This window comes from Nesterenkonia rhizosphaerae (assembly GCF_039544555.1).
Taxonomy (GTDB): Bacteria; Actinomycetota; Actinomycetes; order Actinomycetales; family Micrococcaceae; genus Nesterenkonia; species Nesterenkonia rhizosphaerae.
This window is the reverse complement of sequence record NZ_BAABLW010000001.1, coordinates 169,755-227,425: the sequence shown is the minus strand read 5'-3', so window position 1 is coordinate 227,425 and position 57,671 is coordinate 169,755. Positions and strand designations below refer to the sequence as shown.

Genomic DNA, 57,671 nt, shown 5'->3' with positions numbered 1-57,671 from the left:
GAACGCAACGCACTCATGCAGGAATGCAGCTGGCACCTAGTGGACTGGAAGACCGGGCGTGCTCCGCGCGGAGACAAGGATCTGGAGCATAAGCTCATCCAGCTGGCGGTGTATAAACATGCCTTCACCACCATCTTCGGTGTCGCACGAGACCAAGTAGAGGTGTCGCTGTACTACCTGGAGGAGGAGGATCCGGCCCGGCGACTTGTGACCTACCCCAGCCCTGAGCTGGCAGCACGCGGAATCACCTTCCGTGACAGCAGAGAAGACCTCGAGGCGATCTTCAGCCAGACCATCGGTTCCGCTGGCGGGCAGAAAAATGCGGGCCACACCAACGCTGCTCAGCCGCGCAGTGCGCGATAGGTTGGAACCCATGGCTGCACAGGATATCCACCAGCAATGGCTTGAGAACTACACCCGGGTGCTGACGGCCTACGGGCTGAACTATCAGGTGCGTGAATACAACGACCTGGAGATTCAGCCGGGGGATCAGCCGCGAGTGATCATCCGCAATACGGCCTCCGTGGTGCCACAGCGGGTGCATATGCTGGGGGTCATCGACCTGACCCCCAGCGAGGAGGCCATCAGCGAGTCGGCCACTGCGCCCGACCGGCTCGAGGCAGCAGAGTTCGCCGTCAAGCTCACCGATCAGATCACCCGAGTACGTGGCCGGGCCGTGACCGACCACACCGGGCAGGTTTATATGGAACTGATCTGCGTGGCAGGAGAACCCGGGCTCGTACCCACTGTGGACCAGCTTCAGGAACAGCTGCCGCAGCTGCTGGCCCTGCTGCTTCAGGCCCGCCAGAAACTGGGATAGAGCGCGGGCCTAGCTGGTGGCCGGCTCGCCATGGCGGCGGTTGAGGTACATCGCATACAGCGTGATGAGCACCCCGAGGACTGCAGCAGCAGCACCCACCATGGAGGGGGCACGAAGACCCCAGCCTGCGGCGATCACCCAGCCACCCAGCAATGCGCCGATGGCATTGGAGCCGTTAAATGCCGCGTGCTGGAAACTGGCTGCCAGCTGCGGTGCATTCGGGGCCATATCGATCAGGTGAGTCTGCATAGCCGGGCCCAAGCTGCTGGCAGCCAACCCGGAGAGGAACAGCAGGATCGGCATCAGCCACCAGATGTGGGCGAACGCGCTGAAGGCCAGCATCAGCACAGCCACCGCAAGAGCAGCACCCAGCACAGTACCCAGGACCGACTTATCGGTGAAGTAGCCGCCGATGAAGTTCCCGATCACCATGCCCAAGCCGAAGATCGCCACCACATAGGGCAGGTATTGGGCATCAATACCAGCCAGTCGGACGGTGATATGGGAGATGTAGGAGTAGACGGCGAACATTCCGCAGAAGCCGAAGACCGCCAGGATGACTCCGACCCATAGCCGCCAGGTCAGCGCACCACGGATCTCACTGCGTACTGAAGCGCCCTCAGGGGCCTCCATACGTGGAGCGAAGGTCGCCACAGCAAACCAGGTCACCAGGGCCAGAGCGGCAGCGATCATGTACATCCAGCGCCAACCGAACTCCTGACCCACCCAGGTCACCACCGGTACACCTGCCACATTGGCGATGGCAATACCGGAGAGCACCACCGCAATGGCGCGGGCACGCTTGCCCGGTCCTGCCATATGGGCCGCCATCAGTGCAGCGCAGGCGAAATACGCACCATGGGGCATACCGGAGAGGAATCGTCCGATCAGCATGGTTTCGTAGGTGGGTGCGAAGAAACTGAAGATATGGGCTGCGATGAACAGGGCAAGCAGGAACAGGCCGTAACTGCGCCGTTCGCGCTTGGCGCCCAGCAGGGACAGAATCGGGGCACCTACCACCACACCGAAGGCGTACATCGCCACCAGCGTGCCGCCCTGGGCTTCGGTGACGCCGAGATCAGCAATAGCCTCCAGCTGCAGGCCCATGATCGCGAACTCGGTCACTCCGATGGCGAATCCGCCGATAGACAGCGCAAGGATCGCCAAAGCCACCTGGCTGCGGGTCATATTGGGCCGCCCGTGAGTGGGTACCACTGGGATGGCAGCGGTCACCGTGGCCAACGGTCCGCTGACCGGGGCGTAATGGGTGTGATGGTCGTGCTCAGCGGGAGAACGCTGCTCTGTGCGCACAGGAATTTCGGCAGTGTGAGTAGCCATGTCGTATCAGTACCTGTCAGTGACGTACGGAATTAGTCAGTCTTGTGTCCGGGCAACATTGCACATGCGCAGGGAGTATAAGAACCCGAGTCTGGGTGAAACCTGAGACCTTCTCAGCGGCGGACTCGTGGCACAACACCACCCCGGGGGCAGATCATTCCCGAGACCGAACAGAACTTCAGAGTCAGATCTTGGCGCCGGTCCGACGGGTCAGCCAGATGGCATAGACGCAGATCACAGCGCCCAGGAGGGCCGCCGCAGCGCCCACATATGTGGGGGCACGCAGACCCCAGCCGGCGTCGATCACTATCCCACCCATAATCGCCCCCAGCGCATTGGCGGCATTGAACGCAGAATGGTGGAAGCTGGCCGCCAGCTGTGGTGCATCAGGAGCAGTATCAATCAGATGCATCTGCATCGAGGGGCCCAGCGTACTGGCGGCAATGCCCACTAAGAACAGGAAAATGAGCATCGGGATGGGCAAGTGGGCGGTCGTGGCGAAGCAGAACATCAACACCGCCACCGAGACCATAGCTGCCAGGACGGTCCACAGCACGGACTTGTCCGTGAGGTAGCCGCCCACGAAATTACCGATGACACCGCCGAAGCCGAAGAGGAAGACCACCCAGGGCAGACGCTCATCCGGGAAGCCGGTGACCTCCACCGAGACGTGCGAGATATAGGCATAGAGGGCGAACATGCCGGAGAACCCGATGACGCCCATCACGATGCCGACCCAGAGCCGCTGGTTCTTCAGCCCTGCGATCTCAGCGCGGACAGTCGCCCCCGCCGGGGGCTGCTGCCGCGGGGCGTAGGTCGCCACCGCAACCATCGTGATGATGGCCAGCAGGGCCACGATCATATACATCCAGCGCCAGCCGAACTGCTGACCGATCCAGGTCACCAGTGGGACGCCGGCCACATTGGCGATGCTGATTCCGCCTAGGACCACAGAGATGGCTCGGGCACGCTTTGCAGGTCCGGCCATCTGTGCGGCCATGAGCGCAGCGGTGGCGAAATAGGCGCCGTGCGGTAGTCCGGAAAGGAACCGTCCTAGCAGCATCAGCTCATAATTGGGGGCAAAGAAACTGAAAATATGAGCCCCGATGAACAGCGCCAGCAAGATCAGCGCATACTGTTTGCGTTCCCGCTTGGCGCCCATCAAGGAAAGCACTGGAGCGCCGACCACCACACCAATGGCATACATGGCCACCAAGGTGCCGCCCTCGCCGATGGAAATCCCCAGGTCTGCCACCGCTTCGCGCTGCAGGCCCATAATGGCAAACTCAGTCACACCGACGGCGAAACCACCTATGGACAGTGCCACAATCGCTAAAGCGATCTGCTTGCGGGACATCTGCCTAGTAGGCGACTTCTCGATCATGGCACACGCAACCCTTCGGTCAGGGCGAACATTCCCGCCCCAGAGATGGTCTGAAGAAAAACTGCAGCACCGCGCAGGCAGGCGTCGTCGCCTGGAACACCGCGGGGTGGTTTAGGCGCCGGGAGGCTTCAGGCCGGGGTGGCGCTCATAGATGGAGGACGACGCCGCCTCGTCTGTGCCACTGGGTTCAGCGGCGGCCTCAGCAGGGCTGTGAGCCGACACGGCCGAGGCGCTGCTTGAGGCGGAGCTGGCTGACACTGCTGAACCCGCAGTGCCGGCTGATCGGGCAGAGCCAGCTGAACGCGCAGAACCGGCGGAGCGGGCTGAGGCAGCAGACCCGGCAGAGGCCGCCGAGGAAGCAGACACCGGGAAGTAGTTCTTCTGCTTGGCGCGTTTCTCCGAGGCCGCATCAGGCTGGATAGGCAATGAGCCAGTAGTGGGAGCCGAACCGATCGCCGGCAGCGTGCCGGTGATCTCCTCATCCTCCCAGTCATCCTCCACATATGCGGGGATCTGATCAGTGGGCGGATCCTCATCGAAGGCAACTGCGGGGGCCGGATTGGGTGATGCAGCTGGCCGCGGGCGCAGCGGCGGAACCTTGCCGGTGGGCTCCTCATCGGCGCTGAATGCCGCCTCGTCGTCGGTGTCCTGAGCGGAGGCGTCAGTGATGACCGCAGGCTCACCGTCATCCTCAGGTTCGCCCCAGCTGGCCACGGTGGCAGCCGCTCCGGCCCGGGTGACGGGCTTGGAATGCTGTACCTCGGCTGGCTGACGGATCTCTTCGCCCTCGGGCGGAGTCAAGGAGATCTCCCTGCCGCCGTAGGTCTCGATGTCAGTGGCCAGCTGAGTCAGCAGCCCCTGAGCTTCCTGGACCATCTGCTCGTTGTTTTCGCTCTCGCCGCGAACCAGCCACTGGGCCAGCGAGAACTCCGCTGAGAGTGCCGCTCGGCGCAGAATATGCTCATCGGACTTATCGCGGCGGTGCGCCTGATAGCCGGCCACGACTGCGTCGGCGAAGTTCTGATCCGGGGAGGCGATCAGCCAGGCCAGATCATCGGCCGGGTCGCCTACATGCAGGTCGGTCCAGCCGGTCACCGCCACCACACGGTGGCCTTCGACCAGCAGGTTGTCCTCGTGCAGATCCCCGTGGACCACCACAGGGGTGAAGCTCCACAGATCCTTCTCCTCCATGGCGTGCTCCCAACGCCGCAGGAGAAGCGCCGGAATCTTGCCGGTAGAGGCAGCGGCGTCCAGCTCATTGAGCCTGCGCTGCCGGATCCGTTCGGCGGTGTAGCGCGGTAAGTCCGCGTGATCCACCACAGTCTCGGTGAGGTCATGGATGGCCGCAACAGTGCGCCCTAGGTCATCGATGAGCTCGGCGGACTGTTCCGTCAGCTCCGTCATAGGCAGCGAGGCGCCAGGCAGGTGGTTGTACACGAAGACTCGCATCTCCTCCACCCGGGTGGCACCGGCTACCGAGGGCACGCGGAAGGGCAGCTCCGCGCGGATGCCGGTGGAGAAACCACGCAGCACCTGCACCTCGGTCTCCAGCCGCATCGCGGCCTGGGCATGCTGAGGTGCGCGCACGCGCCAGCGGTTGCCCTCGGCGTCGACCACGACGGCAGAGGTGAAGTCGCGGGCATCATCTGCCGCATCAGCTACACCGGTCGGCGAAAGCCCGGGCACAGCACGTGTGGCCAGAGCCGCCAGTTCCATCGAAGTCCATCGCACGCCTCACAGCCTAGATTCCCGTACTGGCCACGCGCTGGTGAAACGCGGGGAGGAGTGGAACTTAACGGGCTGATGAGGGGCGAATATGCCCTGTGGAGAACTGAAAGAGGACTACGACGCCGGGCGTTACCGTAGAGACATGACCGAGAGCCTCACTCCCATCCCGCTGACCGCCGCGCCGGCCGAGGCGGTGCTGGACGGACTTGACGCTGAACAACGTCAGGCTGCGGCAACGCTTACCGGTCCGCTGTGCATTCTGGCCGGCGCAGGTACCGGTAAGACTCGTGCCATCACTCACCGCATTGCCTACGGGGTGCGCACTGGAACCTATGACCCCCACCGGGTGCTGGCGGTGACCTTCACTGCACGTGCTGCAGCCGAGATGCGTTCCAGGCTCACCGGACTGGGCGCACCCGGTGTGCAGGCGCGCACCTTTCACGCTGCAGCACTGCGGCAGCTGCAGTATTTCTGGCCGCTGACCGTGGGCGGGACACTGCCTCAGCTGGTGGATCACAAGGTCAAAATTCTGGGTGAGGCCGCCCGCCGGCTGCGCCTGACCACAGACCGCGCCTCGCTGCGGGACTTCGCTTCGGAGATCGAATGGGCCAAGGTCTCCACCCTGACTCCTGAGGGTTATCTCGCCCGGGCAGCGGGCAGACCCGAACCAGCCGGGGTACAGCACCAGTCCTTCGCCAAGCTGTACCAGGCTTATGAGGACCTCAAGCAGGACCGTCACCTGATGGATTTCGAGGATGTGCTGCTGTTCACGGTGGCAATGCTGGAATCCGATGAGCGGGTAGCCGCCCAAGTCCGTCAGCAGTACCGGCACTTTGTGGTCGATGAGTACCAGGACGTCTCGCCCTTGCAGCAGCGGCTGCTGGATCTGTGGCTGGGTGGCCGCGAGGAGCTCTGCGTAGTGGGCGACGCTGCCCAGACCATCTACTCCTTCACCGGAGCAACCCCCGACTACCTGCTGAACTTCCGGCGCCGCTTCCCGCAGGCGGAGGTGGTCAAATTGGTCCGCGACTACCGCTCTACCCCGCAGGTGGTGAAGCTGGCGAATGTGCTCCTGGCTGATCGCAAACCCGGCGGAAGCGCCCCGTGGGCGGAACCGCTGCAGCTGATCTCCCAGCGCCAGGCCGGTCCCACCCCGCAGATCACTCAGCATGCCGACGACGACGCCGAGGCCGCCTGGATCGCGGCACAGATCACCGACCTGCGCGATGCGGGCATGCCGTTATCTGAGATGGCGGTTCTCTACCGCACGAACGGTCAGTCCCAGGCCTTCGAGCAGGCGCTTGCCTCGGCGGGGATCTCCTACCAGCTGCGCGGCTCCGAACGGTTCTTCTCCCGCCGTGAAGTTCGGGAGGCCATGGCGGCACTGCGGACCTCATCCCTGGTCAATGAACAGGAACCGGTCCCGGATTCGGTGCGGGCGGTGCTCTCCTCCTTGGGCTGGTCCCGTGATGCCCCCACCAGCACCGGGGCTGTCCGCGAGCGCTGGGAGTCCCTCGCCGCGCTGGTGGCCCTGGCGGATCAGTTGGCCGGGGAGCGTGAGAACTTCAGTCTGCGGGATTTCCTCGCCGAACTTGATGAGCGCTCTGCCGCCCAGCACGCCCCCACAGTAGAAGGCGTGACCCTGGCTTCGCTGCATTCGGCGAAGGGACTGGAGTGGGATGCAGTGTTTCTCGCCGGACTGTGCGAAGGGCTGATGCCCATCACTTTCGCTAAAGAACAGCAGGAGATCGATGAGGAGCGCCGACTGTTCTACGTGGGCATCACCCGTGCGCGGACCCATCTGTTCCTCTCCTCCGCTGCAGCCCGGCATTCAGGCGGCCGGGGTAAGCGCACGCCGTCGCGCTTCCTGATTCCGCTGCGCAAGGAGCTGGGCTTGGAGCCGGCTGCCCGGCAGATCGCGCCGTCATCCGGGCGGACCAATCCGAATAACTCCAAGCGCAAACGTGCGGTGAGCTGCCTTGGCTGCGGCGAAGTGCTGGTCAAAGGTGCGGAAGTGGGACGGCGGCGCTGCGCCAACTGTCCGCCGCGCTACGAGGAGGCAGTCTTTGAGCAGTTGCGGCAGTGGCGGCTGGACTATGCGAAGGAACTCGAGGTCCCGGCTTTCATGGTCTTCAGCGATGCCACCCTCGAAGTCATCGCGGAGAAGCTGCCGAGCACTGATGAGGAGCTGCTGGAGATTCCCGGTATCGGGGAGAAGAAGCTGCAGGTCCACGGTCAGCGACTCAAGGACGCCCTGAGCGAGCTGGGCTAGAGCTCATCAGTCTCCAACCGATAGAGGCTGACCTCGCGCTGTTGGGCCGGATAAAAGCCGGTTCGGGCTAACTCTGCGCCTGACCGTCAGCCCAGCTGACCCCGGCCAGGAACGCATCAGCTTCTTGGGTGCGCGGATAGCGGGCCACCAGGTTCTTGAACCGAGCGTTATGACTGGGCTCAATCAGGTGGGCCAGCTCATGCACCAACACCGCGTCGACCACCCAGCCCGGCATATGGCGCAGCCGTGCCGACAGCCTGATCTCTCCGGTTGTGGAGGTAGTGGAGCCCCAGCGTCGCTGCTGTCGAGCTGACCAGGTCACCGAGGCGGGCTTGGGGGCCCCCTCAAGATAGCGAACTGACAGTTCCGCAGCCCGCTGTTCAAGGGCCTCGTCGCTGCGCCCGGAGGAAGACGCACGAGCAGCTAAGCGCTTCTGGAATGCGCGGGCGTGCTTCTCCACCTCACGCTGTGAGAGCCGCATCGGGACTCGCAGCCGCAGCTTTCCTGCTACCTGCTCCGCCGTCACCGTCCGGGTGCGCCGGGCAGAACGAATCACCAGCACTTCGGCGCCGTCGATCATGATGCGCTGCTCATCAGTTCCTGCTCTCACACCATCAGCCTAGGGCCTCCCCGGCCAACACCGCAGGCCAGTCGGGAGCCTGTGGATAACCTCTGCAGGATTGGTCGCGAGAGAGAAGAATGACTGCCACCGGCAATGCACCAAGAATCTGGCATCTGGGAACCTCGGAGCCAGGACTGTGAGCGAGGTAGACCGTCATGACAGCACCCACCAATGCTGCACCTGGGCCCCGAGCTGAGGACGTTCACCGGGCACGACGACGGCTGACCACAGTCTTGGTGGAAGGGCTGGAGCCATTGGGGCTGGCGGTGGCAGAGCAGCTCACCACTTTGGGTCTGGGAACATTGCTGCTGCGAGATGAGACCCCGGTCGGCAGCACCGATGTCCCAGCAGAACCGATCGGCCCGGGCCGCCGTCGTCACGCAGCACGGTACAGGGAGACGGATCAGGGCAGGCCACGGCTGAACGCGGCGCTGCGTATGCTCGCACCGGCCCGTCCCGACGCTGATACCACCCTGGTCCTTGACGCTCCGGAGGGCGCCCCAGTCCTGGGTGCTGACCTGTGCGTCCTCACCGGGACGCGTGCCAGCTCTGCTGAGTACTTGAGCAGCACCGTCAATGATGGCCTGCCGGTGCTGCCGGTGAGTATCAGTGCCGGATGGCTGCGCATCGGCCCGCTGCTGGGCAACGCCCTGGAATGGGCCGTCCACCCGGCAGCAGCACCAGATGATGAACAGGTTGCTGCAAAGGGCTGCTGCCCGGAGTGTCTGCAGCACCACGGAGTGGTGGTCGCGCACCGGGAATCCGCGTCTGCAGCAGTGAGTGCGCAGCTCATCGCCTTGACAGCATCTGCAGTGGCCCACCAGGTGCAGATTCTGATTGACGGCGCATGCGCTCCCGCGGTGGAATCCGGTGTGCTGCTGACTGATGCGCACTCGGGCACCAGCCAGCTGATGAATCTCAGCGCCCACCCAGAGTGTTCCTGTCTGCTGACACGCCGGACCCCCGCGGAGTCTCCGGGGCGCCGTCGTGCCTGGAAGTCTTCGAGTCCCTGAGCATCACTGGGGCGAACGGTTCTTCTCCCAGCGGCGAACGGGGGCGTACCGACCAGACAGCACCCAGTTCGCGGCGCTAGTCTGAAACTTCGACATCCGTGCATCATCACAAGCGCAGGAGCCAGATATGAGCCACAATTCCGGTGACACCGGCGGCGAGGACCGCGGACAGGGACCAGACGAAGAGTTCTTCCGGAAGCTCTTCGGCGAGGCCTTCGGGGAGAAGTCTGACCAGGACAAGGATGAGGATCCGAAGCCGGATAGCGGTCCCTCCATCGGGTTCACCGGTACGCCCGGTTCAGGCTCCAGCTCGGACAAGGCGGATCAGGGCGGATTCCCCGGCATCCCGGGATTCGACCCCTCGCAGCTGCCTTTCGCCGCTGATCCGGCGATGATGCAGCAGATTATGGGCCAGGTCCAGGCGATGTTCTCGGCCATGCAGAACCAGGAGGACGGCGAGACCGTCAACTGGGACATTGTCGAGAGCGCAGCCCTGGCGGTCATCAGTGAAGATGACCCCGCAGTGAGCCCGGCCGAGGCCAAGCAGATCGACGATGCCCTGCGGCTCGCTGAAATGTGGCTCAACGAGGCCACCAGTTTTGAGGCGCTGGGGCAGATCGGACAGGGACTGACCCGCCGCCAATGGATCCAGCAGACCTTCGAATCCTGGAAGGTGCTCACTGAGCCGGTGGCGGAGGCCGTGGGGCGGGCGCTGGGTTCAGTGGTTCGCCAGCAGCTCAACGATGACGGCGCAGGCCTGCCCGAAGAGCTGAAGTCCATGCTGCCTCCCGGCGCCGCTGAGCAGGTGGCCGGGACCATGGAACGCATGGGCGGTGTCGCCTTCGGCGCTCAGGTCGGTCAGGCCATTGGTGAGCTGGCCCGCGAAGTACATTCTGGCTCCGATATCGGCCTGCCCATGGCCGGACAGAGCATGGGGCTACTCCCGGCGAATATCCGCGACTTCGGCTCCGGCCTGCAGGTCGAGCACGAGGAGATTCTGCTCTATCTGGCACTGCGGGAAGCTGCCCGAATCAGGCTGTTCGCCCGCGCTCCATGGCTTGAGGATGATCTGTTCAACGCTGTGGCGCAGTATGCCGCCGGAATCCACATCAATATGGAGCGCATTGAGGAAGCTGCCCAGTCCATGGACCCCAGCGATCCAGCCGCCATGGAAGCAGTCTTTGGCGATGGGCTCTTCCGTCAGGACCGCACCCCCATGCAGGAGGCTGCGCTGCGCAGGATCGAGACCACCCTGGCGCTGGTAGAGGGCTGGGTGGACGACGTCGTGGCCCAGGCAGGCGCTCATCTTCCTTCTATTGAGAAGCTGCGCGAAACCACGAACCGTCGTCGGGCCACCGGCGGCCCTGCCGAGGACGCCTTTGCGGCCTTGGTGGGACTTGAGTTGCGGCCGCGCAGGCTGCGCGACGCCGCAGCCCTGTGGGCTCATCTGCGCGAGACCGCAGGCATCGAAGGCCGAGACGATGTCTGGGCTCACCCCGATGTTCAGCCCGAAGAGCAGGACCTCGACGATCCGTCTGGTTTCTTCAGCCGCCGTGAGGAGCGCGAGGCGCAGTCGGCTTCCATGGATGAAGCGCTGCGCAAACTGCTCGACGGTGATTACGAAAGCGGCACGGACACTGACGGGCCCCAGGACGGACCCGGCGGGGAGAGCCGGTGACGCTGCGGCGCACTGTTGGCGCCGTCTCAGGTGCGGGCGCACTCATCCTGGGCATGCTGGCGCTGACTCTTCCCAGCCCCTACCTTTTGGAATCTCCCGGCCCCATCTTCAACACCATCGGTGAGGACAATGGCTCGCCGGTGACCGCAGTCCATGGCGCCCAGACATATGAGACGCAGGGTTCTCTTGCGCTGACCACCGTCTTTGTCAGCGGGGCCCCCACCTCTACGGTGCGGGTTCCCGATGCAGTACGCGGCTGGTTCGACCCCGGCATCGACATCACCCCGCATGAGCTGGTCTACCCCTCCGGCACTACGGCTGAAGAGGTTCGACAGCACAACACGCAGGCGATGGCCTCCTCCCAGGAGCTGGCCCTTGCCGCGGCCCTGGACCATCTGGAGATGGACTTTGACGTCGAGCTGTCGGTGATGGATTTCACCGAACAGGCTGTGGAAGCTGGCACCCCGGAGATCCTGACCCCCGGCGACCAAGTGATCGCAGCCGCTGGTGAGCGCGTCACCGGTCTGGAAGGTCTGCGCTCTGCGGTCAACGCCGCCGCTGGAGAGTCGATAGAATTAACCGTGGTCCGTGACGGAGAACACGTTGAGGTCGAGGTGCCCACCTACCAGGAGGCCGACGGCGAGTACTACGTCGGGATCCTGCTGGCCAGCGAGTTCGAGTTCCCGGTGGAGGCCGATATTCGACTTGAGGGCGTGGGCGGTCCCTCTGCGGGCCTGATGTTCACCTTGGGGCTGGTTGATTCGATGACAGAGGACTCGCTGACCGGAGGTGAGAACTGGGCCGGAACCGGCACAGTTGATCCGGATGGAACAGTGGGCCCTATCGGAGGAATCGCTCAGAAGGTGATTGGCGCGCGCGACGGCGGAGCTGAACAGTTCTTGGCTCCGCGGGACAACTGTGATGAGCTTGAGGGCAGGCTTCCTGAGGGGCTCGCGGTCTACGGCGTGGAGAACGTCGATCAGGCCGTGGAGATCGTGGAAGCCGTGCGCGATGGCAACGATGACGTACTGGCCGAGCTTGAAAGCTGTGGCCGGTAGACGGTTCGCGAAGCGGACACCGCGCGAAAGCGGACAACAGCACCATACATAGACGTTTGAGGCACTAGGCACTTTGAGGAAAGCAGAGGACATACGTTGACTCAGGGATTCGGCGGGACGAACCCCTTCTCCGGAGGCATCTTCGGCCAAGGAGGATCCGGCTCTGGGCCGGGTAACGGCTCAGGCGGCTCCGGCCGCGAGTCGGAATCAAGCAGCTCAGGGCCACGGCGGCCCTCAGCGCTGCTGATCACCATTGTCATCCTGGCGGTATTAGCAGGGCTTTTTGTGGCCTTCGCTGGTTTCTACGCCGAGATTCTGTGGTTCAACCAGCTCGGCTTTGCCGAGGTGTTCTGGACTGAGCGCCTGACCAGAGCGGCGGTCTTCGCCGCAGCTTTCCTGGTGATGGGGCTGCTGGTGTGGGTCAGCCTATTTCTGGCATTCCGCACTCGCCCGCAGAGCATTAACGACCAGCTCAACGAGTCCGTGGCGCGGTATCAGCGTTCGCTGACCTCGATGCGTCGGCTGCTGATTTTTGGCCTGCCAGTACTGATGGGACTCTTCGCCGGCACAGCGGCCCAGGCTAACTGGGACGGTGTGCTGCTGTTCTTCAACCAGGAGCCCTTCGGCCGTACTGACCCGGAATTCGGCCTGGACTTTTCCTTCTATGTCTTTACCCTGCCGTTCTTGAACTTCGTGATCGGCTTCCTGATTTCGGCGGTGCTGGTCTCCGGTATCGCCGGTCTGCTGTGCCACTACCTGTTTGGCTCCATCCGGATCGAATCCAGCGGCTCGTTCGTGGTGGAGAAGGCCGCCCGGTGGCACATCGCGGTTGCCGGTGCCGTCTTCCTGCTGCTGCAGGGCGGAAACTGGTGGCTCAACCGCTACGCCACACTTCAGGACCAGAGCGGCAACTGGGCCGGTGCCATGTACACCGACGTTAACGCGGTCATCCCCGCCCAGACCATCCTTGCCGTAGCTGCGGTGTTGGTTGCAGTCGTCTTCCTGGTCACTGCCATCACCGCTCGCTGGCGTTTCTCCATTATCGGTGCAGCGATGCTGGTGGTCACCGCGATCATCGGCGGCGGCATCTATCCATTCCTGGTGCAGGAATACCAGGTTCGGCCCTCTGAGCGGACTCTGGAAACGCCCTATATTGAGCGCAACATGGAGCTCACTCGCTACGCCTACGGCCTTGAGGGAATTGAGCAGCAGGACTACTCCGCTGCCATGGTGCCTGAAGAGGGAGCGCTGGCCAATGACGCAGCCAATACCGAGAACATCCGTCTGCTGGACCCCAATCTGGTGTCTGCAGCATTCGGCCAGTTCCAGCAGTTCCGTCAGTACTACTCCTTCCCTGACACGCTGAGCTTTGACCGCTATGAGATTGAGGGCGAGCGTCATGACACCGTCATCGCCGCCCGCGAGGTCAATGTCCCCCAGGATGCTTCCTGGGTGAACCAGCACCTGATCTACACCCACGGCTATGGCCTGGTGGCGGCTAACGCCAACACCGTCACCCAGGAAGGGCGCCCGGACTTCACCCTGCAGGGCATCCCCACCCACGGTGCGCTGGCCAGCGATGAGGACTACCAGCCGCGCATCTACTTCGGCGAGAACTCCCCGCAGTATTCGATCGTGGGTGCCCCGGAGGACGCACCGCCGATGGAGCTGGACCGTCCCGCGGCACAGGACTCCCAGGAGGAGACCCAGTACACCTTCACCGGCGACGGCGGACCCTCGGTGGGTAATCTGTTTAACCGGCTGGTCTACGCGCTGCGCTTCCAGTCCCCGGAGATCTTCCTCTCCGGTGATACCAACGAGGAATCCCAGATCCTCTACGACCGTCAGCCGCGCGAGCGTGTGCAGAAGGTCGCCCCGTTCCTGGAGATCGACCAGAACGCCTACCCGGCGATTATCGATGGTCGCGTGAAGTGGATCCTGGAGGGGTACACCACCTCCAACAGCTTCCCGTACTCCGCTCAGCAGCAGCTGGAGTCAGCTACTACCGATGCCCTGACTCAGGGCACACCTGCGCTGACCGGTCAGGTCAACTACATCCGCAATTCGGTGAAAGCCACAGTGGATGCTTATGACGGTTCCGTGGAGCTCTACGCCTGGGATGATGAGGACCCGATCCTCAAGTCGTGGGAGAACGTGTTCCCCAACTCGCTGCAGTCCTATTCGGAGATGAGCGCGGAACTGCTGGAGCATGTGCGTTATCCCGAGGATATGTTCCGCGTCCAGCGTGAACTGCTCTCGAGGTACCACGTCACAGATCCCGGCACCTTCTACGAAGGCAATGACGCGTGGAGTGTCCCGGATGATCCGACTCGGGAGAGCGAAGAGCCCCAGCCGCCGTACTACATGACCCTGCAGATGCCGGGGCAGGATGATTCCAGCTTCTCGCTGACGTCTACCTATATTCCTGCCGTGGCCGCAGGGGGTCAGCAGCGCAACGTGCTCTACGGCTTCCTTGCCGCTTCCGGTGATGCCGGTACCGGTGAGGACGGCGTCAAGCACGAGGACTACGGGCAGCTGCGGCTGCTGGAGCTCCCGCGTGACACCGCCATCCCAGGGCCGGGCCAGACCCAGGCGAACTTCGACTCGAACAACCTGGTCTCCCAGCAGCTGAACCTGCTGCGCCAGGGCGCCTCCGAGGTCATCAACGGCAATATGATCACCCTGCCGGCCGGTGAGGGCATCCTGTATGTCCAGCCCGTCTACGTGCAGTCCACCGCCACTGATGCTGCCTACCCGGCACTGCGTCACGTGCTGGTGGCCTTCGGTGAGGAAGTCGGCTTCGGCGACACCCTCGATGAGGCGCTCGACGATGCCTTCGGCGGTGATTCCGGTGCACGTGTGGCAGAAGGTGCCGGCGTGGATGCTGATGCCGTGGAGGAAGAGATCGACGGCGGGGGTGAGGGCGCCACTGAAGAGGAGCCCACCACCCCGGCTGATGAGGAAGCCACCACTGAAGGTGACGAGGACGACTCACCGGAGCCCACACCGGGTGCTGGCAGCGGCGACGTTGCCGAGGTGCGGGAGCAGATCCTCGACGCTTGGCAGGACTCCCAGGAGGCCTTTGAGGCCGGTGACTGGGCATCCTACGGTGAGGCACAGGATCGCTTGGCCCAGGCCATTGCGGATCTTGAGGCACTCGAGAGCGAGTAGTCGCGCTAGATAAGCGCTGAAGCAGTGGGCCCCGGCGGGATAAATCCTGCCGGGGCCCACTGCTTTTCTGCCGTCTATAGACCTGCGGCGGGCACCCGGTGCTGGGCCGATTTTGCATCCCGTTCACCTGCATGTAAGATAAACAAGTTCCCAAAACGGGAAGCCCAACGCGCGGTGGAGCAGTTCGGTAGCTCGCCGGGCTCATAACCCGGAGGTCCCAGGTTCAAATCCTGGCCGCGCAACAAGAGAGAAAGCCCCTGGCCCAACGGCCGGGGGCTTTCTGTTTGTCTGCTGCAGCAGCCGCTGGCTGCTACCGCCAGTGCTGAGCTGAGCGGTCCCAGAAGCCGGTTGTCTCGCCGTCGTCATCGGTGAACTCCACCCAGTGGAAGTAGGGCCGGGCCGCGTTGGCCTCGCCTTCGCTCATCTCAAAGTCAATGCGGTGGCAGATCTGTTCTTCCCAGGGCGCGCTGAGCTGGGTGCCCTCCGGCGGGCGCAGGCAGCGGGCGCTGTCCTGCAGCTCATAACGGGAGGCCAGCAGCCAGGCCGGTGGTTCAGCGTCGCTGTCCTCCAGCAGCTGCTCGAGCTGCTCAACGCCATCGGGGTCCACGGTATGGGCCAGCTTCAGCGCGATGTCCTCGCCGCCGTGCTGAAGCGCCAGCACCTCACCAACCCGGTAGAGCTGCTGCAGGTACCAGTGCTGGAGCAGAATGTTATCCGCACTATTACCTGGGTGCGCCAGATTCGTCGGGTTATAGGCGAAGAGCCCCTCCTGCTGACCGAACAACTCTGGATGATCCTCGCTGAGCTGCGCATAGTGCCACAGCAGCTGGTAGCGCTGGGCCTGCGATACATCGCCCGAGCGGAACTCCGCGAAGCTCATCTGCGCCAGCTCGTCCATGCTGTGCTCTGTAGGCGATGCCGTGGGTTCAGGCGCTGCGCTTGAAGTATCTGCGGCCTGCGCCGCTGGGACATTCTGCGCTGGATCATTCTGCTCAGCCCCGCTCTGAGGACCAGCGTCAGCGTCCTGCGGCGAGCAGGCAACCAGCGATAAGCCAAGCACAGACATGACGACGACGCCGCGGACAGCCTGCCTCAGTGTGCCGCTCTCATGGGGTGCTGCAGGACGCCAGGCGGAGTTCTTTTTAGGCAGCACAGCACTCACTGCTCGTTGAGGGTGTAGTACTCGCGGGCCACTTCAAAGCCGCCGCCTGTGCGGGTGGACCAGCACTCAAAGTGGGTGGATTCAGCGACGCAGGCGAAGTCACCTGAGCTCGCGGCCTGACCATAGTTCAGGGAGACCGGCTGCTGGCTCACGTTCGAGGCGCACGCAGTCTCCACGGCGCCGTCGTCGCTGACGGTGAAGGTCACCCCGTTCTCGCAGTTCTCCGGAGCATCGAATTCGTACTCCAGGATGGTGCAGCTGAAGGACTCTCCCTGCACAGCACAGTGGATATTGCCGCTGGGAGCCGAGAAACCATCCAAGGGCAGTGCACCGGATGGAGCCGGGCGAGCCGCGTCGTCATCTGAGGTTTCGTCGTCGTCAGTGGGACTTTCGGTGGGGCTTTCTGTGGGGGTGGGCGTGGGAGAGTCCGCGGCGTCGTCCGTGGGTTCAGCGGTCGCTTCGGGTGTGCCCTCGGTGGGGGAGGGACTGGGCTGTTCCTCCACGATGCCCTGATCAGTTTCTTCGGCGTCGTCGGCGGTGAATATTGTGAACAGGCCGAGGACCGCGGCAATCACACCAACGACCAGTAGCAGAAGCAAAAAGATCAAGACACCGGCGCCTCCTCGGCGACGGCGTGGCGGCTCGTCTTCTACATACTCCGGGGCAGCTGCCGGATAACCGGTGTAGGCCGGGCCCGGGTAACCGGGAGACTGTTGCTGGTAGTAGCCACCAGCTCCTGCAGCGTGTCCATGGGGCTGCTGATAGCCGTGCGGCTGCTGATAGCCCGCGGGCTGGTCCTGATAACCGGTGTGGTCATCGTCATCGGGATAGTAGTTGGCTTCGCGCTGGGCTCCGAACTCTTGGGTCCCGAACTCCTGGGTCCCAGAGTCTTGGGCTGGCATTGCCTGGGTAGGAAACGCCTGAGTGGGCTGGTCCGTGGCAGCGCCCTGTGGGGGAAGAATCTGGGTGAAGTCCTGGGTCTGCTGGTTTCTGCGGGCGATCGCGGCGTCGATGGCGGGATCTCCCAGTCCGCCCAGCCACTGAAGCAGTTCCGGGTAGGTATTGGGGTTCTGGGCGATCTGCGGCCGCAGTTCGGGCCTGCTCCGGGCCAGCTCATAGAGTTCAGCCTGCGAAGTGCGCGGATCGGCAGCTCTTAAGGCATCGTGTCCCTGCTGTCCCTGGCTCATAGTGTCCCCTGACGTGCTTCAACTTCGCCGCCGGCAGTTGCCGCAGCTCACCACATCATGCCAAAACTACGGCGCGCTCTGCAGGAGAAGCGCTGGCACAGGCTGCACCGACTGCTTCGCTTCGGCGCTGGCTGGGCCAGGTGGCAGCCTCTTAGGAGGTCGCCAATCCCACGAAGTACTGATGCAACCGGTAGTCGCTGGTGAGCTCGGGGTGGAAGCTGGCGGCCAGCAATCGTCCTTGACGGACTGCCACCGGACGCCCTTGCGCTTCAGCAAGAACGTCCACATCAGCGCTGCGGATCTCCTCGATCACCGGGGCTCGGATGAATACCGCCTCCAGCGGCCGGTCCGGTTCACCGATTCCCTGTACCGGCAGCTTGGTGGTGAAGGAATTCAGTTGCGAGCCGTAAGCGTTGCGCCGTACGACGACGTCGAGCCCTCGGATCCGCTCGAATCCCTCCAGCGCCTGGGCATCGGCGACGCTCTCGGCGAGCAGGATCAGCCCAGCACAGGTGCCGAAGACTGCCAATCCTGCTTCGCGGTGTTCTCGCACTGCCTCGAACATCTTCACCGGGGCGGCGATTCTGGCCATCGCGGTGGATTCGCCGCCGGGAACCACTAAGCCGTCGAGTCCATCAAGTTCCTCCGGACGGCGTACGATCCGCACTGCAGCGCCAGAGGCCTGCAGGGCTGCGGCGTGCTCGGCCACAGCACCCTGCAGAGCCAGGACACCGATCAGTGGCCCGGCACTGACGTCCTCAACGGTCACCAGCCGCGCTCAGCCAGGCGGTGCGGGGCTGGGACATCAGCCACGTTGATTCCCACCATGGCTTCGCCCAGGCCCTTAGAGGCCTCAGCAATCACCGCTGGTTCGTCATAGTAGGTGGTGGCCTTGACGATGGCCGCCGCGCGCGCAGCGGGGTTGCCGGACTTGAAGATGCCTGAACCGACGAAGACGCCGTCGGCGCCCATCTGCATCATCATGGCGGCATCAGCCGGTGTGGCCACACCGCCGGCAACAAAGAGCACCACTGGAAGCCGGCCCTCAGTGGCAATCTGCTTGACCAGATCGTAGGGTGCCTGGAGTTCTTTGGCCGCCACGTAGAGTTCATCCTCGGCAAGAGAGGACAGCTGGGCGATCTCTGCGTTGATGGTCCGGATGTGCTTCATCGCTTCGGAGACGTCCCCGGTGCCGGCCTCACCCTTGGAGCGGATCATCGATGCGCCCTCGGTGATGCGGCGCAGCGCTTCGCCCAGGTTGGTTGCACCGCAGACAAACGGCACCTTGAACTTGGACTTATCGATGTGGTGGATGTAGTCCGCGGGGGAGAGGACCTCGGACTCATCGATGTAGTCCACCTTCAGGTGCTCGAGCACCTGGGCTTCCACAAAGTGCCCGATGCGGGCCTTGGCCATGACTGGGATGGAGACGGCGTCGATAATGCCGGAGATCAGATCCGGGTCGCTCATCCGGGCCACGCCTCCGGTGGCACGAATATCTGCCGGGACTCGCTCAAGGGCCATCACCGCGACGGCGCCGGCTTCTTCTGCGATCTTCGCCTGCTCGGGGGTGACCACATCCATGATCACACCGCCTTTGAGCATCTGGGCCAGTCCGGTATTGACTGCGGTGGCTCCGGTGGCGGGGGTGCCGTTGACGGTCTCGGTCACAGGGGTATCTCCTTAGGACACATGCAAATGGAGGGCAAGCCCTTCGGCTCGCCCTCCATTAGATCAGAGTTCACCTTCCGTTCACCAAGCAGTGGACGGTAGCGCGACTCATGGGGTCATGCTTTGTCTGATTCAGTCTCCAGGGAGGCGAAATCAGATTCGGTCACACCAGTTCCGGACTCATTACCGGTGCCGATGGCAGCCGGTGTGGATCCGCCGGACTTCAGGGCAGCCAGACGAGCTTCGATCTCAGCCTGCTCTCCGAGGTCCTCGAGCAGTTCGAACTGCCCGTCCAGAGATGAGGCAGCCAACTCGTTCTGGCCACGCACCCGGGCTTCTTCGCGGCGGATCTTCTCCTCGAAGCGTCCCACCTCGGAGGTGGGGTCCATGATGTCGATGGCTTTCACCGCGTCGTGTACCTGGGACTGTGCGTGAGCGGCCTTGGAACGGGCTACCAGCTCATCGCGCTTGGAGATCAGCTGCTGGCGCTTGGTCTTCATCTGCTCCAGCCCGGTGCGCAGGCGCTCCACGATCTCGCGCTGGGACTGGATAGTCGGTTCAGCGCCCTTGGCTGAGCTTTCAGCGTCGATCTGACGCTGAATGGCTACCTTGGCGAGGTTGTCGAACTTCGCAGCGTTTTCCTGGTTGCCCTCAGTGCGGAATTCGTCGGACTTCCGGGAGGCGGCCAGCGCCTTCTGGCCCCAGGAGCGCGCGGTTTCCAGGTCTTCTTTGTAATCGTCCTCCATCATGCGCAGGTTGCCGATGGTTTGGGCGACGGCCTCTTCAGCCTCACGAATGTTATTGGTGAAATCGCGCACCATCTGATCCAGCATCTTTTCCGGATCCTCAGCGCGATCCAGCATCTGGTTGACGTTGGCGCGGATCAGCTGGGACATCCGGCCGAAAATGGACTGCTTGCTCACGGTGATCACCTTTCCTTGGGGACCTTGGCTCAGATCACATTGTCGATACTAACGGCCACAGCGGGGACAGCATCAGCCTTCAGGCGGAGATTTCTCTCCACCTGAAGGTGCTGATCAGAACATCCGCCGACGACGGCGACCGCCCCGGCTGGTCATCCGTGCCATCCGCATTCCGGTTCTCAGAGCGCGGTTGATCTCGTTCTGACCACCCATGGCGCTTCCGCCGTAGCTAGTTCCACCGAAGCCGGTGCCGCCTGCGGTGCCGAAGCCGCCGAATCCGCCCCCTGTGCCGTAGCCGTAACCGCCTCCGAGGCTGGTCCGCCCGAAGGGACTACCACCCATGTTCTGCATATTATTGGTGGCCGCCTCTTGCTGGGCGATCTGGGCCGCCTGGACGGCCAATGCCTTAGCGCGCTGGGCCAGTTCCACCGCGCGTGAGGGCTGGGACTCACCGATGGACTCGGCTTCGGTGAGGCAGCGTTCGGCTTCAGCCATTCGAGTGCGGGCAGTGGAGGAAACCCCGTAGCGGCGCGAGCGCAGGAAATCCAGCGAGGACTGGACCTGACTGCGGGCAGTCAGCAGTTCGTTCTGCAGCATGTCCCGGGCGCGGCGATCCTGGGCCTGCCGGTCGCGTACGGAGTTCAGCGGCTCATCGAGTTCACGGTGGGCCAGCTCCAGGCCGTGGAGGAGCTCAAGGGGATTGATGCGGCGCCCGGAGTCCAGAGCCCGCTGGGTGCGTTCGACGGCGGACTCGGCAGCGGCAATGGGTCCTGCCAGTTCTGGGGCCTGCCCGGCCTGGTAGGTGGCCTTAGCCTGGGCGATATCCTGGGTGGTCTGGGCGATGCCGATGTCCAGGTTCCGCCGTGCTTTGCGCAGGTGATCCTCTGTCTGCTCCATGGAATCCAGCAGCGCATTGGCGTCTGCGGCAGCCTGCTCCCCTGAGTGCAGCGCCAATACGGCTTCAGCCGTATCTGCCCGGACGATGCAGTCAGTTGCTGCGCTCACAGCCTGCTCAGCTGCTGTCAAGGCTTGACCAGCTTGGTCCAGGTTGTCGCGGTACTGGTCCAGGGCGTCGTCGTCATAGCTGATTGCCAGGTTCTGCAGAGTAGCGTGTGCCTGCTCATGACGTGGCTTCAGCTCCGCCAGATGAGCACGCAACTGCTGCAGGACTGGCTCGGGATTGCGCTCTAGGTTGCGCAGACCCTCGAATTCCTGCTGGTGGGACTGCAGGGTCTGGTTGACCTTCTCGCAGCTGTGGATGATCTGCTTATAGAACTCGCGTGCCTCGGCCTCACCTTCGGGGTGGGACTGATCCACCTGTTGCTGCAGACGGAATGACTCGCGTAGGTGGCTTTTGGCCTCGTCGATGTCCTTCTGGAAGGGCTTGACCTGATCGTCTCCATAGGAGGCGGAGGCAAAGAGCAGCTCCTGTTCGCTGGAGGCAACGGCATTATCGGCAGCGACCAGCATCTCACCGGCCTGCAGTCGCAGCTCGTCGGTTGACTTGGCATCCAGTGGGTCTGGCGGGGCCTGGTTCTGCGGCAGCTGGCCCTGCTGGGGGGCACTGTAGAGGCGCTTCTGCTGCTTATTTCCGCTTGAAAGCCATACCGCTCCCACCCCGAGCAGTGCAAGAATTCCAGCACCGATGATGAGGGCGCCGATCAGCGCGCCGCTCACGACACGGATTCCGTCATAGTTTCTGGCACCATTCTTAGGAGTCTATTAGGTAGGTATGGCATCGTCTATGGACGTGAGAGTCAGCTTCATTCCTTCGATGTAGGAGCACCGCGCATCATGTCACAGGATCCCCAGGGCCCCGCCGAGAACCCACGGCCTTCACAGGATCAGTCCCCGGAACACCCGAGCCCGCACCCGGGTCAGTCCCCGGATGATCCACGTCCTGAACCTCAGCAGCATGAATCCGCCGAAAGCGGTGAGGGCACCGAGTCAGCAGAGCCATCAGCTCACCCGGAGCCTGGGCCGGTGACTCCGGGGTGGGGTGCCGCATCAGGCCCCCGGGCCCAGGATCCGCCCGAGCGTTTTGTGCACCCCTATGGACACAACCAGCCTGCACAGGGACCGTACGGTCAGGACCAGTCTGCACAGGCCCAGTACGGCCAGAGCCCGTACGGTCAGGACCAGTCTGCACAGGCCCAGTACGGTCAGGACCAGCAGCGCCCGGCCCATCCCCCGCAGTTCGAACAGCACGAAGCGCACCAGCACTCCCACCCCTACACTGCACAGCAGGCAGACCAGGGAGAATCCTCCGTCTCCAGCACCCACCAGGACGCATACGCCTACGGCCAGGGGCACAACCCCTGGACTAACCCGGCCGAGCAGCAGCGCGAGCCAAGGCGGGGGATGGGCGCAGGCGGCGTCGTCGCTATTGCTCTGGTGGCCAGTCTGCTCGGCGGCGGCGTCGGTGCAGCAGGCTATTCAGCGCTGAGCCAGGATGCTGAGCCCACCCGAGAGATCAGCCAGGGCCCGGCGGGGATTGAGATCAATACCCCCGAATCCGCCACCGCGGTGACGGCTGCCGCAGCCAAAGCGTCTCCGTCTGTGGTGACTCTGGGAGTCACCGACGGTGGTAGCAGTCAGGGATCTGGATCAGGCATTGTCCTCGATGACGAAGGCCACGTGCTGACCAATACCCATGTGGTGACTCTGGGTGGCGCCGTGTCAGATCCCACCATCCAGGTGCGCCTGGATGACGGCCGCGTGACCACCGCAGAAATCGTCGGAACTGACCCGCTCAGCGACCTCGCCGTCATCCGCCTCGCCGATACCGAGAACCTCACCCCCGCGGAGATCGGCAGTTCCGGTGAGCTCAACGTGGGTGATCAGGCCGTGGCCATCGGTGCTCCGCTGGGGCTCTCCGGTACCGTCACCGACGGCATCATCTCCACGCTGGACCGCACCATCCAGGTCGCATCTGCCGCAGTGGAGGACGAAGGCGGGGACGTTCCGCAGCAGGAGCCCGAAGAGGGCGAGGAAGAAGGACCGGGAGAGGGCTTTGAGTTCTACTTCCCGAACCAGCCGCAGTCGCCAACCCAGGGTGCGATCTACCTCAACGTCATCCAGACCGACGCCGCCATCAACCAGGGCAACTCCGGCGGCGCGCTGGTTGATGCTGAAGGACGGATCATCGGGGTCAACGTGGCGATCGCCTCCACAGGGGGTGGCGGGGGCCCCTTCGCCAGCGAACAGGCCGGAAGCATCGGCGTGGGCTTCGCGATCCCCATCGACTACGCCCAGCGCATCGCCCAAGAGCTCATTGATAATGGAGAAGCCAGCCATGGCCTGCTGGGCGTCAGCGTGGCACCGGCCTCGCCCGACGCTGAAGTCAACCGGCGCATTCTCGCCCAGGACGGACCCGTCAGCGCCGGCGGCTTCACCGCCGGCGCCCTGGTGAGCGAAGTGAGCCCCGAGTCCCCGGCCGGTGAGGCGGGGCTGGAGGTCGGCGATGTCATCACCCATGTGGAGGGACGACACGTGGAGGACGGCACCGCGCTGACTGCCACCGTGCGTGAATACGCCGCAGGGGAGAGCATTTCTTTGACCGTGCAGCGCGACGGTGAAGAAATCACCGTAGACGTCACCCTCAGCCGACTGTGAGCGGCACATTGTCTGATGCAGCAGGTGCTGGAACCCCCAGCGGTCCCTCCGGAGGTGCGCTGACCGGTTTGGCGCAGCCCCAGCAGCTGGTCCATCAGCTGGGGCTGCGCCGAGCGCTGGCCTTCGCCGCACATCCCGATGATGTGGACTTCGGGGCCTCCGCCACCATCGCCGCGCTGACCGCCGAAGGCGTGGAGGTCATCCTGTGCCTGCTGACCTCCGGGGATGCCGGAGGATTCGACCCCTCCCGCAGTCCGCAGGAGACTGCCCGGCTCCGGGCGCAGGAGCAGCAGGAAGCTGCCGCCGTCGTCGGAATCAACGAGGTCATCCTGCTGGATGAGCGCGATGGTTTTGTGGAGCCCAATTATGAGCTGATCGGCAAGATCGTGAGAGTGATGCGTCAGGTGCGCCCGGATGCGGTGTTCTCACTGCACCCGGAGCGGGCCTGGGACCGGCTGCAAAAGGCCCACCCAGACCATCTGGCCTGCGGAGAAGCTGTGGTTCGTGCGGCCTACCCTGCGGTGGAGAACCCCTTCGCCTACCCTGAGCTGCAGGAAGCCGGGCTGAAGGCCTTCAAGATTAAACACCTGCTGCTCTATGGGGCACCGGCGCAGCATGCTCAGCTGAGAGTAGATGTCAGCGGGTACCAGGAGCAGAAGATCCAGGCCCTGGGACGGCACTTCAGTCAGCATCGCGACGCTCAGCGGATGGTGGAGTTCGTCACCGCACAAATGCGCAGCACCCACGGTGGCGAGGGCTTCGCCGAGGACTTCCACCATGTGGTGGTGAACTCCCCGGACACCATCTCAGGGTTCTGAGCTGGTCCCGCGGGCGGGGAAACCCCGCCACGCTCTCGCTCGGCTCACGCCGAGCTTCACGCCTAAAGCTGGTCCCGCGGGCGGGGAAGAGGTCTCAGTCGGGTTGAGTGGTCACTTCGTCCGTTATAACCGCCGAAATTCCGTCTGATAACGGACAGAGTGACCACTCACTGGGGAGTCTCGGGGACGGTGCGCCCCGCTCACTGGGCCGCCGCGATTCAGGCGGGCTCTACCAGGATGCCGTCCTCATCGGCCCAGAGCTGTTTTCCTGGGACAAACTGCACCCCGCCGAACTCCACCGGGACATCCACCTCTCCGCGACCGTCCTTTGCGGATTTTCGCGGGTTGCTGCCCAGAGCTTTGACCCCCAGCAGCAGCTTGGCCAGCTCCACTCGGTCTCGCACCGCCCCATTGATGACCACCCCAGCCCAGCCGTTCTCCACGGCAGCAGCGGCAATCAGATCACCCATCAGGGCTGAGTCCAGGGAGCCCTCGCCATCAACGACCAGTACAGCGCCCTCACCGGCAGAGTTCAGCACGGACTTCACCAGACCGTTGTCCCGGTAGCAGGAGACCGTGCGGATCACTCCGCTAAACCGTGGCCGACCGCCCAAGTCCAGCAGCTGCAGAGAGACAGACTGAAGCGTCTCATCGGCGTCGAACAGGTCACACGTTGTGAAATCGGCTGTCATCGTTGACGTCCTCCTTCTTCCGCCCCGGGGGCATCCTGGTCCTGAGTGAGGGTCTGTTAGCTCCCCGCCTCGTCTTCAGCGGCATCCTCTTCCGGAGCCGGAGCATCTGTATCGCCGTCGTTCTCGCTACCTTCAGAATGCAGCGGGAGATCTGCCACGACGGCGCCGGTGGGCCGTTCCTGCCCGCGAATGGACTCCACACTGATCTGCAGCTGCCGGTACTGGGAGATGCCACGGACATCCACACCGTCTTCGAGCTCATCGGCGTCGAAGTTGCCCACCGAAGAGGGCTGACCACCCGTATGCGGCAATAGCCACACCTGATAGGTGGCATCCTCCGCCAGATCCGGGACACCGCTGAACTCCAGCCAAGCCACGTTCTCCGCCTCGGAGACCACCGCACGCATCTGCCCGCCATCGGCCAGGGAATCCTCCACGACGACGGCGTTCTGGTCATTCTCCGCCAGCGACTGGACATCAACCCCGGAGGTGACCCGGTAGATCACCACAATGCCCACCAGCAGCACCAGGAGGAATCCGGCGATGAACATCCACTTCTTCATCACCGGGGTGCGCTTCTCCGTCTCCTCAGTGTGAGTGGAGATGCCCTCCACCAGGCCGACACCGACCTCCTGATCGCCCACACTCTGTAACACCTCATCCAGCAGGTGGCTAGGCGGAACCACAGGATGGGCCGCGAAGATTTCCGCCAAGGTGCGCCGGGCGGCCAGCACGCGGGTATCCCACTGCTGGGCCTCGCGCGCATCAGCGGTCAGCGCTTTCTCATCCAGCAGCGCCCGTTCGGCGTCGTCCACTGCATCCAGGGCGTAGAGCTCGGCCAGCTCCACCAGCAGGCCCTTATCCAAGTCTGCGGCGATAGTGGAAGCAAAGTTCCGGTTGACCCCGCTGCCGCGCTCCACATCCTTGCGGGTCACTGCAGCGCGCAGGATCGGGTCAGGCTCGGACTCCCGCTCGGTGCGCTGGGTGTGCAGCCTGGTCATCGCATCCCGCAGTCGGGATTTCACGCTCGGCAGCGCCGCCCCCACACTCTGAGCCAGCTGGTGGTGCGACAAGCCGCTCAGGTACGTCAGCGCCAGGGCCTGTGCCTGAGAGTCTGACAGGGCCAGCAGGTCCTCGAGGATCTCCTCGGGCAGACCGGCGACGCCGCCCCCGTCGCTCTGGGCCACCGCGGTCAGCTGGATCGGTTCGGCTGCCCCTTCACGGAAGCGCTCCACAAAAATCCGGTGCGCCAACGGCACCAACCATTCCAGGACCTGCTCGTATTCGTTCGGCCGGTACTCAGCGGCGGCCTCCTGATCACCCTGCTGTTCCGCGGTGAAGTCTGCATATTCGTCAGTCAGCAGCTGCGAGGCCTGGGTCTGCAGGCGCAGATCACGGGCCCGGGCATCAGCCTGGTCCCACAGGTGCTGGTACACCGCCACGGTGGAAGCCTGTGCACCAGCCGGCTCGGCATGCATCAGCAGCGCCAGGCCGTAGATGACATCCGAGGTGGACTCATAGAACGCGGAGAATGAGGCAGTCTCACCGCGGGCAGTGCCGGTCAGCAGCTCGGCGAGAGTGGGCTCCTCGGGTTCGCCCGCAGGTTCTGCCTCGGAGTCAGCAGCGGCGTCTGTCGCCGGATCGGCCGGGGCTGCAGCGCCGTCGTCGAACTCACGCGGTTCCTCTTCTGTGCTGCCGTTGGCATACGAGAGCGGGGATTCCGAAGGGCTCCCGGGCTGTGCCCGCTGAGGCAGTTCATCCTGACGGTGCTCGTCACCGGCCTCGGCAGATTCGGCTGCGGCCGGATCCTCAGGGTTTCGCGGGTCGTGAGTCTCGCGCTCGGGGTCGGTGCTCATGATGGTGAGTGTAGTCAGCCCCGCGGCGTCAGGGCATGACCAACACCCTGCCGGTGCCCCGGCTTGCCCAGCTGAACGGGTCGATGACCGGGGGATTAGACTGCGCCGTCGAACCCTTGTTGCCGCCAGGCCTCATAGACTGCGATAGAGACGGAGTTGGCCAGATTCAGCGAGCGGCGCCCGGGCAGCATAGGGATGCGCACCAGATCCGTAATGCGGCTGTCCTGCTTGACGTGATTGTCCAACCCGGTGGACTCCCGGCCGAAGAGCAGCACATCCCCTGGGCGGTACTCGATATCGACGTGCCGGGTGTTGCCCTCACCAGTGAAGGCGAAGATCCGCTGCGGGTTCAGCGCGGCATAAGCAGCCTCGAGGTTCTCGTGTTCGGTCATCACCGCCAGATCGTGATAATCCAATCCCGCGCGGCGCAGTTTGGTATCGGAGAAGTCAAAGAGAGTGGGTCCGGCAATGTGCAGTTCAAAGCCGGTGATAGCCGCCAGCCGGATGAGATTGCCGGTATTGCCGGGGATCTCCGGCTGGTCAAGAATCACGCGCAGGTTAGTAGACACCTAAGACATTCTGGCAAACCTCTAGGGCCGCTGCTCAGAGGGACGCTGCTCAGGGGGGCGCTGCTCAGTCGACGTCGGGGGTGGCCAGCTGGTCACGCAGGGCGGTCATCAGATGCCTGTCCACCATGTTCGCCTGCGCGGAGGCGGCAAGGGTCTCGGTGATCAGCGACAGCGCCCGGCCGGCCGGCAGCGGGGCGGCTCCGGAGGGCACGCCACGGGATTCCACCACCGGATGGAAGAGGTCCCCGTCGGGGGAGTGCAGGATCACCTGAGTGTGAGTCTGCAGTGCGGGCGCATCACCGGCAGCCCGCGCAGTTTCCTTCAGGGTCCCACGCAGCCGACGGACTGCCGCGCTGAGGTTGGGCAGCGGGATGGTTTTGCCGCGGGCTCGCAGCGCGCGTCCATCCCAGGAGACCGCATCGGCCGGCACCTCGAAGGAGGCCACCAGCACCAGCGTCTGACCGCAGAGCAGCACATGCTCGGCCCGCTGATCACCGCGTGGAGTACGACGACGCCCGCGACGGTCAGTCTCCACCGGATCCAGCAGCACATCATTAAACAGCCGTGCCGCAGGAAGCTGTCCCAGCACATGCTTCTCCAACAGAGCCGCAGTGTGCTGCTGCACGCGCTGACTCCGGCTGCCGAAGAGCCCGCGTGCGGCGAACTCCCCATGGACTTTCTGACTCGTCAGCGTCAGGGAGAGGGGCTCGGGGTTCGATAGCGGGGGTTCATAGCGCGGGGGCTGATCGGCCTGCGGTGAACGGCTTGTGCCGCGTCGTCGCGAGTCCGTCCCGTTCTGCCCCCGGGCAGAGGCGGCACCGGAGGTGGAGGCGGTGAAGCTGCGCGAGTAGATACCGGAGGCCCCGGCGTCGTCGTCGGTTGCCCGCGGGACATCCCGGGACCGGTCATAGGCCGCGCGCTTCTCAGGAGTGCCTAGGGTCTCCCAGGCCAACTGCACCTGGTGGAACTCCTCAGCGGAGCCGCCCTGGTCCGGATGGGTCTGGCGGGCCCGACGGCGGTAGGCAGCACGCAGTGACTGCGCATCGGCCTGGGGCGCCACTTGCAGCACCGCGTAGAAATCGGGCTCACTCATCAGTGCATAAGACTACCGCCCAGCAGTCCCTGCATTTGGTCGCCGGAAGGATCTCATCTGCAGGAGAAAATGCCGGTAGGCGGCGTAGAATCGCACACCGTGCAGCCCTCCCGCTATTTCGACCATGCCGCCACCACACCGGTGAAGCCCACGGCCATCCGTGTGCTGACCGAGCAGATGCCGCAGCTGGCCAATCCGTCTTCGCTGCACGGGGCAGGACGGCGGGCCCGGCTGGCCGTGGATTCGGCGCGCGCCCAGCTTGCAGCTGCTGCTGGGGCCCACCCCAGTGAGGTGATCTTCACCTCCGGCGGCACTGAGGCAGACAACCTGGCCCTCAAGGGGCTGTGGTGGCAGCGTAGGTCTGAGGATTCCTGGCGTCACCGGATTCTGCTTCCGGGAATCGAGCATCACGCGGTGCTGGACACCGCCGAATGGTTGGAGAGCCATGAGGGCGCCCAGCTGGACATCATTGAGGTGGACGGCGACGGCGTGCTCGATCTGGAGTCCCTGAAGCGGCTGCTGAGCCACCAGCCCGAGACCATCGCGCTGGTGACCGCGATGTGGGCCAATAATGAGACCGGCGCGATCCAGCCGGTGCCCGAGATTGCCCGGCTCTGTGCTGAGGCCGGGGTTCCGTTCCACACTGACGCGGTGCAGGCCTTCGGCAGCGTACCGGTCAGTTTCAGTGAGTCCGGGGCCTCCACTATGGCGATCAGTGGCCATAAGATCGGCGCTCCGGTGGGGGTGGGGGCACTGCTGGTGCGCCGCGATGTGAAGCTGACCCCGGTGCTGCACGGCGGGGGACAGGAGCGCGATGTCCGCTCCGGCACCCTGGATGCCGCCGGGATCTGTGCGTTCGCGGCCGTGGCGGAGGAGACCGCGGGCGGTCTGGACGCGGAGTCCGCCCGGATTGCCGGTTTGCGCGATGAGCTTCTGGACGCGGTGGCGGGACTTGAAGGGGTGACGCTGCGCGGACCTGATCCGCGGGTGGTTCCGGAGAAGCGGCTGCCGAACAATCTGCACATCACCGTTGACGGTGCCGAGGGGGACTCGGTGCTGTTCATGCTGGACATGGCGGGTTTTGATACCGCCACCGGGTCAGCATGCACCGCGGGTGTGCCCCGGGCATCCCATGTACTGCTGGCGATGGGCCTGAGTGAGGCCGAGGCTCGTGGGGCTCAGCGCTTCTCGCTGGGCTGGACCACCACCGCCGAGGACGTGCAGGCACTGGCAGGCTCGCTGCCGAGCGTGATTCAGCAGGCCCGGGCTGCCGGTATGGCAGCTGACCGGCGTTGAGGACGGGTGCACGCGCACTGACCCAGAGTTTGTTTCACGAAACCCGCGTTTTGGGTCTCATGTGAAACAAACGCTGGGTCCTGACACCAGCACAGTCACGCCTTTCCCGCAGATTTAAGCGGCCACGGCTGCCATCTGCCATCGGGCAGCGCGCTCAGAGTCTGCGTGGCTGTCCTGCGGATATCCGCACTGAGACGTTCGGCTGACTCGGAGCTGCGACCACTGCCATCAGCCGTAGTCAAGGACCACTGCCACCCGTTCGGCAGCAGCCGCTCGTGAAACCTGCCCTCGGCCACAGCGAGCACCAGCTCTTCCAACTCCTGGACGAGGCGCTCTAGGTCATCATCACAGGCCTCGCACCCGCAGACCGGAAAGAGCTGCTGTTGCTCGACCAGCCTAGCCACCAGCCCAGCCTGCACGACGACGCCCGGGAAGTCCGTCCATGCCAGACGCAGCGGTGCACTCAATGGAGAGGACGGTGTCAGCCGCAGTTCCCGGTGCGTGCTGGTGCCTTCGCCAGGTTTCTCCCGGGTGAACCAGGAGTCCTGCTCGAGGTGCACATCGTAGGTGGAGGTGAGATGCTCCAGCAGCGCATCGGCTATCTGGTGCAGGGGCGCGAAACGCTCTGGATGTGTGCTCACGCTGTAGGAGTTCTCGGGAGGCTGCCCGGCCCAACGGTGCCCGTAAGGGACCAGCTGGCCGGCCGGGTCGAGAAACTCCGGGTCCGGCAACGTTGGCCGGTGGTAGGTAGTCACGCGCTTAAGCCTGCGACCAAAGCCGGGCGGCGTCAATAAGAACCCCGGCCAAAGTGTCCTGGGCTTCTCGGGGTATTGGCGGCACCGGCCTGCCGCCACAAGGGGTGGGACCCTGCCCTAAGCGCCTCGTGAAATCCCATCCGTTGTGGCAGTTCCGGGGCCTGTCAGCGCAGTTTGCGCAACAACGGATGGGAGTTTGCTCTCGGGGCTCAACGCGGACAGTGCGGGCGGGCGCGCACCCGGCCTAGCGCTCGTTGATGTGTTCTGTCAGCGCCTCAGCGGTATCGCGAATGCGGGTAGCCAGCCGCATCGCCTGCGCCTGACCCACCCGCCCCAGCTGAGGGCGGTCCAGTGCACCGAACGGGGTGACTGTCACTGCACCCAACGCGTTCAGCGGCATGCCCAGGCGCTGCCAGGGCTGCAGCAGCCGAGCCGAAAGGTCGGTGACCTGCGGCAGACCGGTGGGTCCGGCTGCCGTCGGGGCCGCCTCACCGGCGCGCAGCAGTCCAGCAGAGAAAAGCGCGCCACCTTCGGCGAGCTCCGCGACCCGTTCCCAGTCTGGAGTTCCCAACAGCGGCAAAGCGATCCCGAATCCATCTACCCGCGCCTGGTTGCGACTGAAGAAATCCTCCGCCTGCTCAGCAGTTACCGCGGTCCCGAAGTCCAACAGCACCTCATCTGCCCCGGCGGTGCGCAGGGCATCCACCACAACGCCCAGCAGTGACCTAGTCTCGTCCCGGGACACCGCGCGCAGGGACTGATATCCGCTGACGGTGGGAACCTGAGCAGTTCGCACCCGGGCATAGTCGGGCTCCAGGATGACCACAGATAACGACGACGGCGCCACGGCTCGGCGCACATGGGCCACATGCTCAGCGGCACCGGCCGCCAGTGACTCGGCCAGATCCCGCCGCGCGCCATGATCGGCCAGCACCTTCTCACCGCCCGGCAGGGCCAGCCCCGCTGCGAAGCTCACTGGCCCCAGCATCTCCATACGCAAGGGGCCGACGTCGTCGCCTTGATCAGCGCGAGCACCACGAACATCAGCCAGGGTGTCCACATCAGAGCGCAGCAGCTGTGCGGCGCGCTGATGATCTGCCCCTGGCCGCGGCACCAGGCGCCAGCCGTAGGAGGTCAACTCCGTATAGAGCTCGGAGAGTTGAGCGCCCGCACGGCCCAGCAGCGATGCGTGGTGGCCCCTGGCTGGCAGCTCAGCGAGCGCCCCCATATGGGGTGCGCTGAACTCGGATTCAAGCAACTGATATGCCAGATCCACCGCCGGACCGGGCATGACTGCCGGGGCAGCTGAGCGAATCAGGTTGACGGTGCTCCCGCTCACCGCTGCTGCGGTTCCTGCGGGCCGCCTTCAGACGCGGTTTCGGAAATGGCCTGGTGGTGGCGGATGACTTCCTCGATGATGAAGTTCAGGAACTTCTCAGCGAACTCCGGGTCCAACTGGGCGTCCTCGGCGAGCCGCTTCAGCCGGGCGATCTGGTTCTTCTCACGGGCCGGATCGGCAGGGGGCAGCTGATGCTTGGCTTTGAGCACACCCACCCGCTGGGTGGCCTTGAACCGCTCTGCCAGCAGATGCACCAGCGCGGCGTCGATATTGTCGATGCTGGATCGCATAGAGAGCAGCTCTTCAAGCACCTCGGGTTCTACGTACTGGGCTGCTTCGCCGGCGCGGGGATCAGTGCTCATAGTCCAAGCCTAGCGGCTGAGCTGCCAGCATCTAGTTCTGCGGCTCACATGCAGAGACCATCGTCGCTGACTCCGCGCATGCACAGCACCGTCCGCTCCACCTGGGAGAGCTCATAGCCTGCATCGCTCTCTTCCACAGTGACGAACAGACGGTCCCCGGCGACTGAATCATCCATCATTCCGGTGGCATCAACGATGTAGTAATCCACGTCCACAAAATCGGGGTTATTAACGATCTCCACATCCGGGCCGCCCTCGGCTTGGCCCTCTTCACCCCAGTCCGCGGTGTGCAGTTCTGCTACCTGCAGTGCCAGTTCTTCAGGATCTGCGGAGGCTGAGACCTGATCGGTGTACTGATCGGTGATGTCCTCATGCTCGCCGAAGTAATAGAGGTGTCCGGCCTGCACCCACCCATAGCCGTCAGCCAGCTGGATCTCGATCCAGCTCTGCTCTGATTCCGGCACGAAGCGTTCGCGACCCCCCAGCAGCACCGTATCGGTGGCAAACACTTCGCCGACCATTTCATCCATCTCACCCTCGAGTGTGGGCACCGCAAGTACCGGCAACGGCCCGGCGGTGCCGACGACGCCGACCGCCTCGCCCTCGCGGGAGAAGTAAGTCTCAGCCGATTCTCCCGGCAGATCGGCATCATCTACGCGGTCAGTGCCGCCGATGGGCAGCTCGGGCTCGGGAGCTGCTGCTGTCTCGGTCGTATCCGCTGGGGGCCCTTCGGTGCCGGTGCCGGTGGCGCCGTCGTCGGTTTCGGGGGTATCGGTCGCCTCATCCTCGGTGTCGGTGGGCTCCGGAGTAGACGGCGTCGCCTGGTCCTGATCTGTTGCGGTCGGAGCGGGTTCGCCCTCCTGATCGGGGGCGCATGCGCTGAGTGCCAGCAGTGCCGCGGTACCCAATGCGGCCGCTGCGGAGAGTCTGCGGGCTGGCTTATGAGCCGTTCCGTACTGCATCGTGGTAGTCCTCTGCGGTCGGGTCCAGTGCCATCTTCCAGCGTTGGAGGGGCAGCTGAACACAGCCTCAGAATGCGGTCACAAGTGTGTTGCAGAACGGAATCAGGGGTGCATCACCACATCGCCGAAACCCGGGTCGAACTGCTCGGGACAGCTCAGGCGGGCTGGTAGTTGCGGGAGCGCGCGGTGTCGATCGTGGCCTGGCCCAGGACCCGGGTGTCCTGGTACATCACCGCGGTCTGACCGGGGGCAACTCCCTTGAGCGGATCCTGCAGCTCCACCACCAGGGTGGGGGCGGCCGCGGCGTCGCCGTCGCCCTCTGAATGAGCTGCTTCCTCTGCGGGACCTGGGTCCTCGGCTGGTTCGGGGGCTTCCACACGAGCCCGGGCGGGCACCGGATCTGCATGGGCACGGATCTGCAGTTGGATCTCGAACCACTCGCCGGTGGCGGCCTCGGGCACCGGCTTACCGGCCCAGGACAGCCGGATGCCGGTGATTCGGTCGATCTCCAGCAGCTCCTGTGGGCCAGCCACCACAGTGTTGTCCTTGGGGCGGATCTCCAGCACGAAGCGCGGCTTGCCATCAGGGGCGGGCCGGCCCAGTTTCAAACCGCGGCGCTGGCCCACGGTGTAGGCCTCCGCGCCCTCGTGTTCGCCGATCTGGTTGCCCTCCGCGTCAAGGATCGGGCCGTTCTTCAGCTCGATCTGCTCGGCCAGCCAGCCGCGGGTGTCGCCGTCGGGGATGAAGCAGATGTCGTGGGAATCCGGCTTCTGCGCCACGGACAGCCCGCGCTCAGCGGCCTCAGCGCGCACCAGATCCTTCGAGGGAGTGTCTCCCAGCGGGAAGTAGCAGTGCGCCAGCTGCTGTTCGTTGAGCACACCCAGCACATAGGACTGATCCTTGGTCCAGGTGGCGGCACGGTGCAGCTCCCGGCCGTTCTCGGTCTCGATGATCTTGGCGTAGTGACCGGTAGCCACCGCGTCAAAACCCAGTGCGATGGCCTTGTCCAGCAGCGCCTCGAACTTGATCTTCTCGTTGCAGCGCATACAGGGGTTCGGGGTGCGGCCAGCGGCGTATTCGGAAATGAAGTCATCCACCACATCGGCCTTGAAACGCTCGGAGAAGTCCCATACGTAGAACGGGATGCCCAGCTTCTCGCAGGCCCGCCACGCATCAGAGGAGTCCTCAATGGTGCAGCAGCCGCGTGAGCCGGTCCGTAGTGTTCCGGGCATGCGTGAGAGCGCCAGGTGTACGCCGACCACTTCATGGCCAGCATCCACGGCGCGCGCGGCGGCGACGGCGGAATCAACGCCGCCTGACATTGCTGCAAGGACTTTCATAGCTGCTTTCTACGGTACGGACTCAACCCCAGCGGGGACAATACGAGCCGACGTCGGCTCACTCACACTGATCCTCTCAGCAGGCGCTTCAGATGCGCTGAGATGAAGACCCGCTGGGGAAACTTCAGGGCATAACGACGACGGCGGCAGCGACATTCCCAGACTTCAGTGGTCAGTATGTCCGCCAAACCGGGCCAAAACCCGGCGTTATAAGAGACAAAGCGACCACTCAACTGCTGCGAGTCTCAGCGGCCCGCCCGCCAGGTACGCGCCACTAGACCCGCGCGGCTCCCAGCCCTGTTCGGTCACGCGTTTTCACCGTAGTTTCGGTCCCCCGGAGCGATGTACCGCCGAAAGTAGCGGCAGAATGCGTGACCGAACGCAGCACAGGGCTTCCCCGGCAGGGTTCCCCGCGTCTCAGAGCTTCCCGGTGGCCTTCAGCCTGATGTAGGCATCGGCCAACGCCGGCGGCAGCTCCTCAGGTGCCGCTTCCACCACCTCAACGCCCATGGCCGAAAGCTCCGCGGCAACAGTCCGGTGCTCGATCAGAGTCCGCTCCGCTGCCGCGGCCCGGTACACCTGCGCTGCCGTACCGCGCTGCTGCCCACGGCGCTGCAGCTCCGGATCCTGCACTGAGGCCACCACCACTCGGTGCTTGGCGGTCAGCGCCGGCAGCACCGGCAGCAGCCCTTCCTGCAGAGAGGCCGAATCCAGCGCGGTCAGCACCACAACCAGGGAACGGTGTGAACTGACCGAGGCGACCTGAGCCGGCAGCTGCGAGAAATCTGCCTCCACCAGTACCGGCTCCACCGGCGCCATCGACGTGGCCATCAGATTGAGGAAGTCCCCGCGCTCTGAGGATGAGGCGCGCGCTACCAGCTGACGCTGGAAGGCCATGAAGTCCACTCGATCACCGGCTGAGGAGGCCAAAGCTCCCAGCAGCAGAGCCGCCTCGATTCCGGCATTGAGCCGAGGCTCATCCTCCACCCGGGCCGCCGAGGTGCGAGAAGCGTCTAAGCACAGGATCACCCGGCGGTCCCGCTCGGGCCGCCAAGTGCGCACCACAAGATGTCCGCCGGCACCATCCTGCCGCCGTGCCGTGGCGCGCCAGTCGATGGAGCGCACATCATCACCGCGCACATAGTCGCGCAGCGAGTCGAACTCAGTGCCGGCTCCGCGCAGCTGCACTGCCGTAGTGCCGTCAAGCTCACGCAGTCTGCGCAGCTTCGAGGGCAGATGCCGGCGGGAACGGAACTCCGGCAGCACCCGCAGCTCATGAGCCACATGATGCACCACCTGTCGGCCTGCTAAGCCCATCGGCCCTATTGACCGGATAGTGATGTGCTCACTGCGCAGGTCACCGCGCCGTTTCGGGGTCAGCCGGACCTGCACGGTGATGGCACCCCCGGCCGGTACCTGCAGCCGCTGCAAGCCATCCTCGGCCCCGGCGGTGGGCTGCCAGCCGTCCTTGACCCAGCCGCGCACCGCCCGTGAGCCTGAGTTTTCCACCCGGGTACCCGCCGTCGTGGTCTCTGAGCTGCGCAGCGGTCCCACCGGTTCACGGACAACCCTCAGCCGCCGGGGGGAGCCGGCAAGCAGCACGTCAGCCAGGATCAGTGCCGCCAGCAGCACCATCCACAGCCAGAAGAGACCGGGAAGTACGACGACGGCTAAGACCAGTCCCAGCGTCACCCACAGCAGGCGAGGTGTGAAGATCATGAGGTTCTCGGCAAATCCTGGGCAGCTATCAGCGCGGCACCGCGGTGGAGGCCAGGATGCCCTGCAGGACATCATCAGCCCCGGCACCGTCCATGGCGGCCTCGGGGGTCAGCGAGACCCGGTGACGCAGCGCAGGTACGGCGAGCGCCTTCACATCATCCGGGGTGACGTATTCACGGCCGGAGAGCCAGGCCCAGGCCTTGGAGGCGTTCATCAGTGCGGTGGCACCGCGCGGGGAGACTCCCAGCTGGAAGCTCGGCGCCTGCCGGGTGGCCCGGGCGATGTCCACGATGTAGCCGACGACCTCGGGAGCAATACTCACCTGGCCCACTGCCTGCCGGGCGGCGATGATATCCGAGGCGCCTGCCACCGCGCGGACACCGGCGGCTGCCAGATCCGAGGGGTTGAAGCCGGCAGCGTGGCGGCGGATGACTTCGATCTCATCCTCACGGGCTGGCAGCGCCAGGGTGACCTTCAGCAGGAAACGGTCAAGCTGGGCTTCTGGCAGCGGGTAGGTGCCTTCATACTCCACCGGGTTCTGGGTGGCAGCTACCAGGAACGGGTCCGGCAGCCGGCGGCCGATACCGTCTACAGAGACCTGGCGCTCTTCCATCGCCTCCAGCAGTGAGGCTTGGGTCTTGGGCGGGGTGCGGTTGATCTCATCGGCCAGCAGCAAATTCGTGAAGACCGGCCCCTCGCGGAAGCTGAAGTCCCCGGTGCGGGAGTCATAGACCAGGGAGCCGGTGACATCGCCGGGCATCAGATCCGGGGTGAACTGCACACGGGCAGTATCCAAGCTCAGGGAGGCGGAAATGGCGCGCACCAACAGGGTCTTGGCCACACCGGGCACGCCTTCCAGCAGCACGTGGCCGCGCACCAACAGCCCGATGATCACACTGCTGACCGCAGCATCCTGTCCGACGACGGCCTTGGCCACTTCTTCTCGGACTGCGGTCAGCTTGCCGCGCAGATCATCGCTGCTCATCGTGCTCCTTCATTGTTGTGCTGGCATCACTGGGTTCATCGGCGCGGCACAGACCCAGCTGCACGCGCACCTCATGATCAAGGGTCTGCAGAGCCTGAGCATAGGACACTAGCTCGCGGTGGTTGGCCGGACGCTGCTGCTGCAGCAGGGCAGTGACTTCCACCTCTGGGCGTCCGGTATGTCTGGCTGCTGATTCGGCCACAATCTGCGCCGCAGGGTGGCGACCCAGGCGCAGCAGTCTGGCGAGCTTCAGCAGCGCAGCGTTGCGTAGTACTGCAGCGGCGGCGGTGACGGCACCGCTGTGGCTGTACATCCGTGCACGGCCCTCGGCGGCCTCAGATGCCGGGACCTCCACAGGCAGCGGCTCGGTGACCACCGGTCCGTAGCGCCGTCCGTAGGCAACCGCGCCCACAACGGTCCCCAGCAATAACCAGCCAGCCAGCGGCCAGAACCACCGGGGCAGGAAATCCCAGGGCGAACTCCATTGCTGGACGTCAAGAAGTTCAGCCGCACCTGGGGTGTACCAGATCAGCTGGCTCGAACTGTTCTGTGCGGAGGCAAAATCGCCGTCCTGCGGGGCGGTTGACTCCGAGACCACGGTCCCAGCTGCTGCTGCGCGGAAGAGGCCCAGGCCTACCGCGGCATTGCCTTCGGCAGTGATGTGCCGATTGGTGAAGGCCTCAGGTGCAGCGAAGGCAATCCCATGGTCGGTGGGGACCAGCGCGTACTCGCCACCGGCTTCGCCCTCCCAGATGGGGAAGCATCCTTCCGGGGCGCTCAGCGTTTCGCCCCGTGCCTGCAGGCTTCCGGCGCTGCGGGCGAACTCCAACTGGCAGTGCAGTCCGGGGGACAACGTCTCAGCGGTGCCTGTTGCTGCGGAGGGAATCGGCAGCGCAGACCATATCCCCTCCAGTGCCAGCATCTCTTCCAGCAGGTAGGTATTCTCCGCTATCCAGACCACCGCGGTCTGTTCCTGCGCAGCGCGCTGACGCAGGGCGGCGCTGAACGCCTCGGGAGGGGTGAAGCCGTCAGAGAGTACGACGACGCCAGCCTCCGGGTGTTCTTGCATCAACCGCTGGGCTTCAGCAGCGTTGGGAGCCTGGTGGAGTGTGACACCCTCATGCTGAAGTACCTGCGCTAAAGCGGCATAGCCATTGAGATCGGTGTTCTGCAGACCATAGGGCCGGGACTCACGGTCGCTGGTCAGCTGCATGGCCACAGCAACAATGGCTCCCAGTACCAGCAGCGCGATCCAGAACTGCCAGCGCCCCAGAGCGGCGCGGGCGGCGGCACCGGTGCTGGCCACAGTGGTTGCGGGAGCGCTCATCGTGGTGCCACCTGCGCTCCCGGAGCAGCCGAGTCGGAACGATTCTGAGACCACTGCCCATTCTGGGCGGGATGCTCATTGCGCAGCCGATACGCGGTAATCAGGGCTGCATCCAGGCGCAGCAGCTGATCGTAGTCGCGGTGGCCCAGCTGGACCCCGCCGTAGCGGGAAAGGTTGAACTTCTCCGCGGCACGAAAAATCTCCGGGGCCAGTGCCGGTACGCCCATGGCGTCCATGGCCGCGGTCTCCGCTGCAGGTGCATCAGTTCCGCCCGGGAAATAGGCGGCGAGGTCCGCCGCTGCTTCGGTGGCGGTGCGGCCGCGCTGATCCCGTAAGCCGTTTTCCTCGCCGGTGCGCACCATAGCCCGGAAGAGCTCGCGGAAGGCCGCGTCGAAGTCTCCGGCTCGCCGTCTGTCCTCGGCGCGCAGCCGCAGCTGCTCTGCGGTGACGCTCTCTTCGATGTTCAGGGTCTGCTCTGCTGTGCCCGAGCGCTGCAGCCGGGGCCGGACTACCAGGATGCAGACAATGATGGCGCCGATGACAAGAACCGCAGCGATGATAGGCCCGTAGGGGATATTCACCGGCCCCACCTCCACGCTGGCCTCCCCGAGCCAACTGAGGAACCGGTCCAGTGCCTGGCGCAGCGGACCGCTGTATTCCCGTTGGTAGCGCGGATCGGCCAGCTCGCGTTCCAGAAGCTGGCGTCCCTGGTCGTCGGTGTAGGTGAGGCTCCCGGTCACCGTGAGCCTCCAGGAGCTGCCCCAGGGGCCGCAGATGGCGAGGCGAAATAGCGGGGGTCTAAATAGCGCGGGGTGAAGAACCGTGCCAGATGTTCAGGCGAGCCGGGCAGGACAGTAGCGGCGTCGTCGTCGCTCTGGGTCTGTCCCGCGTGCAGCAGCGCGACATCCAGTGCTTCCTGGCGAATCCGGCAGTTCAGGTACATCACCGCAGCAAGGGCACCGGCCAGTGCCATCATCAACGCGCTGAGCACATTGTCATAGAGATGTCCTGCTGCAAGGACCAGAAGTCCCAGGGACTCCCCGGAATCCTCTGCGGACTGCCAGGCGATCTCCCCACCCAGGCCGGAGGCCAGAGCCGCCGGCATCGACGCCAGCATAATGGCGATTCCAACAATGAGATAGAACAAGGCGATCACGGCGATATTGCGCCACCACATACCGCGGTTCAGCGAAAAAGAGCGGCCGATGGCGGCGAATGCATTAAGCCGTTCGCTCACGATCACCACCGGACCGTACATGAACGCCACGGTCAGCCAGCACAGCAGCAAATAGAGTCCCGGCACAATCACGATGAGCCCCACAAACAGCGTCAGGCCCGCCAGGATCGCGCCGATGACCACGGCGATGAATCCGATGACCGATAACAGCAGCCCCACAATCACCAGGTGGAGCAGCAGCCATCCCAGCTGCCGGGCACGCAAGAGCACTGTCTGCCGCAGCGTGGTGGGCAGCCCGTAGGCTGCACGCAGCGTGGGAATCACCAGCAGTCCCAACGAGACTGACATCAGCAGGCTGCCCAGCAGGGTGGAGATGGTCATCAGCAGCATGACTCCGCCGTCGCCTATGGCTGCCCACGCCAGTTCGGCGTCGTCGAAGGCGGCAGGGTCAGTCAGCAGCCGGGTGAAGGAGTCGGTGCCGAAGAACGTCAGCACCAGCAGCGAGGCGGCGAAGTTCAGGACCCCGGCGAGGAAGGGCAGACCCAGTGCGGCTCGGGGCGCATGGCGGATCACAGCGAACGCCGCAGAGAACAGCTCATCCTGGGAGAGTGCTCTGAGGGGATAGGCAGTTCCGGCGGTCACACGCGTTAGCCTATCGCCTCATATATCCTGGGGAGTCAGCGGAGAGCATAGGCTTCGCTTATTCGTACGCATTCGCCGCGGCAGTCGCTGCGTGGGAGACAAGCCGCGGAATCAGGGAGGAGCCGGATGAAAGCCAGGATCCTGGTAGTCGACGACGACGAGGCGCTGTCGGAGATGATTGGCATCGTCCTGCGCAATGACGGCTTTGAGCCGACATTCTGCGCCACCGGCGATGGTGCGTTGGAGGCTTTCCGTTCCTCCGATCCTGATCTGGTGCTGCTGGACCTGATGCTGCCGGGCAAGGACGGTATTGAGGTCTGCCGCGAGATCCGTGATGAGGCCGATACCCCGGTCATCATGCTCACCGCCAAGTCGGATACCGCCGACGTGGTGCGCGGGCTGGAGGCTGGAGCAGATGACTATGTGCCCAAGCCGTTTAAACCTGCTGAGCTGATCGCCCGCGTCCGGGCACGGCTGCGCCCCTCGGATAAGCCTGGCCGGGCGGAGACTGAAACGCTGACTATCGGGGATCTGACCATCGACGTGGCTGGTCATGAGGTCCGCCGCGGAGACTCCAAGATCTCGCTGACTCCTCTTGAGTTTGATCTGCTCTCCACCTTGGCGAAGAAACCCTGGCAGGTCTTTAATCGCGAGATGCTGCTGGAGGAGGTCTGGGGCTACCGTCACCAGGCTGATACCCGATTGGTCAATGTCCATGTGCAGCGACTGCGTTCGAAGGTGGAGAAGGACCCGGAGAGCCCAGAGATCATTCAGACCGTTCGCGGCATCGGCTACAAGGCCGGGGGATAGGGGAGCGCCGCTATCAGTCAGCAGAGCACCGCAGCAGCGGAGGAAGGTTCCGGCCGTCCGCTGCTGACCCTGGGGCGGCGCCTGAGCCGGCTGCCAAAACTCTGGGCGCAGTCCCTGATGTTCCGCGCCGTGTTCTATACGGGCCTCTTCACTGTTTTGGGGACCGGTCTGATCACCTACTTCCTGGTCCAGCAGGTCACCACGGGGCTTTATCAGGAGCGGCTTGAGCAGGTCCAGATTGAAGCTACTACCGCACTGGTGGATGCCCGCAATCAGTACGAATCGCTCTCCTTCTCGGAACCGCAGTCCGAAGAGGCTGCCATTGCGGTGCTGGACAATGTGGGCGGCCCGGCCGCACAGCAACACCGCGGCATCATTCTGATCGGGCTGGAGGACACCGCCTCGCCCTATATGGCCGATACCTCCACTGGAGCGCTGCCGCTGAGCGTGATCGGCTCTGATCTGCGTGAATCGGTGCTGGCAGATAGGCAGAGCCAGTTCTGGCAGCCGGTGGGGATCCCTGTAGGCGGCGGGCAGCCTGAACCGGGCATCGTCTTCGGCATGCATGTCAGCATCGCCGGGCAGTCCTACGGGCTGTTCTTCGTCTATGACTTCTCCTCGGTGCAGGAGAACATCAACTTCGTCTTCCGGATCTTCATCATCGCCGCAGCGGCCATGCTGCTGCTCAATATGCTCATCGCCGCCTGGGTGACCCGCACTGTGGTGCGCCCGGTCTCCTACGCCGCGGAGGTCTCCGAGCGAATCGCCGAGGGGCAGCTGGAACAGCGGCTGGCAGTGGTGGGCGAGGATGAGATCGCCCGTCTGGGAGTGTCCTTCAACAGGATGGCCTCCACTCTGCAGGAACAGATCACCCAGCTGGCGAATCTCTCCAAGATGCAGCAGCGCTTCGTTTCCGATGTCTCCCATGAGCTGCGCACCCCGCTGACCACCATCAGCATGGCCGCGAGCATGCTGCATGAATCCCGCGAGGACTTCGACCCCATCAGCCAGCGCTCCACTGAGCTGCTGCACCACCAGGTGGAACGCTTCCAGGCACTGCTGGCGGACCTGCTGGAGATGTCCAGATTCGACGCCGGCGCCGCTGAACTCTCCATCAGCGATGTAGACCTGCTCTCGCTGGCCCGCGAGGTGCTCATTGCCGCAGCCCCGCTGGCTGAACAGGCCGGAGCGGAGATGAACATTGTGGTGCAGCGGGAGCCGGAATCGGCTGCGGCACAGAGTGCTGCCGGCGAGGGTGACTTCATTGCCGAAGTGGACCGCCGACGGATCGACCGCATTCTGCGCAACTTGATCAATAACGCCATTGAGCATGCCGAGGGGCGTCCGGTGGACCTGATTATTGCAGCCAGCCCCACTTCAGTAGGCGTTGCGGTGCGGGATCACGGCATCGGGATGACTCCTGCTGAGGTAGCCCACGTCTTTGACCGGTTCTGGCGCGCTGATCCGGCCAGGGCACGTACCACCGGCGGTTCCGGGCTTGGCCTGTCAATCGCCACTGAGGACACCCGGCTGCACCAGGGAAGTCTGGACGCCTGGGGCCAGAAAGGGCAGGGTTCTTGCTTCCGGCTTGTGCTGCCCCGTCACCAGGGACAGCCTTACCGGGCGGCACCGCTGTCCCTGCCTCCGGTGTACCGGCCGCAGGACCGTGAGCGCATTACCGCGGAGAGCCAGGGTTTCATCGTCGGAGAGATCACTCACGACAGAGTGCACGAGCAGTCCCTCTACCCGCAGGAGGATTCATCATGACCCCCCGCCTGCGTTCAGGCCTGCTGGCCTGCCTTGCCCTGCTGGGTCTTGTCCTCAGCGGCTGCGCGCCCACACTGCCCACGGATGGTCCGGTCCAGGCAGCCGAGGCGGAGGAGGTGGTGGCCTTCAACTATGTCTACAGCCCCAGTGAGCCTTCACCGGGTGCCTCCCCTGAGGAGATCATCAACGGCTTTATCCAGGCCGGTGCTGGTCCCCAAGACGACTATTCGGTAGCGCGGCAGTACCTCACTGCTGAAGCCCGCAGCGAATGGTCTCCGGGACAACAGACCATGATTTACTCCACCCCGCCGAATTACCAGCCGGCCGGGGAGGGGGAGTACCAGATGGAGCTCAATGTGGATTCCCGGGTGGACTCCACCGGCATTATGTTCCGCACCGATGAGTTTGTCCGTGAGACTTTTGAGCTGGAACAGGTCGACGGCGAATGGCGGATCAGCTCCCTTCCCGAGGGACTGGGCAAGATCCTGGACCAGACGATGTTCGAACGGGCTCATACCGCGGTGGAGCAGTACTTCTTCGATCCGCAGCTGCATTATGCGGTGCCGGACCAGCGCTGGTTCGTCACCAGGCCCAGCCTGCTGGGCGACATTGCTACCAGCATCCTGGCCGGTCCGGCCCCCTGGCTTGATCAGGCCGTGGTGTCCGCGTTCCCGCGTGGTGCAGAACTGGGGCGTCCCACCGTCACAGAGGAGGAGCAGGTCGCTTATGTGGACCTGAACCCTGCGGCACTGGCGGGGGCCTCGCAGTCTGATCTGCTGCTGATGCAGCGTCAGATGGAGATGGCGTTGGAACAGGTCGGCGGAATCGAGGAAGTCAGGCTGACCGTGAACCAGGAAGAGCTGGAGCTGCCCAACCCGGAGGAGCTGCCGGAGGATCAGCAGCTGAATCTTCAGGCGCATCCACAGGTCAGCAATATCCAGGTAGGTGTTCTGAATGATCAGTTGGCCCTGCAGCGCGGCACTGTGACTGAGCAGATCGCGCAGCTGCCGGATATTGCTGAACTCGAGCCGCAGTCCCCAGCCATGTCCGAACTGACCGGTGCCGATGCCTTCGCGTTCCTCAACGGTGACGGTGATGCGCTCTACCATGTGCGCCCCGGACAGGATGAAGCGGAGCTGGTACTGGAGGGCGAGGACCTCACGCGCCCCTCTATGGATAATTTCGGCTGGACCTGGACGGTGTCACATGACGACGGAGAAACCGTGGTCAACACCGTGCCCTTTGACGATCCTGCTGCCGGAGAAGCACGCCAGATCAGCGCTGACCTGCTGGAGGATCGGCGGGTGACATCGCTGCGGATCGCTCAGGATGGCACGCGTGCCGTTCTGGTGGTGGATGATGCCACCGAGTCAACCATCTACATTGCCGCTGTCATCCGTGATGAGCAGGGAGTACCGCGAGCGCTGGGGCAGGCGGTGCCGCTGCCGTCCGAAAGTGCCGTGACCGAGGTGCGCTGGAGCGGATCCACCGGCGATGAGCTGGTGGCCTGGTCCCCCTACAGCCCCGGAGAGGCCCAGGAACAAGGCGTGGAGGAGCTGACTCGGGATATCCAACGGATTCAGCTCAGCAGCGGCGAGGTGCAGAGTCTTTACCCTGTGCTGGGCCTGCTGAATGTCTCTGCAGGTGAAGGCCAGACCCATGTCAGTACTGAAAGCGAATCGACGGCCTACTCTTCGCTGGTGGGTTCGCAGTGGCAGCCTAACTACGATATCGAGATCCGCGACCTGGCCTACCCCGGGTAGGGGGCCCGGCTCACGACCCGACTCAGGGCGTAGTTTTCCACAGCTGACCTTCGCCGCTGGTTGGCAGCGCATCGGCTCGGCATGCTGGGAACTATGGTTTCTGGGGCGGGGAGAGGATGCGGTGATGCTGCGCTGCGGCTGCTGGACCGGATGTGGTTCTCAACGCCGGGGACGGCACTGCGCGGTGCCGTGTCCGAGGCAGCTGATCTGCTGAGCCCCACCTGGTGCGTGGGATGTCGGGCAGCTGCGACCGTGCTGTGCCCGCCCTGCCGTACCCAGCTGAGGCTAGTGAGCTCCCACCCTTTCCGCGCACATCCTTTCCGCGCGGAGGCTCCGGCGCAGGCCCTCCCCGTGATCGGTGCAGATTCTGAGGGACTCTATGTGCTGCCGGTGATCAGTGCGGCCCGCTACTCCGGCCTGATGGCTGAGGCGCTGCTGGCGTTTAAGGACCATGAACGCACCGGGCTGCTCCGGCCGCTGGCAGCTGGGCTGTCACGCGCGCTGGAGGAAGCTGCCGCCACAGTCCTGGAGCCGGGGCCGGCGCTGCTAGTCACACCCCCGCCGTCGTTACGTTCGGTATTGCGCCGTGGCAGGCACCCACTGGGGGAACTGGTCGCCGCACTCACGCTGCCCCCAGGCATGGTCCTCGAGCAGCAGCTGCTGCAGCGCTCGGATGGGCCTCGCGCCGTACTGGGCCGTGGACAGAAGGCCAGGTCCGCAGCGGCACGGCGGCGCAGCACCGAACTGACCCTGACAGCTCAGGCTCGTCACAGCATTGACGGCACGCAGGTGCTGTTAGTCGATGATGTGCTCACAACTGGTGCGACCCTTGCGGCAATGTATGCCCCGCTGGCCGCATCGGGTGCAGAAGTCCGTGGTGCCGCGGTGCTGGCGGCAGCTCCACGACCACCTCAAGATGACGCTCTGGCCGCTCAGCAGTGACACGCCGGGGGAACCTTCCGGGGGCACTTCCAGTGGAGCAGGATTTGGCCTAGTGTGAAGTATGGGTACCTGAACAAGAGTCCCATCGCAGCAGCGATGGACTCGTTACGCGTTAGTCCATCCGCTGCTGTGCCGAGTACGGACACCAAGGAGGACGCCATGACCCTGCAGGTCACCTACACCGGCCGCAACATCTCCATCCCTGATGCGTTCAAAGAGCACGTCGACCACAAGAGCAGCAAGGTCGAACAGCTCGCTGATAAGGGACAGCGGCTGGAGGTCAAGGTCTCCAGCGAAAACTCCCACCGCCGTGCAGACACCTGCATCACCGTGGAGCTGACCGTGGTGGGTCGCGGAAAAGTGGTGCGCTCTGAAGCGCAGGCAGGGGACAAATTCGCCGCCTTTGAAATTGCCTGGAACAAACTCACCGAAAGGCTGCGCCGGGCGCGGGATAAGAAGAAGAGCCAGTCACGCAGCAACGGCACGTTGGGGCACCCCGCTCCGTCCGTGGGGGAGGCGTTGGCAGACGTGCCGCCAGTGGAAACCAGCCGCCCGCTCTACGAGCAGGTTCTCGATGCTGAGGCTGCAGACAACGTCCCGTCCCAGGAAGAAGAAATAGATGAACCGATCAGGATCCGCCGCAAGGTATTCGCCGCTGAGCCGATGAGCGTTGATGCCGCCGTCGACGCTATGGAACTGGTCGGGCACGACTTTTACCTCTACATCGACTCCGAAACAGGCCACCCCTCCGCCGTGTACCGGCGCCGCGGATGGACCTACGGGGTCATCTCACTGGACGCGCAGAAGACCGCGCAGGAGCCTGACACCGAGGAACGGGCTTACCGGGCCGATAACGGGACCACCCGGTCCCATGTGCGGGCGGCATAGCGGTACAGACGCTGTGTTGAACCAGCAGCGTTGAGCTGCCGTGACGGCCGCGGCCGGTGGAGAATCTGCCAGGAATGAGAACCATTCCGCGACAGCATCTGCCGGTCGCGGCCCATGCAGTGTTAGCAGGGGTGCGCTGTGGGGCCGTACACTGACATCTTGACTGATGCTGTATTGATCTGATGGAGAACTGGCTGTGCCTACTCTGCTCGAACGAATCCTCAAAACCGGGGAGAAGAAGATCCTCAAGCGGCTTCACGGTTATGCCGATGCCGTGAATCTCCTGGAGGATGAGTTCAAGGCGCTCTCCGACGCCGAACTCAGGCAGGAGACCGAGCGTTTCAAGGAACGGCTCAACGAGGGTGAATCCCTGGATTCGCTGCTGCCGGAGGCATTCGCGGCAGTGCGCGAGGCTGCGGACCGCACCTTGGGCCAGCGCCACTATGACGTCCAGCTCATGGGTGGTGCCGCTCTGCATCTGGGAAATATCGCGGAGATGGGCACCGGTGAGGGCAAGACGCTGGTGGCCACAGCCCCGGCATATCTCAACGCGCTGACCGGCAAAGGCGTTCACGTCATCACCGTTAATGATTACCTGGCCAAGTACCAGGCTGATCTGATGGGTCGTGTATACCGCTTCCTGGGTCTGACGGTGGGGACGATCACCAATGACCTCAATCCCGCAGCGCGCCGGCAGGCCTACTCTGCAGACATCACGTACGGCACCAATAACGAATTCGGCTTCGACTTCCTGCGCGACAATATGGCGCAGTCCCTCGATGACCTGGTCCAGCGTGAGCACCACTTCGCGATCATCGATGAGATCGACTCCATCCTCATTGACGAGGCCCGTACTCCGCTGATCATCTCCGGTGCCGCCAGCGGAGACATTTCTCGCTGGTACAGCGACTTCGCCACATTGGTTCAGCGGCTGAAGCGCGACGAGGACTACGAGGTCGACGAGAAGAAGCGCACGGTGGGTGTGCTGGAGTCCGGAATCGACAAGGTCGAAGACTACTTGGGCATCGAGAACCTCTACGAGACCCAGAACACCACACTGATTCAGTACCTGAACAACGCCATCCGCGCCAAAGAGCTCTATAAGCGGGACACCGACTACGTGGTGGTCAAGAACGAAGTGCACATCGTTGATGAGCACACCGGACGTATCCTCAAGGGCCGCCGCTATAACGAGGGTCTCCACCAGGCCATCGAGGCCAAAGAGGGCGTTCAGATCAAACCCGAGAATCAGACCCGGGCCACCGTGACGCTGCAGAACTACTTCCGCGGCTACGAGAAGATCGCCGGTATGACGGGTACGGCTGAGACTGAGGCCGCCGAGTTCATGTCCACCTATAAGCTCGGCGTTGTTCCGATTCCGCCGAATAAGCCTCGCCAGCGAGTCGACCACAACGACCTGGTCTATAAGAACGAGGTCATCAAGTTCGACGCCGTCCTGAAGGACATCATCGAACGCCACGAGAAGGGCCAGCCAGTACTGGTGGGCACTGAATCGGTGGAGAAGTCCGAGTATCTCTCCAAGCTGCTGGCTAAGCAGGGCATCCGCCACGAAGTTCTCAATGCGAAGAACCATGAGCGTGAGGCTGCCATTGTGGCTCGGGCAGGACGCCGCGGCTCGGTGACTGTGGCCACCAATATGGCCGGTCGAGGCACTGACATCATGCTCGGCGGCAATGCCGAATTCAACGCAGTCCACGAGATGGAGAAACTCGGCCTGGACCCGGTGGAGAACGCCGAGGAGTACGAGGCCAAGTGGGATGAGGTCTTTGCCCGCGCGAAGGAAGCGGCTGAGGCTGAAGCCGCTGAGGTCCGCGAATTGGGCGGTCTCTACGTGCTCGGCACCGAACGCCATCAGTCACGTCGCATTGACAATCAGCTGCGGGGTCGTGCCGGCCGTCAGGGCGACCCGGGTGAGTCCCGCTTCTACATCTCGTTGACCGATGATCTGATGCGCCTGTTCAACCAGTCGGCTGCGCAGCGCATCATGAACTCCCCGGCCATGGCTGATGAGATCCCGGTGGAGCATAAGTTCGTCTCCGGGGCCATTGCCAATGCTCAGCAGCAGCGCGAGTCGCAGAACACCGAGACCCGCAAGAACGTCTTGAAGTACGACGACGTGATGAACCGCCAGCGTGAGGCCATCTACTCTGACCGCCGCCGGATCCTTGAAGGCGACGATGTCCACGGCAAGGTCCAGCACTTCATCGAAGATGCTGTCTCGCTGATGATCGACGAGAAGACTGCCTCATCCTCCTCTGAGGACTGGGACTTAGAAGGCCTGTGGGAAGAACTCAAGGGCCTCTACCCGGTCTCGCTGGAGATTGAGGATCTGGTGGAGGAGGCTGGCGGCATCGACCAGCTTTCGGTCAAGCTGCTCAAGCGTGAACTGGTCTCCGATGCCAAGATCGCCTACGAGAAGAAGGAAGAGGAGATCGGTTCCGAGGCGCTTCGCCAGCTGGAGCGGCGGGTGCTCCTCTCGGTCATCGATGAGAAGTGGCAGGAGCATCTCTATGAGATGGACTACCTGAAGTCTGGCATCGGGCTGCGTTCGATGGCTCAGCGTGATCCGCTGGTGGAGTACCAGCGCGAGGGTTATCTGCTGTTCCAGGCAATGGCTGAGGGCATCCGAGAGGAATCTGTGCGGAAACTGTTCGCCGCCGAGGTTCAGGCAATCACACCCACCCACGCGCCGTCGCTGCCGGGGGTCAAGGATGGCCGTGTGGCAGCCTCGGGCAAACAGGTGAAGGTACCCGGTCTCAAGGACGCCCCAGGCTCGAACTAGAAGAGCTCTGGCACGTTCGTGCAATGACTAGCCTGAAGGCCCTGCGAGTTGTCTCGTGGGGCCTTCAGCCTAGTTCCAGGGCGGTGATCCTCCAGCGGGCCCGGTGAGCTTCACAGCGCAGGGCACAGGCCCTGGTGCGCTGATCGTCTGTGAAGATCACGCAGACCTCCCATGCGGAGGGGCTTACCTGTTGTGCCCGAATGCTGCGGAAGACCAGCTGGGCGGGTCCGTTGCGGTGCTGTCCGGGAGAAAAACGCTGACGATGGCGAGCCAGCAGCGCTGCCCGGCGGCTCACTTTCTGGTAGATCTCGCCGTCGAGCCAGCGCTGCATCTGATGAACCGGTCGCAGCCCGGCGAACGTCTCGGCCATGGCCTGGCAGACCATCCTGGAGATCGCAGTGATCTGCCGTTGTTCTTCACGTTCGCTTGCCAGCGGCACTGGCGCGCGGCCATCGGGTCTGAGTTCTGACGTCGCATTGAGTTCTCTTGCGCCCATAGCGTGGAGGAGCCGCGGGACCTCGTCTTCGCGCTGGAGCCGAAATCGGCTTGGCCGCCGCGATGGAGGTTGCTGAAGCAGTGCGGGCAGAGTGGCTGATGAGCTGCTGGGCTGGCTCTGCGCAGCGTTGAGCGGCATGTCTTCTCCTGTGCGGTCGGCGTCGTATGGGGTTGTAGCAACGGAAGCTCAGCGAATAGCTGGGGGAACAGTCAGCACGGTTCCAGGGCGAAGCCGCGCGGGATCATCCCCGATCAGCTGACGGTTAGCGGTGAACCAACGGGGCCAGATTCGGGCGACTTCCCAGTCACTTGCATCTGGGCCTGCGTACTCAGCTGCGATGCTCCACAAGGAGTCCTCGAGTCCCACTGTGACCGTGCTGGTCTCGTCGGTGGATCTCATGGCCGCCCCAGTGTGCCGCGGCGTGGGGGCTGGGCGGCGGGGTAAAAAACCTGGGCTCATGGTGACTCCCTGTGATGCGTCGTGACACTGCATGGATCTGTTATGCATAATTTAGTGTCGTTTGATGTTTTCAGATGCTACACAGGTGTATTGCGCTTGGGAAGAGCTGCAGGAAATATGGGCACAGTATTGCCGTCAAAGCCAGAAGGGGGTGTCAGCGTGCGCTGGGATGCACTCTTTGCTGACTTGGACGCTCAGTGGCAGGCGCAGGCGGATCAGCGATTCCAAGCTGAAGTGCAGCAGGCCCGTGAACTGGAGCGCTCTCAGCTTCTACTGGCTGACCGACTGCGGGCCCACTTAGAGGATCAGCGATCTGCCTCAGAACAGTTGAGTGTGCTGCTGCGCGGTGGCCGACGAATCACCTGCTGCTTGGAGTCGGTGGGAGCGGATTGGATTGCAGGAAGTGCCGGTGTCCACAGTCTGCTCATGCCGCTGCCGGCGGTATTGATGGTGGAGAGTCTGGCACGCACCGCCGCGCAGGAAACAAGTCCGACCCGCAGGCGCTTGACGATCGCGGCACCGCTGCGGGCGCTGATGAATGACCGAGCTGGGGTTGCCGTCTTTGGGGAGGGCGCCGACGGCGATGCTGAGCTGGCTGCCGGGCGGCTCATCGCCGTCGGCAAGGATCATTTCGATGTGCTGATGCCTGCCGCTGATGGTCACGCACCGGAGCGAGACGGGCGCAGTATTCGCACCATTCCGCTCAACGCCGTCGCGCTGATTCGCAGCCTAGCCGGAGCGTGAGGGCTGCATAGCCGGACTGGGGGCCTGAAGTCGGTGGGGTGTGAAGCAAGCGGCACAGCCGGTTTAACGCCCCGCGTGCTCCTGGGACGGGCTGCTGGTGCTGCGCGACTCACGCTGGGCGGCGTACTGGCGCTCGATGTACTCATCCAGCTTCGCCTCCTCCACGCGCCACTGGCCACGCCCGCCGATCTGGATTCCCTCAATGTCTCCACTCTTGATCAGCGCCCGAGTTTGGGACATGGAGATGTTCAGGGCCTCGGCCACATCCGGAAGGGTCAGAAATTTACGCATAGCCACACCTTTCAGGGTATATCGGCTTTTTTGATGACATTTGCTTCTATTCTCGCATTGGTGCTGCTCTGCGCGTTATTCCTCGCCTGCGTGTCATCACGTCTCATTTGAGCCCTATCGGTATCTGAAGGTTTCTACTACTCTGGGCAGCGTGACGCAGAAACCCACTGATGTTCAGCGGCTCCGGCGCCCCTCATGGAGGGACCCCCGGTTACTCGGCGGAATCCTCATCGTGCTGCTCTCTACTGCCGCAGTGGTAGCCCTCGTAATGTCTCAGGACCGTACTACCGCGGTCTACGCGGCTGAACGCCAGCTCAGTACCGGAGACCAACTGAGCGACGACGACGTGCGCGTCGTCCATGTCCAGTTGGATGATCTGGCCGATCGTTACCTCTCCGCAGCTGATCCGCTGCCTGCAGAGGGGCATTTGCTTCGGGCTGTGCTGGAGGGGGAGCTCATTCCCCGCACCGCACTGGGGGAGAGCGATCCTGAGGGCAGACAGCCGGTGACAGTCAACGTGGAACAAGAACTGGCACGGGCCGTTCAGGTGGGACGGCGAGTCGATGTCTGGGCGGCCACTGCGGAATCGCCCACTGACGAGGCTGCAGTCGAGCGTCTGGTCACCGACGCTGAAGTCATCGATATTCGTGAAACCGCCTCCGCCTTCGGCAGTCAGTCCGCAGTCACCGTCGAGCTGTTGATCGAAGTCCCCGAGCTGCCGGACTTGCTCGCCGCCGAAGGCTCAGCAGCTGTGCTTTCGGTGTTACCGGCCGGGACGCAGCAGCCATGAGTCGCTGCTCAGTGGTGACCATCGGCAGGCTTGCCGCTGACCATATTGCTGCGCTGGAGCGACTGCATACTTCGGTGACGGTGGATCGCCGGTGTGCGGATCTCGCGGAGCTCATTGCTGTAGCAGAGCTGCAACGGGCTGACGCTGCGTTGATCATCGGGGACACCGCGCCGCTGACTGCCTCGATGCTCAGCGGGCTGAGGCAGTGCGGAGTTCGCGTGGTGGTGATCTCCGATGTCGCCCAGGAGCGCAGTCGGCTCAGCCGGCTCGGCGCCAGGTGCTTCAGCGATGAGGTTCAGGCCCAGACGCTGGCTGCTGCTCTACAAGGAAACGACGGCGCCAACGGTCCGGACGCAGAGGTGTCAGCCAGTGACGCTGAACCCGGTGTAGATGAACCGCCTAGCCTTGCGGCAGCGCGTGGCGATCATCTGGCCCGTGAGCACAGTGGGGCTTTCCCAGAGAAGTCAGATCAGGCGCAGTCAGATCCACTGAGCGCCCAGGAAGACCCGGATTACCTCGATCTCAGCGGGAACCTGATGGAGATGGATCCGGCTGACGCCGAGGTCGCTGCGCATACTGCAGCCCAGACTTCTCAAGATATGAACCCTGGTGCAGATACCGACTCCGCTGCTTCCGGGCGGCGCGCCCCAGCAGGAGGACTACCGGGCATCACAGTGGTCTGGGGACCCGCGGGAGCCCCAGGGCGCACCACTGTCGCCGTCAATCTGGCTGCCGAGCTGGCCATGAGCAACGCCTCGGTGCTGTTGATCGACGCCGACGCCCACGCCGCGTCTGTTGCTGTACAGCTGGGGCTGCTCGAGGAATCTGCCGGACTCGCCCAAGCCTGTCGCGCCGCAGAGCTAGGCGGACTCGATGCGGACCGCCTGTCACAAGCCAAGACCACCGCGCAGTTGCAGGCTGCCGGACACAGCGCTGTGCTGCCGGTACTCACCGGCTTGCCGCGGGCCGAACGCTGGGCCGAACTGCGCCCACGCGCACTGGAACGCGTGTTATCCCTGGCGCGCAGCCAGTACCAGCACGTGGTGGTGGATGTCAGCGCAGGCATCGAGGAGGACGAGGAGCTCAGTTTCGACACCTCCGCACCCCAGCGCAACAGCGCCACCCTGACGGCGCTGCGCGAGGCAGATCAGGTGCTGGCGCTGGGAACAGCAGACGCGGTGGGGTTCTCCCGGCTGATCAAAGCCTGCGAGGAGTATCGCCACCGGCTGCCTCAGGCACCCCAGCCCCAGGTCATCATCAATCAGCTGCGCACCTCCGCAGTGGGGCGCTCCCCGCGCAGACAGCTCACCGAAGCGTGGGAACAGCTGACCGAGCAGAATCAACTACGGCACTTTCTGCCCTATGACCGGCAAGCCTGCGATGACGCGCTGCGCACCGGCCAGGTCCTAGCTGAGGCGGCACCCGAGTCGGCCCTGCGCAGGCAGCTGGCTGAACTTGCCGGGATCCAGCTGCCAAGGCGCCGTCGTCTGCGGATGTCTCGCCGCCGGGTCGCGGCGCGGTAGTCCGGTGTGTGCCAGCCCGGTAGGCTGAAGGTATGGCGGAGACAACGGCATTGTGGACAAGCGAAGACGCTGACCTAGAAGGCCTTACGGAGGCGTACTACGGGCATATCGCCGAGGAGGATCTGCGGCAGATCGGCCCCGATCAGCGTCGCGAAGGCGTCGCCGCCCACGTGAAACTCGCAGCCCAGCGCAGCACCGCAGCCCCTGCAATCTCGGTGACCACCGTGGGTCACCGCAGCGTGGTTCAGGTGGTCACAGAAGATATGCCGTACCTGGTGGATTCGGTGACCTCAGAGGTTACTCGCTGCGGTCATGCCATCTCGCTGGTCATCCACCCCATCTTCCTGGCCTCTCGCAGCCTGGAGGATCAGAACCTCAAGAGCGTCAAATCCCTGCCCACCCAAGGGCGTTCGCTCTCCTCCGGCGATACCCAGGCGCTGCCCTCGCTGGCTGAGATCCTCAATGAGAACGACAAAACCCAGGTGGAATCCTGGATTGCCGTAGAGATCGACCGGGTCATCAGCCAGGAGCAGGCCGAGACTCTCATCAAGGGCCTGGCCCGGGTGCTCGACGATGTGTGCATCACCCACCGCGACCAGGATCGGATGATCGCCCAGGCCCGCAGCGCGGCCGCTGATATCCGTCAGCTCAGCAATGTGGAAGACCGTGATGAGTCTGCCGAACTGCTGGAGTGGATGGGAGAGGGCAACTTCCTCTTCCTGGGCTACCGCGAGTACCAGCTGATCGATGACAAGGACACGCTGCGCCTTGAGCCGCTGACCGGCACTGGCCTGGGGATCCTCTCCGACGTAGACGGCACTCCGCGCCCCAAGAGTTCCTCGGAGCTCTCGGCGGCAGGTCGTGAACGCGCCCGCCAGCCGAAGGCGCTGGTGATCACCAAAGCCAATTCCCGCTCCACGGTGCGGCGTCGTACCTATATGGACTATGTGGCGGTGAAGACCTTCGACGAAGCTGGCGATGTCGTCGGTGAACGGCGATTCCTCGGACTGTTCAGCCAGCGGGCCTATACCCAGTCCATTTCCACCATTCCGCTGCTGCGCTCCCGTGCCAAGCAGCTGTTGGCCCGTTCCGGCTTCAGCCCGGACTCGCATTCCGGCAATGACCTGGTGCAGATCCTGGAGACCTATCCGCGCAATGAGCTGCTGCAGATGGAGATCTCCGAGATCGAGGATGTGACCTGGCAGATCCTGCAGCTGCAGGAGCGTCGTCGGGTCAAGCTCTTCCTGCGCCAGGACCACTACGGGCGCTTCATGACAGCGCTGCTCTACCTGCCGCGCGACCGCTATAACACCGCCGTGCGCCGTCGGGTGGAGAACGAGCTGCTGAAGCATATCGACGCCGAATCCATTGACTTCAATGTGCGGCTCTCGGATTCAGTACTGGCGCGCGTATTCTTCCGGATGCGGCTGCGCGAAGATGCCGCCCAGATGAGCATCAGCGCTGATGAGCTGCAGCAGCACCTGGCCCGGGCCATCCGCTCCTGGGGAGAAGGGATTGCCCAGGAGGCCAGCGAAGCCTACTCTGCAGGCCACGCCAGCCGGATCTCCTCGCGATGGGGCGAGGCCTTCCCTGATGACTACCGGGTGCTCTACGAGGTGCCTGATGCGCTGCATGACGCCGCTGAGTTCGAGACCCTCGAAGCCCAGCCCGAGGCTGGACCGCGACTCTACTTCTATTCACCCAAGGAAGAGGATCCAGCCGATATGCGGCTGAAGCTCTACCTCACCGAACCCAAGACGCTGACCGACACCCTGCCGGTCATCGATGACTTCGGGCTCTCCATCCTCGATGAGCGTTCCTACACGCTGACCACCGACGATGAGCGCACCTTCTACCTTTATGACCTGGGGCTGTGCTATCCGACCAGCGCGGATCCCTACGAGACTATCGAGCTGTTCAAAGAGGCCTACAGCCATGTCCTCACCGGGCGAGCAGAATCCGATGTCTTCTCTCGCCTGGTGCTGCAGCTGAAGCTCAATATCCGCAAGGTCACCGTCCTGCGCGCCTACGCGAAGTACATGCGCCAGCTGGGCAGCCCGCATTCCTACGATTTCCTCGCCGAAGCGCTGCTGGCCAACCCGGAGGTGGCCACGGCGTTGATCGGCTACTTCACCGCGAAGTTCGACCCGCAGCTCGGTGGTGAGTCCGGTGCTGAATCCTCCCGCGACCAGGCCATGGAGGTCTGCCGGAAGAATGTGGTCGAGGCGCTGGAAGGTGTGAAGACTCTCGACGCCGACCGGGTGCTCTCCACCTTCCTGAACCTGATCGACGCCACCGATCGCACCAACCTCTATCAGGGCCACGACTGGGTCTCACTGAAGCTGCGTCCGCAGGACATCGACTCCGCGCCCAAGCCTCGCCCAGCGCATGAAATCTGGGTCTACTCTCCGCAGGTGGAGGGCACGCATCTGCGCTTCGACAAGGTGGCACGCGGCGGACTGCGCTGGTCCGATCGACAGGAAGACTTCCGCACCGAGGTCCTGGGTCTGGTGAAGGCGCAGATGGCCAAGAACGCCGTCATCGTGCCTTCAGGTGCCAAGGGCGGGTTCTTCGCCAAACAGCTGCCCGATGCCCGTCAGGACCGCAGTGCCTGGTTCGAAGCCGGCCGGGAGGCTTATAAGACCTTCATCCGGGCGTTGCTGGATATCACCGATAACCAGGCGGAGGAGGACGGCAGCCTGCGGATCGTCCCGCCGCAGCATGTGGTCCGGCACGACGGCGATGACCCCTACCTGGTGGTGGCTGCGGATAAGGGCACTGCCACGTTCTCCGACACTGCCAATGCCATCAGCGTCGAATACGGGCACTGGCTCGGCGATGCCTTCGCCTCGGGTGGCTCGGTGGGCTATGACCATAAAGCCATGGGCATCACCGCCCGCGGTGCCTGGGAGTCAGTGAAGTCGCATTTCTCCTCTCTGGGCGTGGACACTCAGAGTGAAGACTTCACCGTGGTCGGCATCGGTGACATGGGTGGTGACGTCTTCGGCAACGGCATGCTGCTCTCTGAGCACATCCGACTGGTGGCCGCGTTCAACCACCTGCACATCTTCATCGACCCCAACCCGGACCCCGCCGCCTCCTTCGCGGAACGGCGCAGGCTCTTCGAAGCTGACCGCTCAGGCTGGGATGCCTACAGCACAGAGCTGATCTCCGCCGGCGGCGGTGTCTTCTCCCGCGATACTCGCAGCATCGAGATCACTGCCCAGATGCGGGATCGCTTCGGCATTTCCGACGACGTCGACGCGCTGACTCCTCCGGAACTGATCAGCACCCTGCTGAAGGCTCCGGTCGATCTGCTCTACAACGGCGGCATCGGCACCTATGTGAAATCCTCGCAGGAAAGCCATGAGGATGTGGGGGACCGGGCCAATAACGGCATCCGTGTAGACGGCAGTCAGCTGCGCGCCAAGGTGGTGGCCGAGGGTGGCAACCTGGGCCTGACGCAGGCCGGACGCATCGAGGCAGCACAGCACGGCGTGCTGCTGAACACTGATGCCATCGATAACTCTGCAGGGGTCGACTGCTCGGACCACGAGGTCAACATCAAGATCCTGCTGGACCGGCTTGTGGATTCCGGCCACCTAGAAGCCCAACAGCGCAATGACCTGCTGCGTGAAATGACCGATGAAGTCGCCCAGCTGGTGCTGCAGACCAATAAGGACCAGAACGTCTTGCTGCTGACTGACCGGCAGCGGCTCTCTGACTGGTCCCCCAGTTTTGGCCGGCTGATCAGCTGGCTCGAACACAACGCTGGACTCGATCGCAGGCTCGAGGTGCTGCCCACTGATGAGCAGATGAAG

At 64.0% G+C, this 57,671-nt stretch carries 46 protein-coding genes, 1 tRNA gene and 1 pseudogene (2 of these 48 cut by a window edge); 21 read left to right on the top strand and 27 right to left on the bottom strand.

Annotation, left to right across the window (positions count from 1 at the left end; all coding sequences use genetic code 11):
• Both ABEA23_RS01005 and ABEA23_RS01000 read left to right on the top strand, forming a co-directional pair.
• Nucleotides 1-363, top strand: the end of a protein-coding gene (locus tag ABEA23_RS01005) for an ATP-dependent helicase (protein WP_345476267.1). Its footprint begins 3,534 nt before the window's first position; only the last 363 of its 3,897 coding nucleotides appear in the window; its start codon lies off the left edge, out of view; the stop codon is at nucleotides 361-363.
• A 10-nt stretch (nucleotides 364-373) separates the two neighbouring features.
• The gene (locus tag ABEA23_RS01000) at nucleotides 374-820 is read left to right on the top strand and encodes a hypothetical protein (protein ID WP_345476266.1); all 447 of its coding nucleotides are present in this window, start codon (nucleotides 374-376) and stop codon (nucleotides 818-820) included.
• 9 nt (nucleotides 821-829) lie between these two features.
• On the opposite strand, the gene ABEA23_RS00995 is transcribed toward ABEA23_RS01000, so the two are convergent.
• From ABEA23_RS00995 to ABEA23_RS00985, 3 genes are all read right to left on the bottom strand, one after another.
• Nucleotides 830-2,158 (bottom strand): MFS transporter, encoded by a 1,329-nt coding sequence (locus ABEA23_RS00995; RefSeq protein ID WP_345476265.1) that lies wholly within the window; start codon nucleotides 2,156-2,158, stop codon nucleotides 830-832.
• Nucleotides 2,159-2,342: 184 nt separating this feature from the next.
• Nucleotides 2,343-3,542 carry an MFS transporter gene (locus ABEA23_RS00990; RefSeq protein ID WP_345476264.1) on the bottom strand — a complete coding sequence of 400 codons (1,200 nt, stop codon included), beginning with the start codon at nucleotides 3,540-3,542 and terminating at the stop codon, nucleotides 2,343-2,345.
• Between the two features lie 111 nt (nucleotides 3,543-3,653).
• Entirely contained in the window at nucleotides 3,654-5,273 is a 1,620-nt protein-coding gene (locus ABEA23_RS00985; protein WP_345476263.1) for a phosphotransferase, read from the bottom strand.
• A 139-nt stretch (nucleotides 5,274-5,412) separates the two neighbouring features.
• On the opposite strand from ABEA23_RS00985, the gene ABEA23_RS00980 reads away from it, so the two are divergent.
• Nucleotides 5,413-7,542: an ATP-dependent DNA helicase UvrD2 gene (locus ABEA23_RS00980; protein ID WP_345476262.1), complete on the top strand. Its 2,130-nt coding sequence runs from the start codon at nucleotides 5,413-5,415 to the stop codon at nucleotides 7,540-7,542.
• A 67-nt stretch (nucleotides 7,543-7,609) separates the two neighbouring features.
• Here ABEA23_RS00980 and ABEA23_RS00975 read toward each other — a convergent pair whose 3' ends face one another.
• Nucleotides 7,610-8,152 (bottom strand): M48 metallopeptidase family protein, encoded by a 543-nt coding sequence (locus ABEA23_RS00975; protein ID WP_233722159.1) that lies wholly within the window; start codon nucleotides 8,150-8,152, stop codon nucleotides 7,610-7,612.
• 167 nt (nucleotides 8,153-8,319) lie between these two features.
• Here ABEA23_RS00975 and ABEA23_RS00970 point away from each other — a divergent pair, with 167 nt between their 5' ends.
• From ABEA23_RS00970 to ABEA23_RS00950, 5 genes are all read left to right on the top strand, one after another.
• Nucleotides 8,320-9,177: a hypothetical protein gene (locus ABEA23_RS00970; RefSeq protein ID WP_345476260.1), complete on the top strand. Its 858-nt coding sequence runs from the start codon at nucleotides 8,320-8,322 to the stop codon at nucleotides 9,175-9,177.
• A 127-nt stretch (nucleotides 9,178-9,304) separates the two neighbouring features.
• On the top strand, nucleotides 9,305-10,855 hold the full coding sequence (locus ABEA23_RS00965; protein ID WP_345476259.1) for a zinc-dependent metalloprotease: 1,551 nt from the start codon (nucleotides 9,305-9,307) through the stop codon (nucleotides 10,853-10,855).
• Entirely contained in the window at nucleotides 10,852-11,913 is a 1,062-nt protein-coding gene (locus tag ABEA23_RS00960; RefSeq protein WP_345476258.1) for a YlbL family protein, read from the top strand. Before ABEA23_RS00965 ends, ABEA23_RS00960 begins: the two co-directional genes overlap by 4 nt.
• A gap of 96 nt (nucleotides 11,914-12,009) precedes the next feature.
• Nucleotides 12,010-15,084, top strand: coding sequence for a UPF0182 family membrane protein (locus ABEA23_RS00955; protein ID WP_425577072.1), 3,075 nt, complete (start codon nucleotides 12,010-12,012; stop codon nucleotides 15,082-15,084).
• Nucleotides 15,085-15,252: 168 nt separating this feature from the next.
• Nucleotides 15,253-15,326 (top strand) — tRNA-Met (locus tag ABEA23_RS00950).
• A gap of 68 nt (nucleotides 15,327-15,394) precedes the next feature.
• Here the strand turns inward: ABEA23_RS00950 and ABEA23_RS00945 are convergent.
• The 6 genes from ABEA23_RS00945 to ABEA23_RS00920 all read right to left on the bottom strand — a co-directional run bounded on the left by ABEA23_RS00945 (nucleotide 15,395) and on the right by ABEA23_RS00920 (nucleotide 21,704).
• Complete coding sequence (locus tag ABEA23_RS00945) at nucleotides 15,395-16,246, bottom strand: hypothetical protein (RefSeq protein ID WP_345476257.1); 852 nt, start codon at nucleotides 16,244-16,246, stop codon at nucleotides 15,395-15,397.
• A complete protein-coding gene (locus ABEA23_RS00940; RefSeq protein ID WP_345476256.1) occupies nucleotides 16,243-17,433 on the bottom strand; it encodes a variant leucine-rich repeat-containing protein in 1,191 nt (396 codons plus the stop codon). Before ABEA23_RS00940 ends, ABEA23_RS00945 begins: the two co-directional genes overlap by 4 nt.
• 151 nt (nucleotides 17,434-17,584) lie before the next feature.
• Entirely contained in the window at nucleotides 17,585-18,202 is a 618-nt protein-coding gene (gene pdxT / locus ABEA23_RS00935; protein ID WP_345476255.1) for a pyridoxal 5'-phosphate synthase glutaminase subunit PdxT, read from the bottom strand.
• Complete coding sequence (gene pdxS, locus ABEA23_RS00930) at nucleotides 18,199-19,104, bottom strand: pyridoxal 5'-phosphate synthase lyase subunit PdxS (protein WP_345476254.1); 906 nt, start codon at nucleotides 19,102-19,104, stop codon at nucleotides 18,199-18,201. The genes pdxT and pdxS overlap by 4 nt, the downstream gene beginning before the upstream one ends.
• Nucleotides 19,105-19,220: 116 nt before the next feature.
• Nucleotides 19,221-20,027: a PspA/IM30 family protein gene (locus tag ABEA23_RS00925; protein WP_345476253.1), complete on the bottom strand. Its 807-nt coding sequence runs from the start codon at nucleotides 20,025-20,027 to the stop codon at nucleotides 19,221-19,223.
• A 114-nt stretch (nucleotides 20,028-20,141) separates the two neighbouring features.
• On the bottom strand, nucleotides 20,142-21,704 hold the full coding sequence (locus ABEA23_RS00920) for a TPM domain-containing protein (RefSeq protein WP_345476252.1): 1,563 nt from the start codon (nucleotides 21,702-21,704) through the stop codon (nucleotides 20,142-20,144).
• A gap of 117 nt (nucleotides 21,705-21,821) precedes the next feature.
• Between ABEA23_RS00920 and ABEA23_RS00915 the strand changes: the two genes are divergently transcribed.
• Both ABEA23_RS00915 and ABEA23_RS00910 read left to right on the top strand, forming a co-directional pair.
• On the top strand, nucleotides 21,822-23,642 hold the full coding sequence (locus ABEA23_RS00915) for a trypsin-like peptidase domain-containing protein (RefSeq protein WP_345476251.1): 1,821 nt from the start codon (nucleotides 21,822-21,824) through the stop codon (nucleotides 23,640-23,642).
• Nucleotides 23,643-23,701: 59 nt separating this feature from the next.
• The gene (locus tag ABEA23_RS00910; RefSeq protein ID WP_345476359.1) at nucleotides 23,702-24,460 is read left to right on the top strand and encodes a PIG-L deacetylase family protein; all 759 of its coding nucleotides are present in this window, start codon (nucleotides 23,702-23,704) and stop codon (nucleotides 24,458-24,460) included.
• A gap of 218 nt (nucleotides 24,461-24,678) precedes the next feature.
• On the opposite strand, the gene rraA is transcribed toward ABEA23_RS00910, so the two are convergent.
• From rraA to ABEA23_RS00890, 4 genes are all read right to left on the bottom strand, one after another.
• Complete coding sequence (rraA, locus tag ABEA23_RS00905) at nucleotides 24,679-25,152, bottom strand: ribonuclease E activity regulator RraA (RefSeq protein ID WP_345476250.1); 474 nt, start codon at nucleotides 25,150-25,152, stop codon at nucleotides 24,679-24,681.
• A gap of 56 nt (nucleotides 25,153-25,208) precedes the next feature.
• A complete protein-coding gene (locus ABEA23_RS00900; protein ID WP_345476249.1) occupies nucleotides 25,209-27,008 on the bottom strand; it encodes an anti-sigma factor domain-containing protein in 1,800 nt (599 codons plus the stop codon).
• A 95-nt stretch (nucleotides 27,009-27,103) separates the two neighbouring features.
• Nucleotides 27,104-27,577 (bottom strand): tRNA (cytidine(34)-2'-O)-methyltransferase, encoded by a 474-nt coding sequence (locus ABEA23_RS00895; protein ID WP_345476248.1) that lies wholly within the window; start codon nucleotides 27,575-27,577, stop codon nucleotides 27,104-27,106.
• Between the two features lie 64 nt (nucleotides 27,578-27,641).
• The gene (locus tag ABEA23_RS00890) at nucleotides 27,642-28,670 is read right to left on the bottom strand and encodes a J domain-containing protein (RefSeq protein WP_345476247.1); all 1,029 of its coding nucleotides are present in this window, start codon (nucleotides 28,668-28,670) and stop codon (nucleotides 27,642-27,644) included.
• Between the two features lie 99 nt (nucleotides 28,671-28,769).
• Between ABEA23_RS00890 and ABEA23_RS00885 the strand changes: the two genes are divergently transcribed.
• Nucleotides 28,770-29,966 carry a cysteine desulfurase family protein gene (locus ABEA23_RS00885; protein ID WP_345476246.1) on the top strand — a complete coding sequence of 399 codons (1,197 nt, stop codon included), beginning with the start codon at nucleotides 28,770-28,772 and terminating at the stop codon, nucleotides 29,964-29,966.
• 95 nt (nucleotides 29,967-30,061) lie between these two features.
• On the opposite strand, the gene ABEA23_RS00880 is transcribed toward ABEA23_RS00885, so the two are convergent.
• From ABEA23_RS00880 to ABEA23_RS00835, 10 genes are all read right to left on the bottom strand, one after another.
• On the bottom strand, nucleotides 30,062-30,721 hold the full coding sequence (locus ABEA23_RS00880) for a DUF6226 family protein (protein WP_345476245.1): 660 nt from the start codon (nucleotides 30,719-30,721) through the stop codon (nucleotides 30,062-30,064).
• 244 nt (nucleotides 30,722-30,965) lie between these two features.
• Nucleotides 30,966-32,060, bottom strand: coding sequence for a uroporphyrinogen decarboxylase/cobalamine-independent methonine synthase family protein (locus tag ABEA23_RS00875; protein WP_345476244.1), 1,095 nt, complete (start codon nucleotides 32,058-32,060; stop codon nucleotides 30,966-30,968).
• Nucleotides 32,057-32,422, bottom strand: a complete 366-nt coding sequence (locus tag ABEA23_RS00870; protein WP_044494088.1) for a chorismate mutase — start codon at nucleotides 32,420-32,422, stop codon at nucleotides 32,057-32,059. The genes ABEA23_RS00875 and ABEA23_RS00870 overlap by 4 nt, the downstream gene beginning before the upstream one ends.
• 44 nt (nucleotides 32,423-32,466) lie before the next feature.
• Nucleotides 32,467-33,384, bottom strand: a complete 918-nt coding sequence (locus tag ABEA23_RS00865) for a hypothetical protein (RefSeq protein ID WP_345476242.1) — start codon at nucleotides 33,382-33,384, stop codon at nucleotides 32,467-32,469.
• A 155-nt stretch (nucleotides 33,385-33,539) separates the two neighbouring features.
• Nucleotides 33,540-34,724, bottom strand: coding sequence for a tRNA 2-thiouridine(34) synthase MnmA (gene mnmA / locus ABEA23_RS00860; RefSeq protein WP_345476241.1), 1,185 nt, complete (start codon nucleotides 34,722-34,724; stop codon nucleotides 33,540-33,542).
• A 417-nt stretch (nucleotides 34,725-35,141) separates the two neighbouring features.
• Nucleotides 35,142-36,443, bottom strand: a complete 1,302-nt coding sequence (locus ABEA23_RS00855; RefSeq protein WP_345476240.1) for a DUF58 domain-containing protein — start codon at nucleotides 36,441-36,443, stop codon at nucleotides 35,142-35,144.
• Between the two features lie 28 nt (nucleotides 36,444-36,471).
• Nucleotides 36,472-37,428 carry an AAA family ATPase gene (locus ABEA23_RS00850; RefSeq protein WP_345476239.1) on the bottom strand — a complete coding sequence of 319 codons (957 nt, stop codon included), beginning with the start codon at nucleotides 37,426-37,428 and terminating at the stop codon, nucleotides 36,472-36,474.
• A complete protein-coding gene (locus ABEA23_RS00845; protein ID WP_345476238.1) occupies nucleotides 37,415-38,755 on the bottom strand; it encodes a DUF4350 domain-containing protein in 1,341 nt (446 codons plus the stop codon). Before ABEA23_RS00845 ends, ABEA23_RS00850 begins: the two co-directional genes overlap by 14 nt.
• Nucleotides 38,752-39,495 carry a DUF4129 domain-containing protein gene (locus tag ABEA23_RS00840; protein WP_345476237.1) on the bottom strand — a complete coding sequence of 248 codons (744 nt, stop codon included), beginning with the start codon at nucleotides 39,493-39,495 and terminating at the stop codon, nucleotides 38,752-38,754. The genes ABEA23_RS00845 and ABEA23_RS00840 overlap by 4 nt, the downstream gene beginning before the upstream one ends.
• Nucleotides 39,492-40,574, bottom strand: coding sequence for a V-type ATP synthase subunit I domain-containing protein (locus ABEA23_RS00835; RefSeq protein WP_345476236.1), 1,083 nt, complete (start codon nucleotides 40,572-40,574; stop codon nucleotides 39,492-39,494). The genes ABEA23_RS00840 and ABEA23_RS00835 overlap by 4 nt, the downstream gene beginning before the upstream one ends.
• A gap of 126 nt (nucleotides 40,575-40,700) precedes the next feature.
• On the opposite strand from ABEA23_RS00835, the gene mtrA reads away from it, so the two are divergent.
• From mtrA to secA, 6 genes and pseudogenes are all read left to right on the top strand, one after another.
• A complete protein-coding gene (mtrA, locus tag ABEA23_RS00830; RefSeq protein WP_044494098.1) occupies nucleotides 40,701-41,384 on the top strand; it encodes an MtrAB system response regulator MtrA in 684 nt (227 codons plus the stop codon).
• A gap of 12 nt (nucleotides 41,385-41,396) precedes the next feature.
• Nucleotides 41,397-43,151 carry an MtrAB system histidine kinase MtrB gene (gene mtrB / locus ABEA23_RS00825; RefSeq protein ID WP_425577077.1) on the top strand — a complete coding sequence of 585 codons (1,755 nt, stop codon included), beginning with the start codon at nucleotides 41,397-41,399 and terminating at the stop codon, nucleotides 43,149-43,151.
• On the top strand, nucleotides 43,148-44,914 hold the full coding sequence (locus ABEA23_RS00820) for an LpqB family beta-propeller domain-containing protein (protein WP_345476234.1): 1,767 nt from the start codon (nucleotides 43,148-43,150) through the stop codon (nucleotides 44,912-44,914). Before mtrB ends, ABEA23_RS00820 begins: the two co-directional genes overlap by 4 nt.
• A gap of 288 nt (nucleotides 44,915-45,202) precedes the next feature.
• Nucleotides 45,203-45,856 carry a ComF family protein gene (locus ABEA23_RS00815; RefSeq protein WP_158644298.1) on the top strand — a complete coding sequence of 218 codons (654 nt, stop codon included), beginning with the start codon at nucleotides 45,203-45,205 and terminating at the stop codon, nucleotides 45,854-45,856.
• A 159-nt stretch (nucleotides 45,857-46,015) separates the two neighbouring features.
• Nucleotides 46,016-46,744 carry a ribosome hibernation-promoting factor, HPF/YfiA family gene (hpf, locus tag ABEA23_RS00810; RefSeq protein WP_345476233.1) on the top strand — a complete coding sequence of 243 codons (729 nt, stop codon included), beginning with the start codon at nucleotides 46,016-46,018 and terminating at the stop codon, nucleotides 46,742-46,744.
• Nucleotides 46,745-46,940: 196 nt separating this feature from the next.
• Nucleotides 46,941-49,535 (top strand): annotated as a pseudogene (gene secA / locus ABEA23_RS00805) (preprotein translocase subunit SecA); the annotation flags it as partial.
• Nucleotides 49,536-49,611: 76 nt separating this feature from the next.
• Here the strand turns inward: secA and ABEA23_RS00800 are convergent.
• Both ABEA23_RS00800 and ABEA23_RS00795 read right to left on the bottom strand, forming a co-directional pair.
• Nucleotides 49,612-50,181: an Rv3235 family protein gene (locus ABEA23_RS00800; RefSeq protein WP_345476232.1), complete on the bottom strand. Its 570-nt coding sequence runs from the start codon at nucleotides 50,179-50,181 to the stop codon at nucleotides 49,612-49,614.
• A 48-nt stretch (nucleotides 50,182-50,229) separates the two neighbouring features.
• Nucleotides 50,230-50,442 (bottom strand): LysM peptidoglycan-binding domain-containing protein, encoded by a 213-nt coding sequence (locus tag ABEA23_RS00795; protein ID WP_345476231.1) that lies wholly within the window; start codon nucleotides 50,440-50,442, stop codon nucleotides 50,230-50,232.
• 219 nt (nucleotides 50,443-50,661) lie between these two features.
• Here ABEA23_RS00795 and ABEA23_RS00790 point away from each other — a divergent pair, with 219 nt between their 5' ends.
• Nucleotides 50,662-51,246 (top strand): hypothetical protein, encoded by a 585-nt coding sequence (locus ABEA23_RS00790; protein ID WP_345476230.1) that lies wholly within the window; start codon nucleotides 50,662-50,664, stop codon nucleotides 51,244-51,246.
• Nucleotides 51,247-51,309: 63 nt separating this feature from the next.
• On the opposite strand, the gene ABEA23_RS00785 is transcribed toward ABEA23_RS00790, so the two are convergent.
• Nucleotides 51,310-51,537, bottom strand: coding sequence for a helix-turn-helix domain-containing protein (locus tag ABEA23_RS00785; protein WP_345476229.1), 228 nt, complete (start codon nucleotides 51,535-51,537; stop codon nucleotides 51,310-51,312).
• A gap of 151 nt (nucleotides 51,538-51,688) precedes the next feature.
• On the opposite strand from ABEA23_RS00785, the gene ABEA23_RS00780 reads away from it, so the two are divergent.
• The 3 genes in view from ABEA23_RS00780 to ABEA23_RS00770 are tightly spaced (at most 32 nt apart) and all read left to right on the top strand, a layout consistent with a single transcriptional unit that may run on beyond the window.
• Nucleotides 51,689-52,327, top strand: a complete 639-nt coding sequence (locus ABEA23_RS00780) for a flagellar biosynthesis protein FlgA (protein WP_345476228.1) — start codon at nucleotides 51,689-51,691, stop codon at nucleotides 52,325-52,327.
• Entirely contained in the window at nucleotides 52,324-53,850 is a 1,527-nt protein-coding gene (locus ABEA23_RS00775) for a CpaE/TadZ family protein (protein ID WP_345476227.1), read from the top strand. Before ABEA23_RS00780 ends, ABEA23_RS00775 begins: the two co-directional genes overlap by 4 nt.
• Before the next feature lie 32 nt (nucleotides 53,851-53,882).
• A protein-coding gene (locus ABEA23_RS00770; RefSeq protein WP_345476226.1) for an NAD-glutamate dehydrogenase crosses the window boundary here: on the top strand, nucleotides 53,883-57,671 show its 5' portion. 1,044 nt of this gene lie beyond the right edge of the window; 3,789 of the gene's 4,833 nt are visible here — the first part of the coding sequence; its start codon is at nucleotides 53,883-53,885; its stop codon lies beyond the right edge, outside the window.

Coding starts and splice junctions, on each gene's coding strand:
- ABEA23_RS01000 (WP_345476266.1), top strand. CDS start 374: ATGGCTGCACAGGATATCCACCAGCAATGGCTTGAGAACTACACCCGG.
- ABEA23_RS00995 (WP_345476265.1), bottom strand. CDS start 2,158: ATGGCTACTCACACTGCCGAAATTCCTGTGCGCACAGAGCAGCGTTCT.
- ABEA23_RS00990 (WP_345476264.1), bottom strand. CDS start 3,542: ATGATCGAGAAGTCGCCTACTAGGCAGATGTCCCGCAAGCAGATCGCT.
- ABEA23_RS00980 (WP_345476262.1), top strand. CDS start 5,413: ATGACCGAGAGCCTCACTCCCATCCCGCTGACCGCCGCGCCGGCCGAG.
- ABEA23_RS00970 (WP_345476260.1), top strand. CDS start 8,320: ATGACAGCACCCACCAATGCTGCACCTGGGCCCCGAGCTGAGGACGTT.
- ABEA23_RS00965 (WP_345476259.1), top strand. CDS start 9,305: ATGAGCCACAATTCCGGTGACACCGGCGGCGAGGACCGCGGACAGGGA.
- ABEA23_RS00940 (WP_345476256.1), bottom strand. CDS start 17,433: ATGAGCCAGGGACAGCAGGGACACGATGCCTTAAGAGCTGCCGATCCG.
- ABEA23_RS00915 (WP_345476251.1), top strand. CDS start 21,822: ATGTCACAGGATCCCCAGGGCCCCGCCGAGAACCCACGGCCTTCACAG.
- rraA (WP_345476250.1), bottom strand. CDS start 25,152: ATGACAGCCGATTTCACAACGTGTGACCTGTTCGACGCCGATGAGACG.
- ABEA23_RS00900 (WP_345476249.1), bottom strand. CDS start 27,008: ATGAGCACCGACCCCGAGCGCGAGACTCACGACCCGCGAAACCCTGAG.
- ABEA23_RS00890 (WP_345476247.1), bottom strand. CDS start 28,670: ATGAGTGAGCCCGATTTCTACGCGGTGCTGCAAGTGGCGCCCCAGGCC.
- ABEA23_RS00870 (WP_044494088.1), bottom strand. CDS start 32,422: ATGAGCACTGATCCCCGCGCCGGCGAAGCAGCCCAGTACGTAGAACCC.
- ABEA23_RS00865 (WP_345476242.1), bottom strand. CDS start 33,384: ATGCAGTACGGAACGGCTCATAAGCCAGCCCGCAGACTCTCCGCAGCG.
- mnmA (WP_345476241.1), bottom strand. CDS start 34,724: ATGAAAGTCCTTGCAGCAATGTCAGGCGGCGTTGATTCCGCCGTCGCC.
- ABEA23_RS00855 (WP_345476240.1), bottom strand. CDS start 36,443: ATGATCTTCACACCTCGCCTGCTGTGGGTGACGCTGGGACTGGTCTTA.
- ABEA23_RS00850 (WP_345476239.1), bottom strand. CDS start 37,428: ATGAGCAGCGATGATCTGCGCGGCAAGCTGACCGCAGTCCGAGAAGAA.
- ABEA23_RS00845 (WP_345476238.1), bottom strand. CDS start 38,755: ATGAGCGCTCCCGCAACCACTGTGGCCAGCACCGGTGCCGCCGCCCGC.
- mtrA (WP_044494098.1), top strand. CDS start 40,701: ATGAAAGCCAGGATCCTGGTAGTCGACGACGACGAGGCGCTGTCGGAG.
- ABEA23_RS00820 (WP_345476234.1), top strand. CDS start 43,148: ATGACCCCCCGCCTGCGTTCAGGCCTGCTGGCCTGCCTTGCCCTGCTG.
- hpf (WP_345476233.1), top strand. CDS start 46,016: ATGACCCTGCAGGTCACCTACACCGGCCGCAACATCTCCATCCCTGAT.
- ABEA23_RS00800 (WP_345476232.1), bottom strand. CDS start 50,181: ATGCCGCTCAACGCTGCGCAGAGCCAGCCCAGCAGCTCATCAGCCACT.
- ABEA23_RS00795 (WP_345476231.1), bottom strand. CDS start 50,442: ATGAGATCCACCGACGAGACCAGCACGGTCACAGTGGGACTCGAGGAC.
- ABEA23_RS00785 (WP_345476229.1), bottom strand. CDS start 51,537: ATGCGTAAATTTCTGACCCTTCCGGATGTGGCCGAGGCCCTGAACATC.
- ABEA23_RS00775 (WP_345476227.1), top strand. CDS start 52,324: ATGAGTCGCTGCTCAGTGGTGACCATCGGCAGGCTTGCCGCTGACCAT.